General features: G+C 73.3%; 40 protein-coding genes and 1 pseudogene. 13 read left to right on the top strand and 28 right to left on the bottom strand.

The features are described from left to right. Positions 1-107: 107 nt before the first annotated feature. The 12 genes and pseudogenes from OO48_RS25540 to OO48_RS25485 all read right to left on the bottom strand — a co-directional run bounded on the left by OO48_RS25540 (position 108) and on the right by OO48_RS25485 (position 12,624). On the bottom strand, positions 108-2,183 hold the full coding sequence (locus OO48_RS25540; RefSeq protein WP_033220311.1) for a discoidin domain-containing protein: 2,076 nt from the start codon (positions 2,181-2,183) through the stop codon (positions 108-110). 1,073 nt (positions 2,184-3,256) lie between these two features. Continuing rightward, positions 3,257-4,603: an ROK family transcriptional regulator gene (locus OO48_RS25535; RefSeq protein WP_081952367.1), complete on the bottom strand. Its 1,347-nt coding sequence runs from the start codon at positions 4,601-4,603 to the stop codon at positions 3,257-3,259. Between the two features lie 13 nt (positions 4,604-4,616). Beyond that, positions 4,617-5,894, bottom strand: coding sequence for a sugar ABC transporter permease (locus OO48_RS25530; RefSeq protein ID WP_033220288.1), 1,278 nt, complete (start codon positions 5,892-5,894; stop codon positions 4,617-4,619). Beyond that, the gene (locus tag OO48_RS25525) at positions 5,891-6,670 is read right to left on the bottom strand and encodes an ATP-binding cassette domain-containing protein (RefSeq protein WP_033220287.1); all 780 of its coding nucleotides are present in this window, start codon (positions 6,668-6,670) and stop codon (positions 5,891-5,893) included. Before OO48_RS25525 ends, OO48_RS25530 begins: the two co-directional genes overlap by 4 nt. Before the next feature lie 94 nt (positions 6,671-6,764). After that, complete coding sequence (locus OO48_RS25520; RefSeq protein ID WP_033220284.1) at positions 6,765-7,865, bottom strand: sugar ABC transporter substrate-binding protein; 1,101 nt, start codon at positions 7,863-7,865, stop codon at positions 6,765-6,767. 336 nt (positions 7,866-8,201) lie between these two features. After that, positions 8,202-8,384 (bottom strand): annotated as a pseudogene (locus tag OO48_RS41235) (glycoside hydrolase family 30 beta sandwich domain-containing protein); the annotation flags it as partial. Positions 8,385-8,509: 125 nt separating this feature from the next. Then, complete coding sequence (locus tag OO48_RS38550; protein ID WP_425338579.1) at positions 8,510-8,866, bottom strand: ricin-type beta-trefoil lectin domain protein; 357 nt, start codon at positions 8,864-8,866, stop codon at positions 8,510-8,512. A 278-nt stretch (positions 8,867-9,144) separates the two neighbouring features. After that, positions 9,145-9,558: a (R)-mandelonitrile lyase gene (locus OO48_RS25510; RefSeq protein WP_033220280.1), complete on the bottom strand. Its 414-nt coding sequence runs from the start codon at positions 9,556-9,558 to the stop codon at positions 9,145-9,147. A 176-nt stretch (positions 9,559-9,734) separates the two neighbouring features. Beyond that, positions 9,735-10,055, bottom strand: coding sequence for a carboxymuconolactone decarboxylase family protein (locus OO48_RS25505; RefSeq protein ID WP_033220278.1), 321 nt, complete (start codon positions 10,053-10,055; stop codon positions 9,735-9,737). Between the two features lie 90 nt (positions 10,056-10,145). Next, positions 10,146-10,913, bottom strand: coding sequence for a glucose 1-dehydrogenase (locus OO48_RS25500; RefSeq protein ID WP_033220276.1), 768 nt, complete (start codon positions 10,911-10,913; stop codon positions 10,146-10,148). A 185-nt stretch (positions 10,914-11,098) separates the two neighbouring features. Further along, positions 11,099-11,446 carry a cyclophilin-like fold protein gene (locus OO48_RS25495; RefSeq protein WP_033220275.1) on the bottom strand — a complete coding sequence of 116 codons (348 nt, stop codon included), beginning with the start codon at positions 11,444-11,446 and terminating at the stop codon, positions 11,099-11,101. 161 nt (positions 11,447-11,607) lie between these two features. Then, positions 11,608-12,624: a zinc-dependent alcohol dehydrogenase family protein gene (locus OO48_RS25485; RefSeq protein WP_033220273.1), complete on the bottom strand. Its 1,017-nt coding sequence runs from the start codon at positions 12,622-12,624 to the stop codon at positions 11,608-11,610. Positions 12,625-12,842: 218 nt separating this feature from the next. Here OO48_RS25485 and OO48_RS25480 point away from each other — a divergent pair, with 218 nt between their 5' ends. Continuing rightward, positions 12,843-13,751, top strand: a complete 909-nt coding sequence (locus tag OO48_RS25480; RefSeq protein ID WP_033220272.1) for a helix-turn-helix transcriptional regulator — start codon at positions 12,843-12,845, stop codon at positions 13,749-13,751. A gap of 254 nt (positions 13,752-14,005) precedes the next feature. Here the strand turns inward: OO48_RS25480 and OO48_RS25475 are convergent, their stop codons facing one another. The 3 genes from OO48_RS25475 to OO48_RS40165 all read right to left on the bottom strand — a co-directional run bounded on the left by OO48_RS25475 (position 14,006) and on the right by OO48_RS40165 (position 17,578). After that, positions 14,006-16,366 (bottom strand): glycoside hydrolase family 3 N-terminal domain-containing protein, encoded by a 2,361-nt coding sequence (locus OO48_RS25475; protein ID WP_051732760.1) that lies wholly within the window; start codon positions 16,364-16,366, stop codon positions 14,006-14,008. A 133-nt stretch (positions 16,367-16,499) separates the two neighbouring features. Continuing rightward, on the bottom strand, positions 16,500-17,411 hold the full coding sequence (locus OO48_RS25470) for a carbohydrate ABC transporter permease (RefSeq protein WP_245194802.1): 912 nt from the start codon (positions 17,409-17,411) through the stop codon (positions 16,500-16,502). Then, positions 17,408-17,578, bottom strand: coding sequence for a hypothetical protein (locus tag OO48_RS40165; RefSeq protein WP_245194801.1), 171 nt, complete (start codon positions 17,576-17,578; stop codon positions 17,408-17,410). The genes OO48_RS25470 and OO48_RS40165 overlap by 4 nt, the downstream gene beginning before the upstream one ends. A gap of 12 nt (positions 17,579-17,590) precedes the next feature. Between OO48_RS40165 and OO48_RS40160 the strand changes: the two genes are divergently transcribed. From OO48_RS40160 to OO48_RS25460, 3 genes are all read left to right on the top strand, one after another. Next, positions 17,591-17,827: a ricin-type beta-trefoil lectin domain protein gene (locus OO48_RS40160; RefSeq protein ID WP_245194800.1), complete on the top strand. Its 237-nt coding sequence runs from the start codon at positions 17,591-17,593 to the stop codon at positions 17,825-17,827. Then, positions 17,800-17,919, top strand: a complete 120-nt coding sequence (locus OO48_RS40155) for an RICIN domain-containing protein (protein ID WP_245194799.1) — start codon at positions 17,800-17,802, stop codon at positions 17,917-17,919. Before OO48_RS40160 ends, OO48_RS40155 begins: the two co-directional genes overlap by 28 nt. A gap of 228 nt (positions 17,920-18,147) precedes the next feature. Beyond that, a complete protein-coding gene (locus OO48_RS25460; RefSeq protein ID WP_033220270.1) occupies positions 18,148-18,696 on the top strand; it encodes an LURP-one-related/scramblase family protein in 549 nt (182 codons plus the stop codon). 270 nt (positions 18,697-18,966) lie between these two features. Here the strand turns inward: OO48_RS25460 and OO48_RS25455 are convergent, their stop codons facing one another. Further along, a complete protein-coding gene (locus OO48_RS25455) occupies positions 18,967-19,221 on the bottom strand; it encodes a lipopolysaccharide assembly protein LapA domain-containing protein (protein ID WP_033220266.1) in 255 nt (84 codons plus the stop codon). 110 nt (positions 19,222-19,331) lie between these two features. Here OO48_RS25455 and OO48_RS25450 point away from each other — a divergent pair, with 110 nt between their 5' ends. After that, positions 19,332-20,516, top strand: a complete 1,185-nt coding sequence (locus OO48_RS25450; protein WP_033220264.1) for an MFS transporter — start codon at positions 19,332-19,334, stop codon at positions 20,514-20,516. Positions 20,517-20,684: 168 nt separating this feature from the next. Further along, positions 20,685-21,953, top strand: a complete 1,269-nt coding sequence (locus OO48_RS25445) for an alpha/beta hydrolase family protein (protein WP_033220263.1) — start codon at positions 20,685-20,687, stop codon at positions 21,951-21,953. A 77-nt stretch (positions 21,954-22,030) separates the two neighbouring features. Here OO48_RS25445 and OO48_RS25440 read toward each other — a convergent pair whose 3' ends face one another. Continuing rightward, complete coding sequence (locus tag OO48_RS25440) at positions 22,031-23,551, bottom strand: FAD-binding oxidoreductase (protein ID WP_245194798.1); 1,521 nt, start codon at positions 23,549-23,551, stop codon at positions 22,031-22,033. Positions 23,552-24,149: 598 nt separating this feature from the next. Here OO48_RS25440 and OO48_RS25435 point away from each other — a divergent pair. Beyond that, the gene (locus tag OO48_RS25435; protein WP_245194797.1) at positions 24,150-25,139 is read left to right on the top strand and encodes a response regulator; all 990 of its coding nucleotides are present in this window, start codon (positions 24,150-24,152) and stop codon (positions 25,137-25,139) included. 3 nt (positions 25,140-25,142) lie between these two features. On the opposite strand, the gene OO48_RS25430 is transcribed toward OO48_RS25435, so the two are convergent. Beyond that, entirely contained in the window at positions 25,143-25,574 is a 432-nt protein-coding gene (locus tag OO48_RS25430; RefSeq protein WP_051732756.1) for a nuclear transport factor 2 family protein, read from the bottom strand. A 119-nt stretch (positions 25,575-25,693) separates the two neighbouring features. On the opposite strand from OO48_RS25430, the gene OO48_RS25425 reads away from it, so the two are divergent. Next, positions 25,694-26,209 (top strand): winged helix-turn-helix transcriptional regulator, encoded by a 516-nt coding sequence (locus OO48_RS25425; RefSeq protein WP_033220261.1) that lies wholly within the window; start codon positions 25,694-25,696, stop codon positions 26,207-26,209. 172 nt (positions 26,210-26,381) lie between these two features. Here the strand turns inward: OO48_RS25425 and OO48_RS25420 are convergent, their stop codons facing one another. Continuing rightward, positions 26,382-28,565: a carbohydrate-binding module family 20 domain-containing protein gene (locus tag OO48_RS25420; RefSeq protein ID WP_033220260.1), complete on the bottom strand. Its 2,184-nt coding sequence runs from the start codon at positions 28,563-28,565 to the stop codon at positions 26,382-26,384. A gap of 316 nt (positions 28,566-28,881) precedes the next feature. Between OO48_RS25420 and OO48_RS25415 the strand changes: the two genes are divergently transcribed. Next, positions 28,882-31,203: an ATP-binding cassette domain-containing protein gene (locus OO48_RS25415; RefSeq protein WP_033220302.1), complete on the top strand. Its 2,322-nt coding sequence runs from the start codon at positions 28,882-28,884 to the stop codon at positions 31,201-31,203. 101 nt (positions 31,204-31,304) lie between these two features. Here OO48_RS25415 and OO48_RS25410 read toward each other — a convergent pair whose 3' ends face one another. The 3 genes from OO48_RS25410 to OO48_RS25400 form a co-directional block, all read right to left on the bottom strand. Beyond that, positions 31,305-32,558, bottom strand: coding sequence for an RCC1 domain-containing protein (locus tag OO48_RS25410; protein ID WP_051732755.1), 1,254 nt, complete (start codon positions 32,556-32,558; stop codon positions 31,305-31,307). A 76-nt stretch (positions 32,559-32,634) separates the two neighbouring features. After that, positions 32,635-33,867: an RCC1 domain-containing protein gene (locus OO48_RS25405; protein WP_033220259.1), complete on the bottom strand. Its 1,233-nt coding sequence runs from the start codon at positions 33,865-33,867 to the stop codon at positions 32,635-32,637. A gap of 44 nt (positions 33,868-33,911) precedes the next feature. After that, positions 33,912-34,148 (bottom strand): hypothetical protein, encoded by a 237-nt coding sequence (locus OO48_RS25400; protein ID WP_033220258.1) that lies wholly within the window; start codon positions 34,146-34,148, stop codon positions 33,912-33,914. A gap of 322 nt (positions 34,149-34,470) precedes the next feature. Between OO48_RS25400 and OO48_RS25395 the strand changes: the two genes are divergently transcribed. The 3 genes from OO48_RS25395 to OO48_RS25385 are packed head-to-tail and all read left to right on the top strand — an operon-like array spanning position 34,471 to position 37,653. Continuing rightward, entirely contained in the window at positions 34,471-35,376 is a 906-nt protein-coding gene (locus tag OO48_RS25395) for a hypothetical protein (RefSeq protein WP_033220257.1), read from the top strand. Continuing rightward, a complete protein-coding gene (locus OO48_RS25390) occupies positions 35,376-36,731 on the top strand; it encodes a hypothetical protein (RefSeq protein ID WP_157845535.1) in 1,356 nt (451 codons plus the stop codon). Before OO48_RS25395 ends, OO48_RS25390 begins: the two co-directional genes overlap by 1 nt. A gap of 22 nt (positions 36,732-36,753) precedes the next feature. Continuing rightward, the gene (locus tag OO48_RS25385) at positions 36,754-37,653 is read left to right on the top strand and encodes a hypothetical protein (protein ID WP_033220256.1); all 900 of its coding nucleotides are present in this window, start codon (positions 36,754-36,756) and stop codon (positions 37,651-37,653) included. Positions 37,654-38,121: 468 nt separating this feature from the next. On the opposite strand, the gene OO48_RS38545 is transcribed toward OO48_RS25385, so the two are convergent. From OO48_RS38545 to OO48_RS38540, 5 genes are all read right to left on the bottom strand, one after another. Next, positions 38,122-38,946: a CHAP domain-containing protein gene (locus OO48_RS38545; protein ID WP_157845534.1), complete on the bottom strand. Its 825-nt coding sequence runs from the start codon at positions 38,944-38,946 to the stop codon at positions 38,122-38,124. Between the two features lie 97 nt (positions 38,947-39,043). Next, positions 39,044-39,931 carry a peptidoglycan-binding domain-containing protein gene (locus OO48_RS25375; protein WP_051732751.1) on the bottom strand — a complete coding sequence of 296 codons (888 nt, stop codon included), beginning with the start codon at positions 39,929-39,931 and terminating at the stop codon, positions 39,044-39,046. A gap of 360 nt (positions 39,932-40,291) precedes the next feature. Continuing rightward, the gene (locus OO48_RS25370) at positions 40,292-40,735 is read right to left on the bottom strand and encodes a chromo domain-containing protein (RefSeq protein ID WP_051732749.1); all 444 of its coding nucleotides are present in this window, start codon (positions 40,733-40,735) and stop codon (positions 40,292-40,294) included. A 384-nt stretch (positions 40,736-41,119) separates the two neighbouring features. After that, complete coding sequence (locus OO48_RS25365) at positions 41,120-41,389, bottom strand: hypothetical protein (protein WP_033220254.1); 270 nt, start codon at positions 41,387-41,389, stop codon at positions 41,120-41,122. A gap of 9 nt (positions 41,390-41,398) precedes the next feature. Continuing rightward, positions 41,399-41,698 carry a hypothetical protein gene (locus OO48_RS38540; protein ID WP_157845533.1) on the bottom strand — a complete coding sequence of 100 codons (300 nt, stop codon included), beginning with the start codon at positions 41,696-41,698 and terminating at the stop codon, positions 41,399-41,401. A gap of 153 nt (positions 41,699-41,851) precedes the next feature. Between OO48_RS38540 and OO48_RS25360 the strand changes: the two genes are divergently transcribed. Beyond that, positions 41,852-42,808 (top strand): helix-turn-helix domain-containing protein, encoded by a 957-nt coding sequence (locus OO48_RS25360; protein ID WP_245194795.1) that lies wholly within the window; start codon positions 41,852-41,854, stop codon positions 42,806-42,808. 151 nt (positions 42,809-42,959) lie between these two features. On the opposite strand, the gene OO48_RS39345 is transcribed toward OO48_RS25360, so the two are convergent. Then, positions 42,960-43,394, bottom strand: coding sequence for a MerR family transcriptional regulator (locus OO48_RS39345; protein ID WP_051732748.1), 435 nt, complete (start codon positions 43,392-43,394; stop codon positions 42,960-42,962). Between the last annotated feature and the right edge of the window lie 794 nt (positions 43,395-44,188).

Here is a 44,188-nt window from a genome sequence, read left to right as displayed (position 1 = left end):
TCGGGGCACAGGGGTGGGGGTGGGGGGTGGGGGCGTCCGCGACGTCGTCGACGGCGTCGGGCGCGGAAGGGCTCCGGGGCCGGACCGGCCGGCCCCGGAGCCCGTGGTCACTGCGAGACGCGGACGTAGTCGACGATCATCTTCTGCGGCAGGACGGTGGTGGCGTCGGGGTTCCCGGGCCAGTCACCGCCGACGGCGTTGTTGAGGATGATGTAGAAGGGGTGGTCGTACACCCAGGGGCCGCGGGTCTGCTCCAGCGTCGAGCGGTCGACGGTGAAGAAGCTGTGGCCGTCCACCGCGAACGTCATGTGGGTGGAGTCCCAGTCGACGGCGTAGGTGTGGAAGTCGGAGGCGAAGTCCGACCCGGCGAGGGTGTACGGCGAGCCGTAGCCGCCTCCGCCGTTGTAGGCCGGGGCGTGCAGGGTGGAGTACACCGAGTCCGCGACCTTGCCGACGTGCTCCATGATGTCGATCTCACCGCAGTTCGGCCACGGCGTACCGGACTTGAAGTTCGAGCCGAGCATCCAGAACGCGGGCCACAGGCCCTGCGTGCCGCTGACCTTGATGCGGGCCTCGACGTGCCCGTAGGTGAAGTCGAGGTGGCCGTGGGTGTTGATCCGGCCGGAGGTGTACTGGCCGTTGGCCTCCTTGCGGGCCTCGATGACGAGGTTGCCGTTGCCGTCCAGGTTGGTGTTGTCACCGTTGGTGTAGAGCTCCAGCTCGCCGTTCTGGCCGTTGCCCGGGTCCTGGGTCCACTTGGCGGGGTCCGGCTTGGTGTTCGCGGCGCCGTTGAACTCGTCGCTCCACACCAGGCGCGGCGGGTTGGCCGGGTTCGGCGGGAGGGCGGGCGGTGCGGTGGGGCTGCCGCCGGTGCCGTACACGTCGAAGGTCCACAGCGAGTAGCCGTAGCCGTTGCTGCGCGCGGTGCCGTACATCCGCACGTACCGACCGGTGCCGTCGACGTCGAGGGTCTCCTTGAAGCCCTTGCCGTTGGTGGTGGAGTACACGCTGGTCCAGGTGTTGCCGTCCGGCGAGACCTGGATCTGGTACGCCTTGGCGTACGCCGGGTCCCACTGCAGCACCACCTGGGTGACGTGCGCGGTCGCGCCGAGGTCGACCGCGATCCAGCCCGGGTCGACCCAGCCGTTGACGTCACTGGTCGCCCAGCGCGTCGCCGGGTCCTCGTCGAAGGCCTTGGCCGGCGTGCAGCCCGTGCAGCTGCCGCTGTCCTGGTAGGTCGAGGCGGTGGCGGGCTTGCCGTACGAGAGCAGTGTCTTCCCGCCGCTCGGGGTGCCGCCCCCGCCGCCGGTGAAGACCTGGAACTCCCAGAGCGAGTAGCCGTACTGGGTGGCGCGCTGGGTGCCGAGGACGCGGACGTACCGGCCGGTGCCGGACAGGGTGATCAGCTCGGTCGCGCCCCGGCCGTCGGCCGTCGAGTGGACGGTGCTCCAGGTGGTGCCGTCCGCCGAGACCTGGATCTGGTACGCCTTGGCGTACGCCGCCTCCCAGGACAGCTGGACGCCGCAGACGTTCTGCGAGGATCCCAGGTCGACCTGGAGCCACTGCGGGTCGGCGACGGCCGAGGACCAGCGGGTGCCGGTGTTGCCGTCGACCGCGGAGGAGGCCGGCGTTCCGGCGTTCTCGGTGGAGGAGGCGGTGGCGGTCTTGTTCAGGGCGGCGTTGGTGGTCGAGCAAGTACCGGTGCCGGTGCCGGTGCCTGCGGTGCCGTAGACCTGGAACTCCCAGAGCGAGTAGCCGTACTGGGTGGCGCGCTGGGTGCCGAGGACGCGGACGTAGCGCCCCGTGCCGTTCACGGCCAGGCTCTCGGAGCCGCCCCGCCCGGTCGTGGTCGTGTAGGCGTTCGTCCAGGTGGTGCCGTCGGTGGAGGTCTGGATCTGGTACGCCTTGGCGTACGCGGCCTCCCAGGTGAGGACGACGGAGGTGATGGTGTCCGTGCCGCCGAGGTCGACCTGGAGCCACTGCGGGTCGGAGGCGGCCGACGACCAGCGGGTGCCGGCGTTGCCGTCGACCGCGGAGGAGGCCGGCGTTCCGGCGTTCTCGGTGGAGGAGGCGGTGGCGGTCTTCCCCTGCGACAGCAGGGTGCCCTCGGCGCGGGCGGGAGCGGCCTGGTTCACCGCGAGGGCGAGGGTCGCGATCAGGACGGCGACGAACGCGAAGACCAGTGGGCGGGGTGGTGCGGCGAGGGCGCGATGTGGGGGGCTACCTGTCACAGCATCTCTCCTGGAGTGGTCCTGAATGAGAGAGCGCTCTCTCATGGCGTGATGATTGCGCCGCTGTTGCGCCCACGTCAATGAAATGAACAAGTTCCGAAACAATGAGCGTCAATCGGTGCACCGTGGATCGGTATCCGGGCATCGAAGTGGGTGTTCGGCGCACCGCCGGCCTCATCCCGCTCGCTCGCGCCCCACAAGGTGGACTCGGCGAAAGACCGACGCATCCCCAGGCCGGGACGTCGAGGTGGAGCCGCGCTCGAAGAAGCGGCAGACCCGCGACTGCGGGGGTCCCGTGCGGAACCGGGGCGATCCGACAGACGACCACCTGGACGCGACCGAGCACCTATCCGTTCAAGAGTCGAATCGACTTCCCTGCCGCGATGGCGTCGCGGGAGGGCGCCCGACGAGCCGTGCTCCGCCATTTGGGAGAGCGCTCTCCCGGGCTCTCCTGGGTATCCGTCGCCACGCGACCCGGACGGCGAGGACGTCCGGGACCGCGCCGCCGCCCGGCCGATCCTGGAGAGGACCGCCCGCCGTCCAGCACGCCACCCCCAGGGGCCTGGCCGCCCTCGCCTCCCGGCCGAAAGCCGAAGTCGACCGTCAGGGAGGCGTGTTGGCCGGCGGTGACCTGCCCGGCTTCGTCGGACTCACCGTGGCCTTCCACCGCTCCTCCGTCGAGGCCGCCGGCCACCAGGTCCTGCGCTCGCACGTCGGCGACGCCTGCGGCTTCGACCTCTGCCACCTGCGCGTCCGCCCCTCTGCGACGCACAACAGGCTGACCCCGGGCCCCGGGCCGGAAGGACACCACCGCGGCCCCGCCCCTCGCCCGCCCCGCCGACCGCCGGATCGTGCACCGCCACCGCGTCAACGCCTTCGAGACCGCCTTCGGCGGCCGACTCTCCGCCGGCCGCCGCAGCTCAACCGGTCGAGCGACACCGGTTCACTGGACAGCCCCCGGCCCGACGATCCGGTGGGTGCCACCGGTCGGCGGGCGAGCCGCGACCGCTGCGGGTGCCCGCCTGCTACCGGTCGAGACCCAGACCGGCCCGAACACCCGGGCCGTGGCCCGGGTCGTTCCCGTGGTCCGCGGGTTCGAGCGGAAGCGGGTTCACTGCGAGTTGTCCTCTCCTGCTGCCACGCGGGATCGGTGCGCCTTCTTCCGCATGGGGGGACAGCGTCTCCAGGGGTCGCGCCAGCAGCTCGGAGAAGGCGAGTTCCGCGGCGCCGATCAGGATGGCGTCGCCGCCGAGTTCGCTGACCCGCAGGCGCAGGTGCTCCCGGCAGGCGAAGAGGGCGCTGGTGTTGACCCGGCTGCGCACCTGCGCGGCGGAGCCGAGGTAGACGTCGCGGAGGGTGCCGCCGAAGACGATCAGGTCCGGGTTGAAGAGGTTGGCGAGGGTGCCGATGCCGATGCCGAGCCAGTCCCCGACCCGGTGCAGGGCGGCGCGCGCGGTGACGTCGCCGAGGTCGGCGGCGGTGACGACGGCGCGCACCGCTCCGGCCCCGGTGACGCGGGGGTCGCGGCCGGCGGCTTCCAGCAGGGCGCGTTCGCCCGCTTCGGCCTCCAGGCAGCCGTGGGCTCCGCAGCCGCACGGTCGTCCTCGGTGGGGGTTGACGGTGATGTGGCCGATCTCGCCGGCGTAGCCGCGTCCTCCGCGCAGGAGTTCGCCGTCGACGACGATTCCGGCGCCGATGCCGATCTCGCCGTGCAGGTAGATGAGGTTCTGGCTGCCGCGTCCCCCGCCCCGCCGGTGTTCGGCGAGCGCGCCGAGGTTGGCCTCGTTGGCGACGAGCACGGGCACGGGCACGTCCAGGTGCAGCCTCCCGGAGAGTTCGGCGGCGAGGTCGACGTCCTTCCAGCCCATGTTGGGGGTGAGGCTGACCAGGCCGTCGGGGTGGCGGACGATGCCGCGCACCGCCACGGCCACCCCGACACAGGAACCACCGGCGGGGGCGGCGGACAGGACGTCGTCGGCGTACTCGGCCAGGATGTCGGCCACTTCCGCCGGGTCCTGCGGGCGCTCCGGGGACCAGGCGCATTCGCGCCGGTCCAGGAAGACGCCGCCGAGACCGATCAGGGCGGCCGTGAGGCGCTCGACGCCGACGTCCAGGGCCAGCACGTGCGCGCGGGTGGCCACGGGCCGGACCACCAGGGAGGGGCGCCCCGCGCGGCCGGTGACCTGGGGCAGTTCCTCGCGGACCAGACCTGCTGCGGTCAGGTCGTTGACCAGGGCCAGGATGGTGCTCCGGTTGAGGCCCATCCGGGTCGCCAGGTCGGCCCTGGAGGTGGGCCCGCCCAGGTGGACGTGGCGCAGCAGCGCCCCGAGGTTGTGCTGGCGGATCTCTTCTTGGGAGGGGCCGGCTTTCATCGGGGCGCGAACCTCATCGTTGGACGGAACGGCGGCGGGACAGGGCATCCACGCCGGCGGCCACCAACAGTACCGATCCCGTGACCGCGTACTTGACGCCGGAGCTGTACCCCATCAGTCCCATGCCGTTCTGGATGACGGCGACGACCAGGCCGCCGAGCACCGCGTCGACCACCCGGCCGCGGCCGCCGAACAGGCTGGTGCCGCCGATGACGGCGCTGCCGACGGCGAGCAGCAGGACGTTGCTGCCACCGGTGTTGGGGTCGACGGAGTTGCCGCGGGAGGCGGCGATGATGCCGCCGACGGCGGCCAGGCAGGAGCAGATGACGAAGGCGCTGATGCGGATGAAGGCGACGTTGATGCCGGCCCGGCGGGCGGCTTCGGGGCTGCCGCCGACGGCGTAGACGTGCAGGCCGAAGCCGGTGCGCTGCAGGGTGAGCGTGCCGAGCAGGAGGAGGGCCGCGATGACGGGGACGACGATCGGGACGCCCTTGAGGGAGCCGACCAGGACGTTGCGGCTGCGTTCCTGGTTGAGCAGGTACACGGCCGTGCCGCCGAGGACGACGATCGCGCCGATCCGCGCGGCCAGGACGGAGGAGGGGATGCCGGGCAGGCCCCGCTTGCGGCGGTCGCTGCTGCGGCGCAGTTGCAGGGCGACGACGGCGACGACGCAGACGGCCAGCAGGGCCCAGCCGAGGACGGGGCTGAGGTTGTCGTTGGCGATCGCCAGGATCGTCGGGTCCTTGATGGAGACGTTGGTGCCCTCCTTCAGCAGGATCAGCACGATCCCCTGGAAGCCGAGGAACGCGGCCAGCGTCACCACGAAGGAGGGGATGCCGACCTTGGCGACGAGGGTGCCCAGCAGCAGGCCGATGGCGGCGCCGGTGAGCATGGCGGCGGCGGTCGCGGCGTACCAGGGCCAGCCGTGGTTGGTCAGCAGGATGGCCAGGACGGCGGCGCAGACGCCGCTGGCGTACCCGGCCGACAGGTCGATCTCGCCGAGCAGCAGGACGAAGACCAGGCCCATGGCGATGGCGATGCTGCCGGCGCTCTGGGTGAGCAGGTTGGCGAAGTTGAGGTTGGAGAGGAAGACCGGGCGCAGGACGGCGAAGAACACGCACAGCACGACCAGGCCGCCGACGGCGGGCAGCGAGCCGAGCTCGCCGCCGCGCAGGCGTTCGACGTAGGTGCGGCAGACGTCGCGCACGGTGGTGCCGGCGGGGGCGCCGTCGCCGGGGGCGAGGGGCCGGTTCGGCTTGTCGGGCTTCTGCGGCGCGATGGCGCTGTTCATGCGGCGGCTCCGTTCGCGGTGGTGGTGAGGCCGAGGTCGCCGCTGCGACCCGAGGTGATCAGCTCGACGACCTGGGCGTGGGTCACGTCCGAGGTGGTGACCTGGGCGGCCATGCGGCCCAGGTAGAGGGCGGCGATCCGGTCGGAGACCGCGAAGACGTCGTTCATGTTGTGCGAGATGAGCACGACGGCCAGGCCGTTGTCGGCGAGCCGGCGCACGAGTTCGAGGACCTGGGCGGTCTGGGCGACGCCGAGGGCGGCGGTGGGTTCGTCGAGGATGACGAGCTTGCTGTTCCACAGCACGGCCTTGGCGATGGCGACGGTCTGGCGCTGGCCGCCGGAGAGGCTGGAGACCTTCTGGCGCAGGGACTTGACCGTGCGCACGGACAGGCCCTTCAGGGTCGCGGCCGCCATCTCCTCCATGGTCGAGTCGTCCAGGAAGGCACCGCGGCGCTTCTCCCGTCCGAGGAACATGTTCTGGACGATGTCGAGGTTGTCGCACAGCGCGAGGTCCTGGTAGACGATCTCCACGCCGAGTTCGGCGGCGTCGCGGGGGCTGTGCACCTGGACCGGCCGGCCTTCGAAGAGGTAGTCGCCGGCGTCGATGGGGTGGATGCCGCCGATGCACTTGACCAGGGTCGACTTGCCCGCGCCGTTGTCGCCGACGAGGGCGGTGACCTCTCCCGCGTAGGCGCTCAGGGCGACGTCGTGCAGGACCTGGACGGCCCCGAAGCTCTTGTCGATCCCGCGCAGTTCCAGGATCGGTGTCCGTGTCATGGGGAGGGTGCTCCTCGGTTCTGGGTGGTGCGGGATGCGCTCGGGCCGGTGGCCGCGGGTGCGGTCCGCGGCCGGCCGCGGCGGGACCTGCGGACTACTTGATGCCGGCGTCGGCGCACAGCTGCGCGTAACTGCCGGTGCACAGCTCGGTCTTGGAGACGTAGCCGTCGTCGACGACGTCCTGGACGTTCTTCTTGAAGATGGCCACCGGCGTCAGGAGCACGGCGGAGACATCGCGGTTGCCGGTCGGGTCGTGGACGGTCGCGCCGACCTGGCCCTTCTTGCCGTGGGCGAGGTCGATCGCGAGGGCGGCGGCCGCGTCGGCCTCCTTCTTCACCGCCTTGTAGACGGTCATGCACTGGTCGCCCGCCAGGATGTTCTGCAGGCCCTGGACGGTGGCGTCCTGACCGGTGATCGGCACCTGCCCGTTGCGGTGGTTCTTGCGCAGCACGGCGATGGCCGCGTTGGCGAGGCCGTCGTTGGCCGCGAGCACCCCGTTGATGTTCGGCTGGCTGGTGTACATCTGCTCGAAGATGGTGCCGGCCTGGGTGTTGTCCCAGTCGGGCACCGACTGGTTGGGGCCCTTCACGTACTCGCCCGAGGCGTACTTGGGGTCGAGGACGCCGTTGTAGCCGTTGGCGAACAGGGTGGCGTTGTTGTCCGTCGGGGAGCCGTTGAGCTCGGCGACGACGGGCTTGTCGGCCTTCATGTCGCTCAGGCACTGGGCCAGGCCCTGCCCCTGGAGCTTGCCGACCTCGGTGTTGTCGAAGCTGACGTAGTACTGCGCGGAGCCGCCGAGGGTGAGCCGGTCGTAGTCGATGGTGGCCACGCCCTGCGACTTGGCCTTGTCGAGGACGGCCTTGCCGGTGCCGCTGTCCAGGTTGACGATGACCAGCACGTCCACACCGTTGGTGATCATCTGGTCGGCGATGGTCTGGAACGCCTGCTTGTCGCCCTCGGCGTTCTGGATGTCGTAATCCACACCGGCGGCCTTGAAGGCCGCCCCGAGGTAGGTGCGGTCGGCGGTCTCCCAGCGGACGGACGACTTGCTGTCCGGCAGGATCACGCCGATCTTCGGCTTCTTGCCGCCCGCCGAACCTCCGTCGCCGGAGCCGGAGTTGGAGGACGAACAGGCGGTCACCGCAGTCAGCAGGACCGCCGAGACGGCGGTGGCGGCGATGAGTCTCTTGCGCATGGGAAGGGCCCTTCCAGAGGAGCCCGGCCTTGCGCCGGGCGGGTGGAGGAGGTCGGAGCGGGGGTGCGCGTCGTTCCGCGCGGGGGCTGTGACCCCTGCAACATTGAATGTTGCGAGCGGCAACATACGCGGTGCCGGGCAGGCCCGCCACCCCCTGGACAGACACCGCGACGTAACAATCAGGTCACCCCGCGCGCCCGGGGACGGGCCGCCCGCGCCGCCGACCCGCGCCGGGGAAGCCGCCCGGGGCACTCCGCCCGCAGGAGCGACGGGGACGGCGACGGCGGGAAGGAGCCGGTGGAGAGGCGGGCGGCGGGTCGGGCCCTGCTGCCCGGGTCAGGAGGGGCGCGTCACGCGCCCCGGATCCCCTTGTACGTGGCGATGGCGTGGCCCCCGTGTGTCGCTGGACGTCCGGCCGTTCCAACCGGCGGTGGACGTCTGCGCCGAGTCGGAGGTGTGGTGGACGAACAGCGAGGTCGAACCGTCGGGGTTCTCGAACGCGACGTCGTCGAGGCCCGCGCTGGTGGCGGATCGGGAGGCCCCGGGCGGCGTACGCCTGGAGGAACTTCACGAAGTACTGCGCCGGCGGGCCGTAGCTGGTGGGGCCATGAACGTGACGTCCGGGTTGAGCGCGGCGGCCTGCTTCAGGTCCGGGACGGTGTAGTGGAGGTCGTGCGCGATCGAGAAGTTGTCGAGGAGTTCGCGAGCGCGGGGCCGGGCCGGGTCCACCGCTGGTTGCTGCCCCCGTGGCAGGTCCGCAGCTGGACCGGGGAGGCGTTCGCGGTGCCCCGGTCGGTGACGTCCAGGCCCAGGCCGGACTGCACGCCGCTGATCGCGCCGTCGGCGTTCGGCTTCCACTTCTGGTCGTCCGCTCCGCTGCAGCCCCACAGCCGCACCTCGGCGCCGTTGGCGGTGCCCGATGTCCCTGGCGTCCAGGCACTTGCCGGCGATGCGCGGCTCCGCCGCGCTCGTGTAGGTGTACTGCTGGTTCGGGTCGTCACCGGAGCCGGTGCCACCCGCTCACCGTCCCTCCCGGCGGCCGTCCCGCCGCCGCGGTTCCGCACCCGCGGGGGCGAAGGCCGCGGCCGGCAGGAAAGCAGCCCCCTCTCCCCGGCGGAAGACCGTTCCCCGCCCGTGCTCGACGCCTACCGCTGCTTCGCGCGACGCCGATGCCGATGCCGCCGACGGCGGGGGCGGGGGCGGGCACGCGTGTTCCCGCGCACGTGCCGGGCGGCCCCGGAGGACCGCCCGGCACGTGCGCGGGAACGGGAGGGGACGGTCAGCGGCCCGCCGTGGCCAGTGCCGCCTCGTACTGCTGGTCGGTCACGGGCTCCAGCCAGGTGGTGCCGTCGCCGTCGGCGTCGCCGACGAGGATGGCGAGGTGCGCCATCAGGGTGGTGTCGGTGGCACCGTGCCAGTGCTCCTCCCCCGGCGGGCACTTCACGGTCTGCCCGGCCCGCGCGGTCACCACGCTGCCGTCGCGGGTGCCGACCAGGCCCACGCCGTCGGTGATGTGGAGGGTCTGGCCCTTGGCGTGCGAGTGCCAGTTGGTGCGGGCCCCGGGGGTGAAGCGCACCAGTGCCACGGCGAGGCGGGCCGGGTCGGCGGGCGCTTCGATCGGGTTGAGGTAGACGTCGCCGGTGAAACGCTCGGCCGGCGCCTTGACGGTGGGGGTCTCGGTGACGTGCTCCACGGTGGTTCTCCTCGGTCCGGATGTACGGGTGTCGGGGTGTGCGGGTGTCGGGGTGTCCGGATGTACGGGTGTCGGGGTGTGCGGGTGTCGGGGTGTGCGGGTGTCCGGATGTACGGGTGTCGGGGTGTGCGGGTGTCGGGGTGTGCGGGCGTGCGGATGCCCGGTGCGGCGGGCGGTCAGGCGCCGCGCTCGTCGGCGATCCTCTTCAGCTGGGTGATCGCGGACATGGCGTTGGGCCAGCCCGCGTAGAAGGCCAGGTGGGTGACGGCCTCGGACAGTTCCTCGACGGACAGGCCGTTGTCCAGCGCCAGGCCGAGGTGGTAGCCGAGCTGCTCGCCGCGGTACAGCGCGGCGAGGGCCGTGACGGTGACCAGGCTCCGGTCCCGGGGGGACAGGCCGGGGCGCTGCCAGACGTCACCGAACAGGACGTCGTCGGTGACCTGGACGAGCTTGGGCGCGATGGCGGCGAGCTCCTGGGGGGCGGACTGCTTCGGCATGGGGGACGGCTCCTCGATCGGGTGGTGGGAGGGGGTGGAGGGGGCGGGTGAGCGGCCCGGGGCGGTGGCTCCCCGGCGATGTGCCCGGGATCAGCGGGCGACGTAGCCGCCGTCGACGGGCAGGGCGACGCCGACGACGAAGCTCGCACCGGGGCTGCACAGCCACAGGACGGCCTGGGCGATCTCGTCGGCGGTGCCGAGCCGGTTGATCGGCTGGTTCGCCTCGGCCTCGGCGCGGTCGAGCTCACCCTTGGCGATCATGTCCCGGACCATCGGGGTGTCGATGGTGCCGGGGCAGATCGCGTTGATCCGGATGCCGCGCGGGGCGTACTCGAGGGCGGCGCTGCCGGTCAGGCCGATCACGCCGTGCTTGGAGGAGTGGTAGGAGGCGCGGCCGGGGATGCCGACCAGGCCGCCGAGGGAGGAGCAGTTGACGATCGCGCCGCTGCCCCGGGCCCGCATGTGGCGCAGTTCGTGCTTCATGCTCGCCCAGACGCCGCGCAGGTTGACGGCGTGGACGCGGTCGAAGACGTCGGCGTCCTCGTCGGCGGCGTCGGCGGGCGGGATCTGGATGCCGGCGTTGTTGTACGCCGCGTCGAGGCGGCCGAACGCCTCGACGGTGCGGTCGACGGCGGTGGCGACCTGCTGCTCGTCGGTGACGTCGCAGGGCAGGGCGATCACCCGGTGGCCCTGGTCGGCCAGGTCGCGCGCGGCGTCGTGCAGGGCGGGCCGGTCGAGGTCGGCGAGGGCGACGGCCGCGCCGGCGGCGGCGAAGGCGCGGGCGGTGGCCAGGCCCATGCCGGAGGAGGCACCGGTGACGAAGGCGACCTGACCGGTGAAGTCGTACGTGGGATTCATGGGTGTCCTCCCGGTGGAGTGCGAGGGGCTCGGCGGGCGGCCGGCACCGGCGCGCCGGTGGTGGGCACGGTGGCGGGCGCCGGGCCGGGGTGCGGGTCGGCGACGGGTCCGGCGGGGCGGGGCGTACGGGCTTCTCCCGGTGCGCGGGCGGGTCGCGGACGGGGCGCGGACGGGACGCGGGCGGGTCAGGGGGCGGTTTCGAGGGTGATCCTCCGGGCACGGGCCAGGACGTCGGGGTCGGCGTCGAGGTGGCCGAGGACCAGGAGGTCGGCGGAGGGGCCGGGCCCGTCCCGGTGGAAGAGGGCGAGGTTGCCCCAGGGGGCGTAGTAGGCGAGGTCGCCGGGCTTCGCCGCGACGGGTGCGGGCGCGTCGGCGGTGGTGAGCCCGCGCGGCGGGTAGCCGATGCGCTCGGTGCCGTGGAAGTCCTCCAGGTCCACGGTGAGCGGGAGCAGCGCGGTCAGGTCGCGGGCGGCGGGGCTGTCGTTCAGCACCGCCCGGGCGGGCGTGCCGTCGAGGGTGACGCGGATGTCCATCGGGGTGCTCCCGTCGGTGGGGGTCGGGGCGCCCTGCCGCCCGGCCGCCGACGGGGCCGCGGTGGCCGGTCCGGCGGGCGGCGGGCTGCCGGTGCAGGCGGCTGCCGTCAGCAGTACGGCCGCCGGGGCGAGGCGCAGCAGGGGGCGCGTGTTCGGGGTGGTCAGGGCGTGAGGAGGGTCTTGATCGCGCGGCGCTCGTCCATCGCCCGGTAGCCCTCGGCGACCTGGTCGAGGGGCAGGGTGAGGTCGAAGACCTTGCCCGGGTCGATCCGGCCGGTCAGGACGCGCTCGATCAGGTCGGGCAGGTAGCGGCGCACGGGGGCGGGGCCGCCGCGCAGGCCGACGTGGGAGAAGAACACCTCCTGCCCGTCGAGCGAGACTCCGTGCGGGACGCCGACGAAGCCGACGCTGCCGCCGGGGCGGGCGGAGTGCAGGGCCTGGGCCATGGACTCGGCGGTGCCGACGCACTCCAGGACGCTGTCGGCACCGATGCCGCCCGTCAGCTCCCGGATCCGGGCGACGCCGTCCTCGCCGCGTTCGGTGACGATGTCGGTGGCGCCGAAGGCGCGGGCGAGCCGCTGCCGGGGTTCGTGCCGGGACATCGCGATGATCCGCTCGGCGCCCAGTTCCTTGGCGGCGATCACCGCGCACAGGCCGACCGCGCCGTCGCCGACCACCACGGCGGTGGAACCGGGGCGGACCCCGGCGGCGTCGGCGGCCCACCAGCCGGTGCCCATCACGTCCGAGTTCGCCAGCAGGCCGGGCCAGAACGCCTCGTCCGGCACCTCGTCGAGGGCGACCAGGGTGCCGGCGGCATGGGGGATGCGCACGTACTCGGCCTGGCAGGTGGACATGAACTCCCGGTGCAGGCAGTTCGACTGGAAGCCGTTCGAGCAGTTGGGGCAGGTGTTGTCGGAGGTGGCGAACGAGCCGACCACGAACTGGCCGGGCCGCAGGCCGGTCACCTCGGAGCCGACCTCCTCGACGAAGCCGACGTACTCGTGGCCCATCGGGTGCGGGTCGCCGATCGGCTCCGCGCCCCGGTAGGGCCACAGGTCCGAGCCGCACACGCAGGTCACGGCGGTGCGGATGACCGCGTCGGTGGGCTTGAGGATCTTCGGGTCGTCCAGGGTCTCGAACCGGACGTCACCGGGGGCGTGGATCACTGCGCCGCGCATCAGGGGATTCCTTCACGTTCCAGGAGCGGAGCCGGGGGTGCCGGCCACCGCCGGGTGCGGGTCGGACAGGAAGGGGCCTTGGGCCGCCCTGTCGAGGACGGCGCTCGGAAGCCCACGCCATCCAGCAAACCCGCACTCCGTTCGCGCAGCGAGTCACCGGTGAGGGGTGTACCGCCGGTACACCCCTCCCGGGCCGGACACGTCGTACCGTCAAAGGCGTGAACAACAGCCAGGAGGTCCGCGAGTTCCTCACCTCGCGGCGCGCCAAGATCACCCCCGAACGGGCGGGCATGCCCGCCGGCCCCCGCCGCCGGGTGCCCGGCCTGCGCCGCAGCGAGGTCGCCGCGCTGGCGGACCTCAGCGTCGAGTACTACGCCAAGCTGGAGCGCGGCAACCTGGCCGGGGCCTCCCCGGCCGTCCTGGAGGCCCTCGCCCGGGCCCTGCAGCTCGACGACGCCGAACGCGCCCACCTGCTGCACCTCGCCCAGGCCGCCGACGGCTCCGACACCCTGGCCCGCCCCCGCCGCCGCACCACCCGGCAGTGGACGGCGCGTCCCAGCCTGCAGTGGATGCTCGACGCCGTCACCGCCGGGCCCGCCTTCGTCCGCAACGGCCGGATGGACCTGCTCGCCGCCAACCAGCTCGCCCGCGCCTTCTACGCCGACGTCTACGCCGCCCCCGGCAACCAGCACAACCTGGCCCGGTTCCAGTTCCTCGACCCCGCCTCCCGCCGCTTCTACCCCGACTGGGAGCCGGCCGCCGACATCACCGTCGCCATCCTGCGCACCGAGGCCGGCCGCGACCCGCACGACAAGGACCTGCACGACCTGGTCGGCGAACTGTCCACCCGCAGCGAGGAGTTCCGCGTCCGCTGGGGCGCCCACGACGTCCGCCACCACGGCACCGGCACCAAGCGCTTCCACCACCCGGCCGTCGGCGACCTCACCCTCGCCTACGAGGGCCTGCAACTGACCGCCGACCCCGACCTCACCCTCACCGTCTACACCGCCGAACCCGGCTCCCCCTCCGAGCAGGCCCTGCGCCTGCTCGCCACCTGGGCCGCCACCCGCGAGGCCGAGGCCGCCGACCCCCGACCGGCTGGCCGGACGCCCCCGGACCGCCCCTGAGCCCCGGCACCACCGCGCACCCCGGCGCGCTCCCGCCCCGCTCGTCGCGCGCCCACAGCCGCTTGAGCAGGTGGGGCCGGGGACGAGCGCGCAGAGGGCCTCGGTGGTGCCGGACGTCACCTCCTCGCCGTCGGGCGTGCCGTTGACCGCCTTGACGCCGGAGGTCGCGTCCGCCGCCTGTCGGCCCAGGGGACGCGGGCGGGGCGGCGCCGCCGTCACCGGCGGTGCCGCCCCTGCTCGGGGTCCGGGTCCCGTCAGTGCTCCGCGGGGCGTTCCACCGTGGTGCGGGCGCCGAAGTGGTGCAGGACGGTCGCGTCGCGCTGCCGACCGGTGAGGTGGAGCGAGGTCCGCAGCGGGGTGTCTCCGCTGGAGGCGCCCGCGTGCAGGACGATCTCGCCCGGTTCGACGATCCGGCCGTCCAGTCCGGTGAAGGCCAGCCGGTCGGTGTGGACGTCGAAGCGGACCACCGCCTCCTCCCCGGGGGCCAGGGGGACCTTGGCGAAGGCCAGCAGGGCCCGGACGGGCCGGGTGACCTGGGCGACCGGGTCGACCGCGTAGAGCTGCACGGTCTCGGCGCCGGGACGGGAGCCGGTGTTGCGCACCCGGACGGAGGCGGTGAACCGGCCGTCGGTGGGCACCTCGTCCCGGTCGAGCGTCAGGTCGTCGAACGCGAAGGTGGTGTAGGACAGGCCGTGCCCGAACGGGAACGCGGGCGTGGGGTCGAGGTTGGACAGGGCGCTCTGCCGGTCGGCGAGCGGCGGGTGCAGGTAGGTGTAGGGCTGGCCGCCGTCGGTGCGCGGGATCTGCACGGGCAGCTTTCCGGTGAAGTCGGCCCGGCCGGAGAGGAGTTCGGCCACGGCCCGGCCGCCTTCCTCGCCGGGCAGGAAGACCTGCACCATGGCGGCGGCGGTGTCCTGGAACCTGCCGACGGCGTACGGCCGGCCGCTGTTGACGACCAGGACGGTCGGGGTGCCGGTGGCGAGCACCGCTTCGACGAGTTCCTCCTGGACGCCCGGCAGGCGCAGGTCCTCGACGTCGCAGCCCTCTCCGGAGGTGCCGATGCCGAACATGCCGGGCTTGTCGCCCACGACCAGCACGGCGGTGTCCGCGCGGGCGGCGGCCTCGGCCGCTGCCGCGATGCCGGAGCGGTCGGTCTCCCGGATCGGACAGCCGGTCTCGAACTCCCATCTGACGTGCGGGAGTTCGTCGACCAGGGCCGCGCGCAGCGAGACGGCCTCCACCCCGTTGCCGAGGTCGTCGCGCTCGGAGAGCACGTGGTTGGGGAAGCTGTAGCAGCCGAACATGGTGCGCACGTCGTCGGCGCACGGGCCGATCACGGCGATCCGGCCGGCCGCCGGCAGCGGCAGCGCGCCGTCGTTGGCCAGCAGGACGGCGCTGGAGCGGGCCGCTTCGCGGGCGAGCAGGCGGTTGGCGGGCTTGTCGAGGTCGATCGCGCCGGCCCGCAGCCCCGGTGGGCGGGGGTCCCAGTCGGGGTCGCACAGCCCGAGTTCGACCTTCTGCCGCAGTACCCGCCGCACGGCGCGGTCGAGGTCCGCCGCGTCGGCCTCGCCGCGTTCGACGGCGGCCAGCAGCGCCGCGCCGAAGCCGCGCTGGTCGGGGAGTTCGACGTCCAGGTCGGCCCGCAGGGCGAGCACGCCCGCGGCGGCGAGGTCCGCGGCCACGCGGTGCGCCGTGACCAGGAAGGGCAGTGACCAGTAGTCGGAGACGACCGTCCCCTCGAAGCCCCACCGGTCGCGCAGGACGCCGGTGAGCAGCCGTTCGCTGGCGGCGGGCGCCTCGCCGTCGATCTCGGCGTAGGAGTTCATCACCGAGCCGACACCGGCGGCCACCAGCCGTTCGAAGGGCGGCAGGACCACGTCGGCGAACTCGCGCGGTCCGACGGCGACGGGGGCGTGGTTGCGTCCGCCGGTGGAGGCGGAGTACCCGGCGAAGTGCTTGAGGGTGGCGATCACGCCCTGGCTCTGGACGCCCAGGACGTATGCCTCGGCGATCTCGCCGACCAGGTGCGGGTCCTCGCCGTAGGTCTCCTCGCAGCGGCCCCACCGGTAGTCGCGGATGACGTCGACGACGGGGGCCAGGCCCTGGTGGACGCCGCACTCCGCGAGGTCCGCGCCGATGGCCCGGCCGATGCGGCCGATCAGGTCGGGGTCGAAGGTCGCGGCCATGCCCAGCGAGGTGGGGTAGATCGTCGCGCCGTAGGTGGTGAACCCGGTCAGGCACTCCTCGTGCGCCATGGCGGGGATGCCGAGCCGGTTCTGGGCGGTGACCTGGCGCTGGCGCTCGGCCAGCAGGCGGGCGTGCTCGACGGCGGCGCGCGGCACCGTCCCGTACGGGCGGGTGAACTGCCCGAGGCCGTGGGCGGCGGTGTCGGCGAGGTCGCCGACCTTGCCGAACAGGCTGGTGCCGGGGGCGACTTCGGGGCCGGAGGGTTCCACGTCCTCCCAGGCGCTGGAGAGTTGGGCGACCTTCTCGGCGGTGGTGAGCTCGGCGAGCAGGGCCTCGACGCGCGCGCCGGTCGGCAGGGTCGGGTCCGCCCAGGGGCGGTCGCCTCCCGCCGCGGGGAGGTCGCCTTGGTGCGGCGTGGTGGTCGTCATCGACGTTTCCTTGGGATGCGTGGCACGGGGTGCCGGACGGTCCGTCTCGCGGCGGGCCGTCACGGCAACGACGGGTGGAGGGGTCGGTGTTGCGGGGCCGGTGGTCGGCGGCGGTGCGCCCGGGCCTACCGGGTCACTTGGAGAATCCGGCGGTGAGGCCCGCGACGAGCTGGCGCCGGGCCAGGACGAAGACCAGGAACACGGGCAGCATGGAGAGCACCACGGCGGCCATGGTCGAGGGCACGTCGATGCCGAACTGCCCGCGGTAGAGGGTCAGGGCGAGCGGCAGCACGGACTTGTCCTCGCTCTGGGTGAGGATGAGCGGGAACAGGAAGGCGTTCCACACCTGGAGCGCGTCGTAGACGGCGACGGTCATCAGCGCGGGCCGGGCCAGCGGCATCGCGAGCGACCACAGCATGCGCCAGTCCCCGGCGCCGTCCACGATCATCGCCTCGAACAGCGAGCGCGGCACGTCGCGCAGGAAGCTGACCAGGATCATCACCATGAGCGGCAGGGCGAACGCCACCGACGGCAGGACGATCGCGGCGAGGCTGTCGTACAACTGCAGCCGGATGATCAGCAGGTAGACCGGGATGATCACCGCCTGGAGCGGGATCGCCAGGCCGAGCAGGAACAGCTGGAAGAGCGTGCGCGACCAGCGCTCGCTGTACCGGACGATCGCGAAGGCGGCCATCAGCGCGGCGGCGACGGTCAGCACGACGGTGGCCGCCGTGACCACGACGCTGTTGAGCAGGTAGGTGAGGAAGCCGCTGTCCAGCACCGTGCCGTAGTTGGCGAACGTCGGACTGTGCGGGAACGACAGCGGGTCGCTGGTGACGAACTCCGCGCGGGTGCGCAGGCTGGTCACCACCACCCAGTACACGGGGACGACGACGAGCGCGGTCCAGATGAGCACGGCGCCGCCCGTGACCAGGCGCCACGCGCCGGCGGCCGCCCGCCCCGGCCGGACCGACCGGGTGACGGCCCTCCGCCGGTCGCGGGCACGGACCCGGGGCACCGCGGAGCCCACTCCGGTGGTGTTCACATGCCCTCCTGCTGGCTGTCCATTCGGGTGAAGCCCGACAGCCGGGTGGTGAGCAGCGACAGCCCGAGGCCGATCAGCACGAGGATGGTGGCGACGGCGCTGGCGCGGCCGTCGACGTGGAGCCCGCGGTCAACGCCTCCGCCGACGCCTCGGCGGACGACTCCCAAGAATGGCGGCTCGTGCGCGAGCCGCAGCTCACCGACGCGCCCTTCACCCTGAAGGGCGCCGACTCCGGCCGCTGCCTGGACGTGCCGAACGGCCAGACCGGCGTCCAGGTGCAGATCTGGGACTGCTCCGGCAACGCCAACCAGATGATCACGCGGACCGCCGTCGGCGAACTGCGGGTGGCCGGGCCAGCCAGCAGTGGCAGGTCCGGCTGGACGGCTCCGTGGCCAACCACTCCAACGGACTGGTGATCGACGTCGTCGACTGGGCGACGGCCAACGGGTCACGCGTCCAGCTGTGGACCCCGTTCGGCAACGCCAACCAGCGGTGGTCCCGGGCGTGATCCGACCCGGTGCGGTCTCGGTGGGAAGAGGCAGCCCGTCCCCGTGACCGGCCCCCGAAGGCCGGCCCGGGCCCTTCGACCCGCCCGCCCGTTCCCGCCGAAAAGATGCGGGGGCGCGCGCACGGGGGTACGAAGGGCGGACGGACGCCGCACCCCTGGACGGTGCGGCGTCCGTTCTCCGTACCGCCGTGCCACCCGCACCGCCGCACGACCAGGAAGGACGCCGGGATGTTCGAGGAACGACGCGCCCGCCACCAGGCCAACCGCGCTTTCGAGCACGGGGACGGGGTCACCCGCTACCGCCTGCAGCAGAAGGTCCTCGCCCTCGGGGACGACTACTGGATCGACGACGACGCCGGCGAACACGTCTACAAGGTCGACGGCAAGGCCCTGCGGATGCGCAAGACCTTCCACATCGAGGACCGCACCGGCCGCCGCGTCGCCACCGTGCAGAGCCGCCCCCTGCGGATCAAGGACTCCATGGAGATCGAGGACGCCGACGGCAACCGCATCGCCATGGTCAAGAAGGCCCTCGTCAACCCCCTGCGCGACCGCTGGCACATCGAACAGCCGGACGGCCCCGACCTCGCCGTCCACGGCAACGTCCTCGACCACGAGTACAGCATCGAGAACGACGGCGTCAAAGTGGCGGAAGTGTCGAAGAAGTGGTTCCGGATGCGCGACACCTACGGCATCGACGTCGGCCCGGACGCCGACCACGCGACCGTGCTGGCCGCCGTCATCGCCATCGACACGATGGCGCACCCCGGCGACTGAGCACCGAACGGAGTGACGCCCCCGCCCACGTGCCACCGGGTGCCTTCTCCACCACGGCACCAGCATCGATGAAGAAGTCCCGGGACGAGGCGTAGCTCCGGCGCCGCCGAACGCGGCCGGCGAACATCAGCGCGCGGTGGGAGTCGGGCGCCCGCCGGGGGTCACCTCCTGGACGGGGAACCCGGGCGCGCGGCGGTGCGGGTGGCACGGCGGTGCGGAGCGCGCCGGACTCCACGACCGTCGGCCCCTCGGTCATCGGCCCCTCGGTCGTCAGCCCCGGGCGCGGCGGCGGGCCAGCAGCCAGCCGAGGGCGGCGCCGACCAGCAGGGTGACCAGCAGCACCAGCCACAGCGGCAGGGTGACGGTGGGGATCCACAGCCGGATCTTCACGGAGGCGGTGTTCGCGGCGATGAACCAGACCGCCAGCACGCCGAGCACCAGGAACGCGATGGTCCTCATGCGCACGTTGCGGCCGCCGACGGTGACCGAGGCCGGCCGGTCCGCGCTGTTCGTCTTGTCAGCCATACGGCCCATTATGTGTGGAACGCCCCGGTTCGGCCCGCCGGGATCCGACCCGGGCGGCCCCCACCGGCCGGGCGGGGGGAGCGAAGGCCCGGCGCGCTGCCTACGGTGGGGTGGTGACAGATCGCCGACCCAGCGGGTACCTACGAGCGGCGGCCGCGTTCGCCGTCTGCATGGCGGGGACCACGCTGCCCACCCCGCTGTACGGGCTGTACCAGGAGCGGATCGGGTTCTCCGAGCTGATGGTGACGGTGGTGTACGCCGTCTACGCGTTCGGGGTGATCGGCGTGCTGCTGCTGTTCGGGAACGTCTCGGACGCGGTGGGGCGGCGGCCGGTGCTGCTGTGCGGGCTGGCGTTCGCGGCGGCCAGCGCGGTGGCGTTCCTCGCCGAGCAGGGCCTGGCCTGGCTGTTCGCGGGCCGGTTGCTGTCGGGCTTCTCCGCGGGCCTGTTCACCGGCACCGCCACCGCGTACGTCCTGGAGCTCGCCCCGCCCGGGCGCAAGGGCCGGGCGGGCTTCGCCGCGACCGCCGCCAACATGGGCGGCCTGGGCTGCGGGCCGCTGCTGGCCGGGCTGCTCGCCCAGTACGCGCCGCGGCCGCTGACCCTGCCGTTCGCCGTCCACCTGGTGCTGCTGGTGCTGTCCTTCGCGGTGGTGCGCGCGCTGCCGGAGACGGTGGCCGGGGCCCGCCGCCCGCGCACCGCGCGGCCCCGCCGGCCGTCACTGCCGGCCGAGGTGCGCGGGGTGTTCGTGCCGGCCGCCGTCGCCGCGTTCGCCGGGTTCTCGCTGCTGGGGGTGTTCACCTCGGTCACCCCCGCGTTCCTCGCCGAGAACCTGGGCGTGCGCAACCACGCCGTGGTCGGCCTGATCGTCGCCACCGCGTTCTTCGCCTCCACCGGCGGCCAGCTGCTGGTGCCGAAGCTGGGCGCGCGGCGGGCGGTTCCGCTGGGCTGCCTGGTGCTGATCGGCGGCCTCGGCCTGTTCGCCCTCTCGCTCGCCACCGACACCCTCGCCCCGCTCGTCCTGGCCGCCCTGGTCGGCGGCGCCGGGCAGGGCATGGCGCTGCGCGGCGCGGTCGGCGAGGTCGCGGCGGCCGCGCCCGACGCCCACCGCGGCGGGGTGCTCTCCGCCCTGTTCGTGGTCGCCTACCTGGGCATCTCGATCCCGGTGATCGGCGTGGGCCTGCTCGACGGACCGCTCGGCCTGTCCGACGCGGGCCTGGTCTTCACCGCCTGCATGGCCGTCCTGGCCGCCGCCTCCGGCGCCTTCCTGCTGCGCCGGGCCCGCGCCCTGGACTGACCGGCCGCCGGTCGCGGGCCTCCCGTTCCCCGGCGGGCCTGCTCCACCTGATCGGGCGTCATACCCAGGTATCACCCGTCCGGTTGGCTCTGCGGTACGACGCGGCCCGCCCCGTCGCGCCCGTACGGTGGGGCCCGTCAACAGGCACGGGACACGGAGGGACTCGCGATGACGGGCAAGCGGGCACGGATCGGGGCGGCGCTGCTGCTCGCGGCACTGGTGGTGACGGCGGGTCCGCCGGGCTCGGCGGCGGCCGGGACCGGGGGCGCGACCGGGCAGGCGACCGCGCGACTCCCGCGGCCCACCGGGCCGTTCGCGATCGGGACGACCGCGCTGCGGCTGGCCGACGACTCCCGCCCGGACCCGTGGACGGCCGGGCGGACCCGCGAGCTGATGGTGAGCGTCTGGTACCCGGCCGCCCGCTCCTCCGAGGGCGCGCGGACGCCGTACACGACCCCGGCCGCCGGGGCCCACTTCGGCGGGCCGGACGGCGTCGGGCTGATCAACTACGGTGTCACGCCCGGCAGTACGGACTGGTCGTCGATCCGCACCCACGCCCGGACGGACGCCCCGGTGCTGCCCGGCGGCCCGCGCCCGGTGGTGCTGTACTCCGCCGGGCTGGGCGACCCGCGCACCTGGGGGACCGCGCTGGTCGAGGACCTGGTCTCGCGCGGGTACGTGGTGGTGACCGTCGACCACACCTACGAAGCCTCCGAAGTCTCTTTCCCCGGCGGCGAGTTGGCGACCTCGGTACTGCCCGGCATGCTCGGTGACCCGCACCTGGACGTCGGCGCGGTGCTGCGCAGGTCCCTGGACGCCCGGGTCGCCGACACCCGCCTCGTCCTGGACCGGCTCGGCTGCCTCGGCGAGCAGCCCGGCCTGCCCGCCGGCCTGGCCGGCTCGCTCGACCTGACCCGGATCGGCGTGGCCGGCCACTCCGCGGGCGGCTTCACCGCCCTGCAGGCCATGCACGACGACCCGCGGATCGCCGCCGCGATCGACCTCGACGGCCAGCTGCACTTCCCCGGCCCCGACGGACGGAGCGGCGTCTTCCTCCCCAGCGTCGCCGAGGACGGCCTCGACCGGCCCTTCCTGCTGATGGGCACCCGCAGCCCCGACTCCGGCTCCTACCACCGGCAGCCCGGCTGGGACGCCCTGTGGCAGCACAGCACCGGCTGGCACGCCGACGTCACCCTGGAGGGCTCCCGCCACGCCTCCTACACCGACGCCGAGTCCCTCCTCCCCCGGCTCGCCCGCCAGGGCGCCCTCTCCCCCGACACCCTCCGCGACGAGGTCGGCGACATCACCCCCGCCCGCGCCGAGGCCGCCACCCGCGCCTACGTCGCCTCCTTCTTCGACCGCTGGCTGCGCGGCCGCGACGACCACCTGCTGGACGGGCCGTCGGCGCGCTTCCCCGAGATGACCTACGAACGCTGAGCGGCGGTGGCGGTGGCGGTGGCGGAGTAAGGGGCCCGGGCCCCGCCGTTCCCCGGGCCCCCGGGTGCGCGCCCTTCTCAGGCCGCGACGACGCTCTGCGGGAAGGCGAACACCCCGTCCGGGTCGTACTGCCGGGCCACCTGCTGCAGCCGCGGCAGGTTCTCGCCGTAGTAGGCCCGTCCCCAGTCCGGCAGCGTCGCGTCGATGTAGTTGACGTACGCACCGGTGGCGCCGAGCCGGGCGAGGCCGTCGCGGATCTCGTCGACGGTGGCCCGGACCCGCTCCTCGGTGGCCGGCGTGGCGCCCGCGTAGACCTGGGCGCTGGCCGGCGAGCGGCGGTGCGGGAAGGCCGTCGCGTCGGGGGCGAGCTCGCCGACCGCGCCGCCGAGCGAGTCCAGCAGCAGGTCGACGCCGGTGCGGCCGGTCATCAGCTCGGTGAGCCGGGCCGGGTCGACCGGCCCGGGGCCGAACATCCGGGAGACCGCGACGAAGCCGGTGCGGGTGAGCCGGCCGCCCTCCCAGGTGGGGTGGCACTGGGCGATGGTGTCGTTGGCGCAGCCGGCCATGAACTTCATCGCGGCCAGGTAGTCCTTGGCGGCGACGGTGCGCCCGGTGGGCGCGGTGCCGGCCAGCCGGACCAGGCGGTCGATCTGCTGGTTCGCACCGGACGGGTCGCCGACCCAGCAGCCGACGATCCGGCAGGTGGGCGGGTTGCCGCCGGAGATCTGGCAGCTGGCCCACAGTTCGGGCGGCGCGTCGGCGACCCACTGCTGCCAGCCGCCGAGCACCTGCGGGACGGATCCGGCGGGGAACGGCACGATGAAGACCGTCAGGCCGGGCGCGGGCGGGGTGTCGAAGGTGAACCGGGTGACCACGCCGAAGTTGCCGCCCCCGCCGCCGCGCAGCGCCCAGTGCAGGCCGCTCTCGTGCTCGGCGTCGGCGGTGAGCACGCAGGAGTCGGCGGTGACCACTTCGGCGGCGGCCAGCCGGTCGCAGGTCAGGCCGTACTTGCGGGCCAGGACGCCGATGCCGCCGCCGAGGGTGAGTCCGCCGATGCCCACGGTGGGGCAGCTCCCGGCGGGCAGCAGCCGTCCGGCGGCGGCGAGGCCCGCGTAGACCTCGATCAGCCGGGCGCCCGCGCCGACCTCGGCGGTGCCGTCGGGGTTCACCCGGACGGTGTTCATCGCGCGCAGGTCGATCACCAGGCCGCGGTCGGGGACGCTGTAGCCGAGGTAGCTGTGGCCGCCGCTGCGGGCGGCGATCGGGATGCCGTGGCCGCGGGCGACGTCCAGGCAGGCCCGGACGTCGTCGGCGGAGACGCACTTGGCGACGGCGCCCGGGAGTTGGCCGTCGTTGAGCTCGTTGAAGCCGAGCCGCGCCGTCCCGTACCCGGGGTCGGCGGGCAGCACCAGTCTGTCGCCGAGCCGCTGCCGCAGCGCCTGCCAGTCCGGCGGCGCGGCCCGCCACCCGCGCTGCCGGGCCGGGAACGCCTCCACCGACCCGGTCCCGCTGCCGGTCCGGGCCCCGGCCGGGGACGCACCCGCCATCAGCCACGCTCCCACCGCTGTGCCGACGGCCAGGAAACGACGACGATCCATTGTCACGACGCACCTTCCTCCCCCGCACCGGGCGTGCGGAGGCTCCTGCGCCGATCGTCACGCCCCCCGCCGCCGCCGCCCGGTTGCGGCCCGCCGGAGTGCGTCCGATGGCCCAGCGCACGCGGCGCGCACCCGCCGGACGTCGGTCCGCGCACGCCGGGTGCGGTCGGCGCGCGCTTCCGCTCCGCCGGGCCGGCGGGCGGGTCCGCGCCCGCCGTACCGGTGCGTCTTCGCGCTGGACAGGGGGCCGCCGCGCTCCGAGGGCGTCCTCGGCCGGCTGACCCGCGGCTCGGAGCCCCGACCTCCCGGCCCTCCGCGCCGCCCGGGCGCGCCGGGCCGACCGGGCGGGGCCGGGGTGCCTCCGACCGCCTCCGAACCGTGACCTGACCGGGCGTCAATTCCGCTCCGGGTGACGTATTGTCGCCGTCTCGGCCGGTCGCGATCGCAGGTGATCGCGCACCGTCGCCGCCGTGCGGCTGCGTGCTGCCCGGGGCGGGGCCGGGTCGGTCGGAGCGGGTGGAGGTAGGCGGGTGCGGGTGCGGGTCCGGATACGGGTGGCGGTGCGGCCGGTCGTGGTCCTCCCGGCGGGATGCGGCCGGTGACGGCCGTCGACGGCTTTCCGCCGCTGGACGCCGGAATCGGCGCGGAGCGGCGGGAGTTCGCCGAGGAGCTGCGGGCGCTCTTCCTCGGTCTCGGGCGGTCGGCGGAGGAGTTCGCCGTCCGCCGCGGGCTGGATCCGGAGGTGGTCGCGGGCTACCTCGCGGCCGCCCGCGTCCCGCCGTGGGAATTCGTGGAGGCGCTGCTCGACGCCGTGCACGGGAGCGCTCCCGATCCGGGTGTCCGGGCGCGGCTGTGCCGGTCGCGGATGGCGGCGCTGCGGGTGTCCCGGTCGGTCGGCCGGGCGGTGTGCCAGTTGGAGGGCCAACTGCACGCCGCCGAACGGGAGATCAGGCAGGCGGAGGAGTGCGCCGAGCAGGCCGGTCGGGCGCTCGCCGAACTGGCCGCCGCGGGCCCGGCCGACCCGGGACGCGCCGAGCTGCTGGCCGAGGAGTACGACCGCGCCCGCGAGCAGTCCGCCCGGGCCGGCGCCCGCCGTACCCTGCTGCGGCGCCAGATCGCCCTGGTGGAGGGGCAGCAGGGCACCTCCGCGGCGCCGCCCGCGCCCACCGGAGTGGAGCCCGGCGACGGTCCGCCGCCGAAGATCCTGCTGGTGGACGACCGTCCGGAGAACCTGGTGGTGCTGGAGGCGCTGCTCGGCCCGCACGGGCACCAGCTGGTCCCGGCGACCTCGGGGCCGGCCGCACTGCGGGCGCTGATGGAGCCGGACGGTTACGCCGCGATCCTGCTGGACGTGCAGATGCCGGGCATGGACGGGTACGAGACCGCGGCGCACATCCGCAGCCGGGCCCGGACGCGTGACATCCCGATCGTGTTCGTCACCGCCATGGGCAGCGAGCCCGACCACGCGGCGCGCGCGTACGCGGCGGGTGCCGCCGACTTCCTGCCCAAGCCCGTCGACCCGTGGGCGGTGCGGGCCAAGGTCGCCTCCTTCGTCGAACTGCACCGCGAGCGCCGCGCGGGGGCCTGACCGTCAGCGGTCGGCGGCCACCGCCGCGGCCTGGCGGCGACACGCCTCGTCCAGCGCCTTGGTGTCCTCCAGCACCTCGTCGGCGACCATCCGGCCCCAGCGGAGGGTGAGCCACTGGACGGCCTCGTTGCGGTACGGCGTGCCGTCGGCGAGGGTGGCCGCCACGTCGAGCCGGACGACCACGGTGGTCCGCCAGGGCCAGCCCCGGACGATCACCTCACGGGGGGTCAGGCGGATTCCGGGGAAGCGCTCGTAGAAGGCGCGGAACCACTGCTCGAAGGCGTCCCGGCCGGTGAACGAGGCGCTGACGGGGGTGTCGCCGGCGAACCGGAAGCGCAGGTCGGGGGCGGCGGTGGCGACGGCCGCCAGGTGGTCGCCGGCGTCGATCCGCCGCCACAGCGAGCGGACCCTGGCACGGACGATCGCGTGGTACACCACTGCCTCCCGGACGGAGTCCTGCCCGGCCGGTGGATCCCGCCGCGGACCAGGTCCTCAACGTAGCACCTCACTTGCAACTTGCAAGCCACTCCGCCCCGCCGCACTAGACTGGGCCCGTGGACCGCACCCGCTTCGCCGACATCCCCTGCTCCGTCTCGCGCGCCGCCGGGGCGGTGGCCGACCCGTGGACGCTGCTGGTGCTGCGCGACCTCTTCCTGGGGCTGCGGCGGTTCGAGGAGCTGCGGCAGGACCTCGGCATCGCCACCAACATCCTCACCGCCCGGCTGGACCACCTGGTCGCCGAGGGCCTGGTCGAGCGCCGCCGCTACAGCGCGCACCCGCCGCGCGACGAGTACCTGCCGACCGAGGCCGGACGCGACCTGCACGGCGTCGTGCTGGCGCTGCTCGCCTGGGGCGACCGCCACCGCGCGGGGCCGGCCGGCGCCCCGCTCGTCCCCCGGCACACCGCCTGCGGGCACCCCGCCCGTCCGGTCGTCGTCTGCGACCACTGCGGCGGCGAACTCACCCACGGCACGGTCGAGTTCACTCCGGGCCCGGGCGGCCGGGCAGCCCGGGGCACCGCCGTCGTGGCCGCCCGCCTGGCCGCCGGCCCGCTCCCGTCCGACGGCTGAGCGCGCCGCCCGCCCCGTTCCCGCACGGCCGCACGGCCCGCGGCACCCGGGCCGCTTCGCCGCCGCGCTGGACGGCCCGGCCGCACTGCACGCCGCGGAACGGGAACGGCGAGGCCGCCACCCGGCGGGGTGGCGGCCTCATTCCGTGGGGGTCTTCTTCCCGGGGCGGGTGCTACTTCCAGCTGTCGGTGAGCGTCACCGCCCCGGAGGCGCCGGTGGTGTAGGAGCGGTTCGCGCCGCTCTCCCAAGTGACGTTCCCGGAACCGTCCTTGACGATGTACTTGTACTCGAAGGCGGCGCTCGCGGGCATCGTCAGCGACAGCTTCCAGTTCGGGTACGAGGTGGCGGACATCGGCAGCGCGCGGGCGGGGTCCCAGCTGCCGAGTTGGGCGGTGGAGCCGACCAGGTAGACGTTCTGGCCGACCACGGTGGTCTTGTTCTCGGAGAAGTTCACCGCGACCTGGCCGGTGCCGCCACCGTTACCGGTGCCGCCCCAACTGTCGTTCAGCGTGCCGCCGGTGGCACCGGAGTTGGCGCTGTGGTTCGCGCCGCTCTCCCAAGTGACGTTCCCGGCGGCGTCCTTGACGATGTACTTGTACTCGAAGGCGGTGTTGGCGGGCAGTTGGACGCTGCCGCTCCACACCGGGTAGCCGGCCGGGGAGAGCGCGACGGCCGCCTTCGGGTCCCAGTTGCCGAGTTGGGTGATCGAGCCGACCAGGTAGACGTTCTGGCCGGTGACGGTGGTCTTGTTCTCGTTGAACGTCTGGGTGACCGTGCCGCTGGGGTTGGTCGGGCTGGAGGAGGGCGAGGGGCTGGACGAGGGCGAAGGGCTGGAGGATCCGCTCGGGCTGGAGCTGGGACTGGGGCCGGCGGTGCCGGTGGTGGCGGTGTACAGCGCGACCGCGTCGCCGGCGTCGACGGTGACGGTGGCCCTGCCGGAGCCGTCGACGCTCACGGTCGGGCCGGTGCAGTTCGAGCCGTTGACGTCGCCGTGGATGACGTCGCAGTAGGTGCCGGCGGCGAGGCCGGTGGTGAAGGTCCGGGTGAGGGCGCTGGAGCTGTTGTTGATGGCGACCCAGCCCTTGCTGCCGCGGCTGAAGGCGATGGCGTTGTTGCCGTTGTCCCACCAGTTGGCGACGTTCTGGCCCTTGGTGGCGTTGTGCCAGCCGACCATGTTGGCGATGCCCTGGTCGCGGTCGGTGCAGGTCCAGGTGTTGTTGGCGCAGTTGGTGGCGGTGACGTAGCCGTTGGCGTCGGCGGGCGGGGAGTCGTCGCGGTTGTTGAACCGGTAGCCGGCGTAGACCTGCGGGGTGCCGTAGCCCCAGGCGAGTTCGAAGACGTGGGCGAGCTCGTACTTGGCACCGTCGGCGTAGGTGAGGGTGGTCTTGTCGCGTTCCAGGTCGTGGTTGGTCACCATGACGGCGGACTTGTCGCTCGGCTCCAGGCCCCAGCTCTGCCCGAAGGTCTTGAGGTTCGCGATGTTGCCGTTGAACTGGTCGCGCAGCTTGTAGGCGTAGGTGAACTCCAGGACGCTGCCGTTGCCCTCGAACGCGGCCGGGGCGAGCTGGCCGCCGCTGCCGGGGAAGATCTCCTGGTAGACGTAGGGGCGGCCGCCCCACCGGGTGTCGTTCAGCCGGGACAGGATGGCGGCCGTGTCGGCCTGGGCGATGTGCTTGGCGGCGTCGATCCGGAAGCCGTCGACGCCCGCGCCGATCAGCGTGTTGAGGTAGCCGGCGATCTTGCCGCGGACGTCGTCGCTCTCGGTGTCGAGGTCCGAGAGGTTCAGCAGCTGGCACTCCTGGACCTGGGCGACGCTGTTCCAGTCGTTGATGGACAGGTTGGAGTTCGGACAGGGCGGGGAGCCGTGGAAGTCCGCCCGGGAGTAGGGCACGGCCGGGTAGCCGTAGCCGGCCGCGTTGAAGCTCGACCCGCCGTACGAGGTGGAGCTGCTCTGGTTGGTGCCGGCCATGTGGTTGATCACCGCGTCGGCGTACACCTTCACGCCCGCGTCGTGGCAGGCCGCCACCATCGCGCGGAACTGCGCGTCGGTGCCCATCCGGCTGTTGAGGTTGTACGAGACCGGCTGGTAGACGTCCCACCAGGGGTGGCCGGCCACCGAGATCGACTCCTGCGGCGGGGCGACCTGCACCGCCCCGTAGCCCTTGGGGCCCAGGACGTCGGTGCACTCGGTGGCGACCGAGTTCCAGTTCCACTGGAACAGGTTGGCGATCACGTCGCCGCCGTTGGGGGTGGCGGCGGCCTGCGCGGTGCCCTGCAGGCCGAGCGGCATCAGCACGCCCAGTACCAGCGCGCCGGCCGCGGCGGCGACGGGCACGGTTCTACGGACAGGGGACATCGTCGAATCTCCCGGGTGGTGGGGGACTTGGGGAAGACGTGCGGGATCGGGAAGACGATCCACCCCGGCCGGACGCACCGTCAAGACACCTGTGCAAGAAATTTCATCTTCTTGCGTTCGGATTCACCCACATCGGAAACACGGTTCGGCTAGCCGAACCACCGAAAAGGTACATACCTCCCTGCCGTTCCCGCAGTTCACCCCTCCCGGTCGGAAAACATTTTCAGCAAGTTTCCGCCAGGTGCCGTTCCCCGCCCCGCACCCGCCCCCGGGTTAGCGTGACGCGGTGAACCACACGCAGATCGACGACGACGGCATGGTGCGGGTGCGCGGCGCCCGGGTGCACAACCTGCGCGACGTGACGGTGGCGGTGCCGCGCGGCGCGGTGGTCGCGTTCACCGGCGTCTCCGGCTCCGGCAAGTCCTCGCTGGCCTTCGGCACCCTGTTCGCCCAGGCCCAGCACCGCTACCTGGAGTCCGTCTCGCCCTACGCCCGCCGCCTGCTGCGCCAGGTCGAGGCCCCGCAGGTGGACGCCGTGACCGGCATGCCCCCGGCGGTCGCCCTGGAGCAGCGCCGCTCCGTCCCCTCCGGCCGCTCCACGGTCGGCACCATCAGCACCACCTCCAACCTGCTGCGGATGCTGCTCTCCCGCTGCGGCGCGTACCCGCCGGGCGCGCCCCGCCTGGACTCCGACGCGTTCTCCCCGAACACCCCGGCCGGCGCCTGCCCCGAGTGCCACGGGCAGGGCGTGCTGCACCGGGTGACCGAGCGCTCCCTCGTCCCCGACGCCTCGCTGTCGATCCGGCAGGGCGCCGTCGCGTCCTGGCCCGGCGCCTGGCAGGGCAAGAACCTGCGCGACATCCTGGGCGCGCTCGGCCACGACCTGGACCGGCCCTGGCGCGAACTGCCCGCCGCCGAACGCGAGTGGATCCTGTTCACCGACGAGCAGCCGGTCGTCACCGTCCACCCCGAGCGCGAACCCGGCCGCGTCCAGCGCCCGTACAAGGGCAGGTACAGCAGCGCCCGCCGCCTGGTCCTCAAGTCCTTCGCCGAGTCCCGCAGCGAGACCGCCCGCGCCAGGGCCGCCGCCTTCCTGGAGCAGTCCACCTGCCCGAACTGCCACGGCCACCGGCTGCGCCCCGAAGCGCTCGCCGTCACCTTCGCCGGCCTGCCGATCACCGGCCTGGCCGCGCTGCCCGCCGCCCGGCTCGCCGACCTGCTGCGCCCCCACACCGCCGGGGACGGCCCGGCCGCCCTGATCACCACCGACCTCGCCGACCGCCTCGACGCCCTGGCCCGCCTCGGCCTCGGCTACCTCTCGCTCGACCGCACCGCCCCCACCCTGTCCACCGGAGAGCTCCAACGCCTGCGCCTGGCGACCCAGTTGCGCTCCGGCCTGTTCGGCGTGGTGTACGTCCTGGACGAGCCCTCGGCGGGCCTGCACCCGGCCGACACCGAGGCGCTGCGGCACGTCCTGGCCGAACTGCGGGCGGCCGGGAACTCGGTGTTCGTGGTCGAGCACGACATGGCGGTGGTGCGCGGCGCCGACTGGCTGGTGGACGTCGGCCCGGCCGCGGGCTCCGGCGGCGGCCGGATCCTGCACAGCGGCCCGGTCGAGGGCCTGCGCGCGGTGGCGGCCTCCGCCACCCGCCGCTTCCTGTTCGACCCCCCGCCCCCGCCGCCGTCCCGCGGCCGCACCCCCACCGGCGTGCTGCGCCTGCGCGGCGTCACCCGGCACAACCTGCGCGGCGTGGACGCGGACGTGCCGCTGGGCGTGCTCACCGCCGTCACGGGCGTGTCGGGGGCCGGCAAGTCGACGCTGCTCGCGGCCGTCGCCGAAGCCGCCGACGGCCACCGCGTGGTGACCTTCGACCAGACCCCGCTGGGCCGCACCCCGCGCTCCAACCTGGCCACGTACACCGGCCTGCTGGACACCGTCCGCAAGCTGTTCGCCGCCACCGAGGAGGCGAGGGCGCGCGGCTACGGCGCGGGCCGGTTCTCCTTCAACGTGGCCGCCGGACGCTGCCCGACCTGCGAGGGCGCCGGCGCGATCGAGGTCGAGCTGCTGTTCCTGCCCACCGCCTGGAGCCCCTGCCCCGACTGCCGCGGCAGCCGCTACAACGCGCGGACCCTGGAGATCGCCTACCGCGGCGCCACCATCGCCGACGTCCTCGCCCTGACCGTCGACGAGGCCGCCGCCTTCCTCTCCGACGTCCAGGCCGCCCTGCGCGTCCTCACCACCCTGCGGCAGGTCGGCCTCGGCTACCTGCGGCTCGGCCAGCCCGCCCCCGAGCTCTCCGGCGGCGAGGCCCAGCGCGTCAAACTCGCCGCCGAACTCCAGCACGCCCAGCGCCGCCACACCCTCTACCTGCTCGACGAACCCACCACCGGCCTGCACCCCGCCGACAGCGAGGTCCTCACCGCCCAACTCCACCGCCTGGTCGACGCGGGCGCCACCGTCCTGGTCGCCGAACACGACCTCGACCTGATCGCCGGCGCCGACCACGTCATCGACCTCGGCCCGGGCGGCGGCGACGCCGGCGGCCGCGTCCTCGCCACCGGCACCCCCACCGCCGTCGCCGCCACCCCCCACAGCCGCACCGCCCCGTACCTGGCCGCCCGCCTCGAACCGCGCTGACCCGCCGCTCCGACGACCGGCGGCCCCTTCCGCCGCGCGCGCCGGAGACCGCAGGGCCCGCGCGGCGATCGCGCGGGCCCCGAACCGCCTTGCCGGGAGCCTCAGTTGGCGAGGCTGAAGTCCCCGCCCACCGGGGCGGCGATCTTGTCGACGCCGGTCAGCGCGGTCAGCGTGGTGACCGGGGTGCTGCTCTCGGTGGTGGTGCCGTTGCCGAGCTGCCCGGAGCCGTTGGCGCCCCAGGAGCGGACGGTGTTGTCGCCGAGCAGCACGAGGGTGTGCTCGCGTCCGCCCGCGACCAGTTGGACGCCCTTGATGCCGGGCACCGGGACGGGCGTGATCCGGTAGTCGGTGGTGCCGTCGCCGACCTGGCCGGAGGTGTTCTGGCCCCAGGCCTTCAGCTTGTTGTCGCTGTCGGTGACGGCCAGGCTGTGGTTGCAGCCGGCGGCGATCTGCGAGACGCCGCCGAGCCAGATGCCCTGGGTGTCGACGGGCGTGTACCGGTTGATGGTGCTGTTGTCGCCGAGCTGCCCGGTCGCGTTGTAGCCCCAGGCCCTGACGGCGTTGCCGCTGGTGGGCCTGGTGCCGCCGCTGGGCGGGCCGACCAGGGCCAGGTTGTGGTTGCAGCCGGATGCGATCTTGGTGACGCCGGTGAGTCCGCCGACCGGGGCGGGCACGTTGCGGCTGGCCGAAGTGCCGTCGCCGAGCTGCCCGTTGATGTTGTAGCCCCAGGCCCAGACGGTGCCGTCCTCACGCAGCGCGATGCTGTGGTTGAGCCCGGCCGCGATCGCGACCACCTTGTTGAGGCCCTCGACCCGGACGGGGACGCTGCTGTCGGCGTTGGTGCCGTTGCCGAGCTGCCCGTAGTTGTTGCGGCCCCAGGCGACCACGGTCTGGTCGTCGAGCAGGGCGAGGCTGTGCCAGCCGCCGGCGGCGACGTCGCGGGCGTTGGAGAGGTTGACGACCTGCCCGGGCGCGTTGTGGCTGAACACGCTGCCGTCGCCGAGCTGTCCGGAGCTGTTGGCGCCCCAGGACATCACGGTGCGGTCCTTGAGCAGCGCCAGCCCGTGCCCGGTGGTGGAGCCGCCGCCACCGGCGGCGATCTTGTCGACCTCGGCGCTGGTCAGGCCCAGCACGGTGGTGGAGGTGGTGCGGAAGTCGGTCCAGGTGCCGTCACCGAGCTGCCCGGAACGGTTGTTGCCCCAGGCTTTGAGCCGCTTCTCCTGCGCGTGCGCGGTCCCGGCGGGCACGGCGGCCAGGCTGAGCGCGGTGAACGCGGCCAGGCCGGCGGCGAGGGCCGGGCGCAGCGCGGGGCGCGGCCGGGAGCGGCGGGCGGCGGCGGTCTGAGTGGACGTCATGAAGTGCCTTTCCTCGGGGTGCTCGGAGGGGGCTCGGGGCGCCCGGAGGGGAGTCGGGCCCCGAGAGGGGGAGCGGTCAGCGCGCGAGGCTGAAGTTGCCGTTGCTCGGCGCCGAGACCAGGGAGACGCTGCCGGACTTGGCGAGCACCTGGACGGGGGTGTTCCGCTGGGTGGTGGTGCCGTCGCCGAGCTGCCCCTTGTCGTTGAGGCCCCAGGCCTGCACGGTGCCGTCGGCGAGCACGGCCAGGTTGTGCGCGGAGCCGGAGGCGATCGCCTCGATGCCGGTGACGCCGGGGACGGGCACGCTGGTGTTGCGCTGGGTGGTGGTGCCGTCGCCGATCTGCCCCTTGTCGTTGGCGCCCCAGGCGCGCAGCGTGTGGTCCTGGAGCAGGGCGAGGCTGTGGGTGGCGCCGGCGGAGAGCGCGACGACGTCGGCCAGTTCCTGGACGGGCACGGGGTAGGGCTTGTTGACGACCGTGTCGTCGCCGAGCTGGCCCTTGTCGTTGAGGCCCCAGGCGTACACGTGGCCGTCGGCGAGCAGGGCGAGCGCGTGGCCGGCGCCGGTGGTGATGCCCTTGACGGTGGTCAGGCCGGGGATGGTCATCGCGGTGTTGCGGGTGGCGGGCGTCGGTGCGGGGACGGGCGCGGTGGAGCTGACGGGCAGCGGGGTGACGCCGAGCTGGCCCTTGTCGTTGTTGCCCCAGGTCTTGACGGTGCCGTCCTTGAGCAGCGCCATGCTGAAGGCGTCTCCGGCGGCGATCGCCTTGACGTCGGAGAGCCCGGCGACGGTGACGGGCAGGTTGGTGTTGGTGGTGGTGCCGTCGCCGAGCTGGCCCTTGTCGTTGAGGCCCCAGGCTTTGACCGTGCCGTCCTTGAGCAGGGCGAGGGCGTGCGCGCCGCCGGCGGCGACGGCTTCGACACCGGTCAGTCCGGCGACCAGGCCGGGCACGGCCGCGTCCTCGGTGGCGCTGGTGACGCCGTTGCCGAGCTGGCCCTTGTCGTTCTTGCCCCAGGCCTCGACGGTGCCGTTGGCGAGCAGCGCGAGCGCGAACCCGGCCGTCGCGGTGCCGCCGGCGGCGATGCCGTTGAGTTCGGCGCCGGCCATGCCGACCACCGAGACGGGGGTGAGCCGCTGGGTCTTGGCGCTGCCGTCGCCGAGCTGTCCGTTGGCGTTGTTGCCCCAGGCGCGCAGCCGCAGGTCGTACGCGGACGCGGTGCCGGCCGGCAGGGCGGTGGCGCACACCAGGGTCAGCCCGGCCAGCATCGCGGGCAGGGTGACGGCGGGCAGCTGGCGCAGCTTGCGGTGCATCGGTGGTTCCTCCATGGACGTGCGGAGTGGGGTGCGGCGGGGCGTCAACGGGACGGGGTGCGGGGGACGGCGCGCTGGACGGGCCCGCCCTGGGCGAGCCGTCCGGGCGGGGGCTGGACGGGGTGGACCTTGTCGACGGGGCGGTGCACGGCGTGCGAGCCGCCCTGCGGCGCGGGGTGGTCGCCCTGCGCGGCGGCGGCCGGGGGCGCGGCGAGCAGGCAGGCGAGCAGGCAGGGGGCGGCGGCCGCGAGCAGGGCGGCGCTTCGGGAGTGGGGTGTCATCGGTGCCTCGTGGTCACGGTCGGGCGCGGCACGGCGCGAGGGCGCGCGGCGGTGGTCCGACTCCGGTCGAAGTCGAGAAGTGACGAGTCGAGAAGTGACGATCCGATCGCCGGGATGTCTAACCCGCCGCCACCCGGTTCGTGCGGGTGCGGACCGCTTTCCATGCCAACGGCGCAGTCGATCCTCCGCCCACCCCCCGTTCGGTCCGCCATCGGTTGCGGTGCGTAGTCGATCCACCCAGCATGACGAGTGATCTTGATCGTCAGCAGCTTCGCCAAGACATCAATCGTTCGGCCCCGTAGCCGAGTTCAGGGAGGAACCGTTGCTCCGGACCTCACCGGCCAGACTCCTGGCCATCACCCTCAGTAGCGCCTGCGCTCTGGTCCTCACGGTCCCGGCGGGCGCCGAGGACACCGAGCCGGTCACCGTGCCGAACGGCACCTTCGCCTCCCCCGCCGTACCGCCGGACAAGACCCACGTGACCGGCGCGGACGGCTGGTCCGGCGCCCTGGTCATGTCCGCCGCCTGGGCCGACCACCCCCGCGGCTACCAGGGCGGCCTCCTCGCCCTGGCCGGATCCACCGAACCGCTGAGCACCCGACTGCCGAACGTCCGGACGGGTGCCACCGTCACGCTCGGCTGGGACGACAGCCCGAACTCCTGCGTATCGTCCGGCGGCGGGCGGCCGTACACCGTGAAGGTCGCGGGACCGGCCAACGCCCCCGGATCATTCACCACCAACGTCCCTACCGGGAAGACCAATTGGTACCTGGGCCGGACGTACTCCTTCACCGCGGCCGAAGACCGCCCGCAAGTGACGTTCATCTTCGACGGAGCCACCGCCAGCCCCACCTGCCGACCGATGATCACCGACGTGCGGGCCAAGCAGACCGCCCCGCCGCTCACCCCGCCGAAGGGCGGCTCCGACCCGTGCGAGGGCGACGCGGCGAACACCCCGGAGTGCAAGGACCTCGGCGACGCCGAGGGCGAGATCGACAAGTGCCCGGCCACCAGCCGGGAGTGCCTGGGATCCGTCGCCGGCGACGGCAAGCAGACGAACGACGGCATCGACCAACAGACCACCGCCGTCAAGGACTTCGGCGACATCCCGCGCGAGGAGAGCCCGGAGGCGGCCGCGCAGGACCTCTGCCCGCTGTCGAACGCCCTCACCGAGGGCGTCCCGCCCGAGTACATGGTCGTCCCACCGAGCCAATGGGGTCAGTGCTGATGCTCCGTCAACTTCCTTACCTGACCGGCTCGGTGCTGCTCTCCGCCGCCCTCGCCCTGACCGTCCCGCCGACCGCCGCGCACGCCGCCGACACGGTCGACGCGACCGTTCCGAACGGCACCTTCGCCGACCCGGTCGCCCCCGACAACGGCACCCAGGCCGGGCACGCCGGCTGGTCGCCCGACACCAACGGCGTGGTGTTCGGCAAGGGCCTGGCCCAGCACCCGCAGGGCTACCAGGCGGCCTCGCTGAACTGGAACGGCGCGCCGCTGACCCTGCGCACCCGGCTGTGGGGCGTCAAGCGGGGCTCCACCGTCACCCTCACCTGGGACGACAGCCCGAGCACGTACCGGGGCTGCACCCCGGAGCAGGTCAAGGACGGCCAGACGTACAACGTCTCGCTGATCACCGACGGGCCCGCGCCCGATCCGCAGGTCACCACCAAGGGCAGCGACACCGTCGGCACCGCCGACTGGACGACGGGACGCGCCTTCTCGTTCACCGCGACCGAGGACAACCCGATGGTCTCCTTCGACTCGGCGGAGCCCGCCGGGTCGATGTCCTGCGGCCCGCTGATCACCAACGTGCAGGCGAAGCAGACGCCCGCGCCGGTCGACCAGAAGGTCCTCAAGGAGCAGTTGCCGCCCCCGAAGGCGTACCGCGGCAACGACCCGCTGGAGCCGGGCGTGGCGGTGGACGACTGCGAGGGTTCGCCGACCACCTGCACGTTCACCGTCGACAAGCGGTACTCGTACCAGTACTACGGGCAGACCCGGATCGTCGGCGAGGTGTACCTGAACTGCACCCGCAACGCGATCACGGACGACCGCGAGCTGGAGGTCACCGAGCCGCCGTACGACAGCCTCACCCAGTACTACGCGCTCAAGGGGGCCCCGCTGCTGCCCAGCCGTTCCGAGCTCGCCAAGAGCCGCCCCAACGTGGCGAGTCAGGTCGCGGCGGGGTTCAGCGTGGCGGGCGGGAACACGGCGGCGGTGTCCACCAGCAACCCGCTGACCTGGTCGCGGACCACCAGCAAGCCGCTGAACCCGGTGATCCAGCCCGGCGAGGTGAGCTGGATCGAGGTGCAACCGGCCCGCGAACGGGTGGTCGGCTCGTTCACCGACTCCCGCAACAACTACCGGCTGGACGCCACCTTCGACGTCCCGGCGACCTCGCTGCCGGACCGCTACTACCAGCGCACCGGCCCGCTCACCGAGGTCGAGCTGCAGCGCTGCGGCGCCGCCCGCCCGACCGCCGGAACCCCCGACAACACGGCCGGCCCGGACAAGCGGCTGACCCCGCTGGACGCCCCGCCGCAGGGCCTGGCCACCCGCACCGTCCCGCTCAACCCCTGAACCCCGCCCCCTGGAGCCCACCGTGCCGCTCACCCGCCTGCTGGCCGTCCCGCTCGGAGCCGCCCTCGTCCTCGCCGTGCCGTGGCCGTCCGGCGCGGCGGACACCGACCCGGTGGTGGTGCCGAACGCGACGTTCTCCTCCCCCACCGTGCAGTCCGGCGACTGGACCGCCGGCGTCGACGGCTGGACCGGGCCCACCGGCGTCGCCTCCGTCGCCCGGGCCGCCCATCCGAAGGGCCTGCAGGCCGCCACCCTCGGGTGGAACGGCAAGGCGGTCTCCCTCAGCACCCGCCTGCGCGGCGTGCGGGCCGGGGCGAGCACCACCCTCACCTGGGACGACAACCCGGACACCTGCATCAGCCCCGGCGCCGGTGCGCGCACCTACACGGTGACCGTCACGGGCGCCGCCGACCCGGTCGGCAACTTCACCACGAACGCCCCTGCGAACAAGGCCAGTTGGTTCACCGGCCGCACCTACTCCTTCACCGCGCCCGAGGACGCCCCGGAGATCACCTTCACCAACACCGCCGTCGACAACCCCGGTTGCGGTGAGCTGATCACCAACCTCCAAGCCGCCCAGACCGCCCCGCCGGCCACCCCGCCCGCGCTGCCCGCCTCCGACCCCTGCGCGGGCGACGGCGCGGGCAGCCCCGCGTGCACCACCGACGCGGGCAACAAGGAGAAGATGGACAAGTGCCCGGCCACCAGCCGGGCCTGCCTGGACTCCGTCGCGGGCAAGGGCGAGAAGGAGAACGCCGGGATCGACCAACAGACCCAGGCACTCGGCGAGTTCACCACCACCCCGCGCGAACAGGACCCGAACCTGGCGCTCGGCAGCCTCTGCCAGGTCGCGAACCTGCACAACGAGAACCTCGGACCGGGCGACACCGTCATCCCGCCCGGCACCTGGTGGTACTGCTGACCCGCCGTCCCCTGCCTCCCCTGCCTCCCCTGCCTCCCCTGTCCGCGTGTCGGCGCTGCCGGTCAGTCGGAGTCGAGTGGGCCGAGGCTCCTAGCGTCGGCCGCCACGGGAACCAGTACCACCGATGCCGATGCCGCCCGGCTGTCCCGGGCGTACCCGTGGTGGCTCGCGGGCGCCCGGGTCCCCTCCCTGCGGATGGGCCGGTGCTCCACCGGCGGTCCCCAGCCGAGGCGGCGCACCGGCACTGCGCTACCGCAGCACCGCGGCAGTGGTCGGCGGGCGGGCAGGTCGGCAGGTCGGCCTGCCGGCGGCACGCCGAAGCCCCGTCGGACGGCGGCGACCTGGAGGGGTCACCTGCCCGACGGGGCTTCGACACGTACCGCTGCGGCTCCGGCGGAGTTCGTCACACCGCCGTGGGCCGCGCGCTCACCGGATCGGCTCGGCCGTGCCGGGCCGGTCGGTGGCGGTTTAGAAGTGGATCATGTGCTGGAAGGACGACTCCGAGCTGCTGACCTTGAGGTGGCTGCGGGTGCCGTAGGCGAGCGGGTTGTTCCAGTTGTACTCCTCGACGTCGAAGGAGCCGTCGGAGTACACCGCGTTGACGTAGGCGACGTGGCCGTAGAGCCCGTGGGTGTCGTTCACGGCGATGGCGCCGACGGTCGGGGTGGTGTTGACGGTGATGCCGAGACGGCGGGCGGCGTCGTCCCAGGTGCTGGCGTTGCCCCAGGTGGTGCCGCCGTAGGAGTTGCTGAAGTTCGGGACGCCGAGGCGGTCCGCGATGCGGAAGGCCGCGAAGGCGGTGCAGTTGTTGGCGGCGAAGCCGCGGGTGCCGTGGTCGAAGTCGTTGACGGGGCTCTCGTTGTCGCTGCTGGAGCTGCTGAGGAACTTGTGGGAGGCGTTGTTGTTCTTCAGGGTGGAGTTGAGGTTGCCCTTGGCACCGGGGGCGAAGTCCTGGTAGGAGCCGGCGTAGCCGCTGTTGTAGTAGACGCGGACGGTCTGGCTGGTGCGGTTCCACACCGATGCGGCGTTGTTCTTGATGCAGAGGCCCTGGCCGGCGCCGGTACCCTTGAAGTCGTAGCAGGTCGGCTGGGTGTCTCCGTAGTTGCTGAGGGAGCCGGTGAAGTCGGAGATCGAGCCGGCCTCGTCGCTGTTGTAGTAGTAGCAGAACTCTCCGGAGCCGCAGACGCCGTCACGGGACGCGGCGAAGGCGGGCGCGGAGGTGGTGGCGATCAGCGGGACGGCCAGGGCCAGGGCGGTGCCGGCGACGGTGAGCGCGTTGCGTATGTTCCTCATGGTCTTCTCTCCTGATGGCGTGTCATCGATGGGTGCTGACGGTCGGTCGGGGCGTGCTTCGGTCGCGCTTCGGTCGTGCTCGGGAGGTACCGCTCGGTCAGTGCGTGCGCTGGTACTCCTCCCAGGTCTGGATGGGGATGCGGGGGCCGTCGTCGGCGGCGTGGTTGGCCAGGCCGTTGAGGCCGAGGTAGTAGTCACCGGTCTGGTTCTGGGCCTGGGTGGACAGATCGGTGTCGTTGATCGCGGCGGCGTGGATGTGCCACGGCCAGTCGCCCTGGCTGGGGTTGCGGACCCAGGCGGCGAACCCGACCTGGCGCAGGGCCTTGGCGACGGCGGTGCGGGTGGTGCTGGTCATGCCGTCGACGTTGACGTCCACGACGCCACCGCCGTCGTGGGTGCCGGCTGAGGTGGGGTCGCCGCCGGGGTTGTAGGAGCCCTGGTCCAGGGTGAGGCTGAAGCCCAGGAGGCGTTCGGCCTCGGTGAGCATCTTCTGGGTGCGGGTGTCGATGGTGTATCCGTCCCGCTGCACGTGCGCGCCGGGGCCGATCTGCTGGGTGACGGTGTACCGGCCCTGCCCGAGCGTGGTGAGGGAGGTGGTGCCGGGCAGCCCGTTGGCGGCCAGGCCGGTGTAGCCGAGGGAGCGCTGGTAGGCGGCGTAGGCGGCGATGGTGGTGGTGCCGAAGTAGCCGTCCACCCACTTGGCGTCGAGGAGGCCGCGGGCCTGCAGGGCCCGCTCGACGGCCAGGACCGAGTCCTTGGCCCCCGGGGTCAGCGTGTTGTCGGCGCGCCGGGGGTCGATCTGGGCGGCCAGCACGGTGGTCTCCATGTTCACCGTCGGCAGCGTGGCGGTGACCGCCGACGCCTCGGTCCGGGGCGCCGGGGTCGCCGCGTTGGCCTGTGCGGCGCTCAGCACCAGGCCGCTCAGGACGGCGACCGCCGTGAGCAGTCGGGTTGCGGTCTTCCGGGTCTTGGTGGCGGATGCCATGCGATGGTTCCTTCTGGTTCGGTGGAGGATGGGCCTCGACCCCGGCCCCGGCCCGTGCCGGGCGGCGGGCGGCGGGCGGCGGGCGGGTGAGGGCTCAGGCGAAGGGGCTCCCGGCCGGGGCGACGCTCAGCGGCACCGCTGGTCGGTGCGGCCGGTTTGTGCGGCCGGTCGGTGCGGCCGGTTTGTGCGGCCGGTCGGTGCGGCCGGTTTGTGCGGCCGGTTTGTGCGGTCGTCACGGGCGTTCGACGTGGCCGTCACCGGCGTTCGGCGTGGCCGGTCGCGGCCGGTCGCCGATGTCCGGTGCGGCCGTCACCGGCGTTCCGGGAGCCGGTGCCACGGCGGTCGCCGCGGTGGGGGCGGTCAGCAGCGGACGTCGGTCTTGACCGCGATGTCGCCGTCGCCGGGGTAGGGGATGGGGCCGTAGCCCGTCCAGCCCAGGCCCTGGGTGCACTCCGCCAGGGTCGCGGCGCCGAAGGACCACAGCTCCACGGAGTTGTGGCCGCACCGGGGGTCCTGGACGTCGTGTCCGCCGTTGGTGACGATGGCCGTGCACACGTCCCAGCTGCTGTGGGTGTTGCGGTAGCCCTCCCACACGTACAGGTAGGAGTAGTTCTTCCCGCAGCCCTTGTACTGCTTCACCGACGCCATCGTCTGCCCGCCGACGTTGAGGTAGGCGGTGCTGCCGATCTGGGTGACGCTGGAACAACCGGACGGGGAGGCGGCGGCGTTGGCCGCTCCGGGGATGGCGACGAGCATCGGCACGGCGATGGCCGCGGCGGTGGCGATCTTGGCGAGGACGCGCATGGCGAAGAGCCTTCTTTCGGGGAAAGGGGAGGGAGGAGGTGTCTCGGCCGTCGCCGGGGCGCCGGAGCGGGTTCTGCCGCGGACGGGCCGGACCGCTCAGGGCGTGCGGAGACCGGCGGGCGGGGCCGAGGAGTCTGTGACGACCGCTGCGTCGACCATCGGGGGCTGTCGCGATCGGGGTCGTCTCTTCCCGACCGGACGTCAAGTACCTTGTTGATACGGGGTGTTCGGACGCCGGCGCGGGCAGGTGGTTCTCGATCTCCGGGCGGGACGGCCTCGTGCGGCAAGAGCCGCGGGCTCGGTCCGTGGAGGTCTGAGTGGAAGTCTGGGCGGGGCCCTCGGCGGGGCCCTCGACAGAGACCCGGTCGAGCTCTCGGTGGCGGCTCAGGTGAGGGCGAGGCGCCAGCCGCGCAGGGCCGACGCTTGCTGCAGAGCGCGTTCGCAGACGCGGCGCAGGTTCGCGGTCGCCGCGTCCGGGGTGGCCGCGATGATCGCGGCGGCGATGCGGTAGCAGTTGAGGTCGACGCAGGTGCGGACGTGTTCCACTCGGTCTTCGTGGCGGCTGTGGACCCAGATCAGGTCGGTGACCGCTTCAGCCGTCAGTTGCGAGGGCGCCGGATCGGAACGGACGAGGGTCACCGCGACCAACTGCACGAGGTCAGGTCAACTCTGTGCGGGGGGTGAAGCAGGGGCGGAATCCCAGTCGAAGCCCGAGGCGGTGACGGAGTGTCGGGCGGCCGGGCGATCGGCGGCGACGCCGTCCGCGGCGACGGAGACCAGACCGACGGTGAATGCGGCGATCAGACCGGTGCATACGATGCGTATCGAGCGAGTCACGACTGTTCTCTCCTGTTTCGTACCCATGCTGTGCCCGTGAGTGGTTGCTGTGCCAGTGAGTGGTTCGCGGAACTCGTCCCGGTTTTTGCGGCGTTCTCCGCTGACGAGGAAGAGCTTGCCGCCCACGGAAGGCGATGTCACGACTACAGAAGTGGCATCAAGTCGCTCGGCATCTAAATGCCAGATCATTTCGCCTGCGAGAGCATTGCGCCCCCGGCCGCCGTGCACCGATGATGATCATCGATGCGGGAGGGTGTCACGGTGTTGCAAGTACTGGGATTGAACGCCCTGACGGAGGACGTCTACAGGGCCATGCTGGCGGAGCCGGACGCGGGGGTCGAGCGGATCGCCGCGAGCCTGCGCCTGTCGGAGGCGCAGGTGCGTGAAGCACTCGACGAGCTGCTGAAACTGACGCTGCTTCGGCCCGCGGCCGACTCCCACGCCCTACGGGCCGTCAGCCCGGAGGTCGGGCTGACCAGGCTGCTCGCCCGCAACCAGAACCAACTCCTTTTCCGACAGCAGGAGTTGGAGAGCGCCCGGTCCGAGATCGCCGCCCTCTCCGCCGAGTACGTCGACCGGCGACCCGACGACGAGATGGTCCTGCGGCTGGAATCCCTCGAAACCGTCCGCGACCGTCTCGAGGAACTCGCGGCGACCGCGACCCAGGAATGCCTCTCCCTGATGCGGGGCGGAGCAGCCCGTCCCGATTCCATCCAGGCAGGCAAGCACCCCAATCAGCTGGCGCTGGAACGCGGAGTGGTCATTCGCAGCATCTTCCAGGACAGCTTCCGCAACGACCCCGACACCCTGCGGTACGCCCGGTGGTTGGCCGAGCTGGGCGGTCTGACGCGCACCGTGCCGCTCCTGCCGATCCGGCTGGTGATCGTCGACCGCAGCATCGCCCTGGTGCCGATCGACCCCAGCGACGGCCGTCGCGGCGCACTGGAGCTGCACGGGGCGGCCCTGATCCAGCCGCTGTGCGCGCTGTTCGACGAACTGTGGCGCAGCGGAGCCGACTTCGGGCAGCCCGCCCCCCGCGACGGCCAGGACCTCACCGGGTCCGAACGCGCCCTGCTGGAACTGCTGGGCCACGGCCACACGGACGAGTCCGCGGGCCGCAAACTGGGCCTGTCCCTGCGGACGGTGCGCCGGATGATGCAGGACCTGATGAACCGGCTGGGCGCCGAGAGCCGCTTCCAGGCGGGGGCCCAGGCCGTCCGGAACGACTGGATCTGACCCCGGAGCGGCTGCCCCGGGGCACTACCGGGGCACGTCGTCCGCCGCGGCGAGGCCGGCGAAGGAACGGGGTAACCCGGGGTTCCGACGCAGCGGGTGAGGCCATCGCAGTCGGTGTCGAGGGCCGCGGTGAGGGCTTCGCGGACGGCGGTCAGGTCGGCGACCCTCCCCTCGACCTCGGCGAGCTCGCGCCGGGCGCGTTCCCGGAGCCCGGGAACGGGAGGCCGTGGCAGTGGCGGCCGGTCTCCAGCAGCTCGGCGACCTCCCCCAGGATGAAGCCGAGGCACCGGGCGGCCTCGACGACCCGCAGCACGGTCACGACCCACCCGTCGTAGCGGCGCAGGGTCCGGGCGTTCACCCCGGCCGCCCGGGCGACCTGCGCGGTCCGCAGCCGCTCGCTCACCGCGCCCTCCCGGCCGGCCAGGTCCCGCATCCGCTCCTCGACGCCCTCGCCGCCGCGCAGCACCAGGCGCAGCCGCGACGGCTCCGGCCGCGAGACCCGCGCCAGCCGTTCGGCGAACAGCGCGTCCCACTCCGCCGCCCACAGCGGACGCCCCGCCACGGCCAGCGTGCACGAGGCTGGCACCCGGCCGGGACCACTCGTCCCGACCACCCCCGTCACCAGGCCCCGGCCGGGACGTCTTCGACGGTAAACCCGTACCCGGGCACCGGATGCAACCGCAGCCCGGACGGCCGTGGAGTGGTCGACCCCGAACCGCGGGCCCGAAGCGGCCCGCCGCCGCCTCCGTCCGGCTGCATCGGGCCTCCGCGGCGGATTCCCCGGCTCCCGCCCCTCCTCCTCTCCGGAGCGGAAATACACCCTTGCTGTTCCTGTTCCGTACACCTGGGGCCGCAGGCTTTTCCATGGTGGCAATCGTCCGAGTCAGCCGGGCCGGTGGCGGCGGACGAAACCGATTCCGGCGTGACGTCGGAAAAACCCGGGCGCCCGGAGATTCCGAATTCGCGAAAACGCGTCATCGGCCGCCGAATTCAGTACTGAACTTGAACTCGCGATGTCGGCTCAGGGTCCTGCTGTGGCCGGACGACCGCTCTACGCCCCGGGGCTCGGCAGCCGCGAGGCGACGGTCTCGCGGCACCCCGCTCCACGTGATCACCACCGCCGGGAACCGCGCGGACGCCGAATCCTGCCGACCGTCCCCCGCCGCGCGAGTCCGACACCATCGGCCTCGGCAAACTCCGCCACGTCGTCGAGCAGACCTTGGGCAGGAGTTACCTCGGGGGTAACCGTCCTCGCTCCCGGCACCTGGTGGTACTGCTGAACCCGGATCCACCGAGCTGATTTCTGGGTGATGGTTTCGGCGGTCTTGTCGGGGTGACCGGCTGGAGGGTGTGGGGTGTCCGCTGGTCTGCCCAGCTCTT

This window comes from Kitasatospora phosalacinea, assembly GCF_000716545.1.
Classification (GTDB): Bacteria; Actinomycetota; Actinomycetes; order Streptomycetales; family Streptomycetaceae; genus Kitasatospora; species Kitasatospora phosalacinea.
Note: the sequence above shows the minus strand (reverse complement) of the source record. Positions and strands in the feature narration are given on the sequence as shown.

What these genes read in the sequence shown, in the direction of transcription:
- OO48_RS25500 (WP_033220276.1), bottom strand. Translation starts at nt 10,913, where the DNA reads ATGAATCCCACGTACGACTTCACCGGTCAGGTCGCCTTCGTCACCGGT.
- OO48_RS25455 (WP_033220266.1), bottom strand. Translation starts at nt 19,221, where the DNA reads ATGGCTGACAAGACGAACAGCGCGGACCGGCCGGCCTCGGTCACCGTC.
- OO48_RS25370 (WP_051732749.1), bottom strand. Translation starts at nt 40,735, where the DNA reads ATGCGCGTCCTCGCCAAGATCGCCACCGCCGCGGCCATCGCCGTGCCG.
- OO48_RS25420 (WP_033220260.1), bottom strand. Translation starts at nt 28,565, where the DNA reads ATGTCCCCTGTCCGTAGAACCGTGCCCGTCGCCGCCGCGGCCGGCGCG.
- OO48_RS25375 (WP_051732751.1), bottom strand. Translation starts at nt 39,931, where the DNA reads ATGGCATCCGCCACCAAGACCCGGAAGACCGCAACCCGACTGCTCACG.
- OO48_RS25460 (WP_033220270.1), top strand. Translation starts at nt 18,148, where the DNA reads ATGTTCGAGGAACGACGCGCCCGCCACCAGGCCAACCGCGCTTTCGAG.
- OO48_RS25530 (WP_033220288.1), bottom strand. Translation starts at nt 5,894, where the DNA reads ATGAACAGCGCCATCGCGCCGCAGAAGCCCGACAAGCCGAACCGGCCC.
- OO48_RS25485 (WP_033220273.1), bottom strand. Translation starts at nt 12,624, where the DNA reads ATGCGCGGCGCAGTGATCCACGCCCCCGGTGACGTCCGGTTCGAGACC.
- OO48_RS25400 (WP_033220258.1), bottom strand. Translation starts at nt 34,148, where the DNA reads ATGACACCCCACTCCCGAAGCGCCGCCCTGCTCGCGGCCGCCGCCCCC.
- OO48_RS25520 (WP_033220284.1), bottom strand. Translation starts at nt 7,865, where the DNA reads ATGCGCAAGAGACTCATCGCCGCCACCGCCGTCTCGGCGGTCCTGCTG.
- OO48_RS25535 (WP_081952367.1), bottom strand. Translation starts at nt 4,603, where the DNA reads ATGAAAGCCGGCCCCTCCCAAGAAGAGATCCGCCAGCACAACCTCGGG.
- OO48_RS25475 (WP_051732760.1), bottom strand. Translation starts at nt 16,366, where the DNA reads ATGACGACCACCACGCCGCACCAAGGCGACCTCCCCGCGGCGGGAGGC.
- OO48_RS25410 (WP_051732755.1), bottom strand. Translation starts at nt 32,558, where the DNA reads ATGACGTCCACTCAGACCGCCGCCGCCCGCCGCTCCCGGCCGCGCCCC.
- OO48_RS38545 (WP_157845534.1), bottom strand. Translation starts at nt 38,946, where the DNA reads ATGAGGAACATACGCAACGCGCTCACCGTCGCCGGCACCGCCCTGGCC.
- OO48_RS25495 (WP_033220275.1), bottom strand. Translation starts at nt 11,446, where the DNA reads ATGGACATCCGCGTCACCCTCGACGGCACGCCCGCCCGGGCGGTGCTG.
- OO48_RS25390 (WP_157845535.1), top strand. Translation starts at nt 35,376, where the DNA reads ATGCTCCGTCAACTTCCTTACCTGACCGGCTCGGTGCTGCTCTCCGCC.
- OO48_RS25525 (WP_033220287.1), bottom strand. Translation starts at nt 6,670, where the DNA reads ATGACACGGACACCGATCCTGGAACTGCGCGGGATCGACAAGAGCTTC.
- OO48_RS25505 (WP_033220278.1), bottom strand. Translation starts at nt 10,055, where the DNA reads ATGCCGAAGCAGTCCGCCCCCCAGGAGCTCGCCGCCATCGCGCCCAAG.
- OO48_RS25445 (WP_033220263.1), top strand. Translation starts at nt 20,685, where the DNA reads ATGACGGGCAAGCGGGCACGGATCGGGGCGGCGCTGCTGCTCGCGGCA.
- OO48_RS25415 (WP_033220302.1), top strand. Translation starts at nt 28,882, where the DNA reads ATGGTGCGGGTGCGCGGCGCCCGGGTGCACAACCTGCGCGACGTGACG.
- OO48_RS25405 (WP_033220259.1), bottom strand. Translation starts at nt 33,867, where the DNA reads ATGCACCGCAAGCTGCGCCAGCTGCCCGCCGTCACCCTGCCCGCGATG.
- OO48_RS25440 (WP_245194798.1), bottom strand. Translation starts at nt 23,551, where the DNA reads ATGGATCGTCGTCGTTTCCTGGCCGTCGGCACAGCGGTGGGAGCGTGG.